Here is a 57,143-nt window from a genome sequence, read left to right as displayed (position 1 = left end):
GGGTGGCTCCTTGTGCCTGCTTCTGGTTGGCACGGACCTGGATGAAGGTCTGGCGCAGTTGCTCGAGGCTCAGCGCGCCGGGGACCAGGTAGCGACCGTCGATCACCAGGCTGGGCACCGAACTGATGCCCAGTCGCCGGCCCTGGGCCAGCTCTTCCTCGAGCATCTGCGGGGCTTGCTGGTCGAATGCCGTGGCGAAGACCTGCGGGTCGAAACCGGCTTCGGCGGCCACCGCCAGCACGGTGGCGCGGTCACCGATGTTGCGGGCCTGCACGAGGTGGGCTTCCTGCAGGCGGTCGAACATGCGCTCGTGGCCTTCGTTGCCACTCAGTGCCTTGGCGGTCTGGCAGGCGAGGCCTGCGAGCAGGCCGGTGGGGTACTCGAAATCCTGCTGGCGCATGGCTTCGATGTTGATGCGCTTGACGTCCTCGGCGCGCGAGCACGACAGCCAGTGGCTGAGGATGGTCTCCTTGGCCTTGGGCATCGAGCCGAAGCGCTCGACCATCGCCTCGCGGCTGGTCTGCAGGATGAAGCTGCGGTGCTGCACGTCCAGGTTCAGCTCGTCCTGCAACTGCTTCAGGCGTGGGGCGAGGACGAAGCACCAGCCGCAGACGACATCGTGGAAGAATTCGACTTTCAGGGGTGACATGGCAGTGATCCGGTTTCAGGGAGGGATGGCCGCACTATCCACAGCGCCCCGGCAAGAAAAAAGCGACAAAAGTGCCGCAAACCCTCTCATCCCCTTCATTGATGACCGCCCGGCCCGGCCTTGAGCGGGTAGAATGGCGCTTTTGCCTGACCGTAGCCGACATGAGCCCAGCCATCGCCACCCTCGAGCAGCACCTGCTCGCCGCCCTCGACCCCGCCCCCCAGGAGACTCGCCGCCTGTTCCATGGCCGTGGCCGCTGCTGGCCGGGGCTTGAACAGATCACTGTCGACTGGCTCGACGGCGTGGTGCTGGTGGCGCTGTTCCGCGAACCGCCCGAGGGCCAGTTGGAGGAGCTCGAAGCGATGCTGATGGCGCTGGCCGAGCGTCCGCAGTGGAGCGGCCAGGCCATCCTGCTGCAGCACCGCTACCTGCCCGACAGCCCCGGCCAGTGGCTGTGGGGCGCGCCGTGCCAGCAGCGCGAGGTGGTCGAGGATGGCCTGAAATACCTGCTCGACCTGGGCGTGCGACAGAACAACGGCTTGTTCCTCGACATGCGCTACGGCCGGCGCTGGGTGCGCGAGCAGGCGGCCGGCAAGCGCGTGCTCAACCTGTTCGCCTATACCTGTGGTTTCTCGGTGGCGGCGATTGCCGGCGGCGCCGAGCAGGTGGTCAACCTGGACATGGCCAAGTCGGCGCTGTCCCGGGGCCGCGACAACCACCGGCTCAATGGCCATGACGCCTCGCGGGTGGCGTACCTGGGGCATGAGCTGTTCAAGTCGTGGGGCAAGGTGCGTAAGTACGGGCCGTACGACCTGATCATCATCGATCCGCCAACCTTCCAGCGCGGTAGCTTCGTGCTGACCCAGGACTACGCCAAGATCCTTCGGCGTTTGCCGGAGTTGTTGACTGAAGGCGGCACGGTACTGGCCTGCGTCAACGATCCGGGGATCGGGCCGCAGTTTCTCATCGAGGGGATGGCCGAGCAGGCGCCGGGGCTGGTGTTTGTCGAGCGGCTGGAGAATCCGCCGGAGTTTCCGGATGCGGATCCGGAGGGGGGGCTGAAGGCGCTGGTGTTTCGTCAGCAGGCCTGAAAGCAGGGCTCCTGTAGGAGGGGACAAGCCCGCTCCTACAGGGGGTGTGGTTACTTGTTGGTATAGATCTGGTCGAACACACCACCGTCATTGAAGTGGGTCTTCTGCACGGTGCGCCAGTCGCCGAAGGTTTTTTCAACGGACAGGAAGTCGACTTTCGGGAAACGGTCGGTGTACTTGGCCAACACGGTGGCGTCACGTGGACGCAGGTAGTTGTTCGCGGCGATCTCCTGGGCCTCCGGCGACCACAGGTACTTCAGGTATTCCTCGGCCACGGCCTGGGTACCTTTCTTGGCCACCACCTTGTCGACCACGCTCACTGGCGGCTCGGCCTCGGCCGACACGCTCGGGTAGACCACTTCGAACTGGTCGCGGCCGAACTCGCGGGCAATCATCTCGGCCTCGTTCTCGAAGGTCACCAGCACGTCGCCGATCTGGTTGGTCATGAAGGTGGTGGTGGCGGCGCGGCCACCGGTATCGAGCACCGGCGCCTGCTTGAACAGCTTGCCGACGAAGTCGCGGGCCTTGCTTTCGTCTCCGCCCTGCTTGAGCACGTAGCCCCAGGCCGAGAGGTAGGTGTAGCGGCCGTTACCCGAGGTTTTCGGGTTGGGCACGATCACCTGCACGCCGTCCTTGAGCAGGTCGGGCCAGTCCTTCAGCGCCTTGGGGTTGCCCTTGCGCACGATGAACACGGTGGCCGAGGTGAACGGCGCGCTGTTGTTCGGCAGGCGCGTTACCCAGTTGTCCGGCACCAGCTTGCCGTTGTCGACCAGGGCATTGATGTCGGTGGCCATGTTCATGGTGATCACGTCGGCCGGCAGGCCATCGATCACTGCGCGCGCCTGCTTGCTCGAGCCGCCGAAGGACATCTGCAGGTTGACCTTCTCGTTGTGTTCCTTCTCCCAGTGCTTCTGGAACGCCGGGTTGTAGTCCTTGTAGAAGTCGCGCATCACGTCGTAGGACACGTTGAGCAGGGTAGGGGCGGCCTGGGCGAGGTTGCCCAGGGCCAGGCCCGCGGCGAGCAGCGAGGCGCTGAAGAGTTTTTTCACTGGGGGCATTCCTTGTTCTGATTCAAAGGGTTGGCGATATGCCAGCGACTATAGCGTTTGGCGCTAGGGTGGCTAAAGACCAAATGGCTCTTTGCTTATGCTTGCCCTGCATTGGGGACGCTGCCTATTGCTTGGGAAACAACGCATTGCCACAGCGCGAACAGAACGCCGCGCCATGCTCGTGGTGGTGCTTGGTGCAGGTCGGGCAGTCATGCTGCAACTGTTCGCCGCGCAGGGCATTGGCCAGTTCGGCGGTGAAGATGCCGGTGGGCACGGCGATGATCGAGTAACCGGTGATCATCACCAGCGACGACAGCACCTGCCCCAGCGGCGTGGTCGGCACGATATCTCCGAAGCCCACGGTGGTGAGGGTGACGATGGCCCAGTAGATGCCCTTGGGGATGCTGGTGAAGCCATGCTCCGGCCCTTCGATCACGTACATCAACGTGCCGAACACGGTCACCAGGGTCGACACGCTGACCAGGAACACGATGATCTTCTGCTTGCTGCCCTGCAGCGCCGCCAACAGGTAATGGGCCTGCTTCAAGTACGGGCTGAGCTTGAGCACGCGGAAGATCCGCAGCATGCGCACCACGCGGATGATCAGTAGGTACTGGGCGTCGCTGTAGTACAGGGCGATGATCCCCGGCACGATCGCCAGCAGGTCGACCAGCCCGTAGAAGCTGAATGCATAGCGCAGTGGCTTGGGCGAGCAGTACAGGCGGGTGATGTACTCGGCGAGGAAGATCGCCGTGAAACCCCACTCGATGCCGGCCAGCAACCCGGCGTAGTTCTGGTGAACGTCGTCGATGCTGTCGAGGATCACCGTGACCAGGCTGGCGAGGATGATCAGCAGGAGGATCTTGTCGAAGCGTCTGCCAGCCGTGGTGTCGGTCTGGAAGACGATGACGTAGAGCCGCTCGCGCAGGCTCGAAGGGTTGTCCATGGGCTCGTTCCATTGTGTGGATGGGCAGAGCCTAGGGGCTGGGTATCAGCTGTGCAAGCGAGGCGCGTTGCGGCGCTGGTTGAGCTGCACCAGGTGGTTGCCCAGGTGCATCAGCCAGCACGCGGTCACGAACGGCGCGGTCAACCCGGCGATCGGCAGCAGGTTGAACAGCGGTTGCAGCAGCAGGGCGCAGGCGATGGCGAGCAAGGTCACCCAGGGTTTCTCGCCCTGGCGACTGAAGGCCAGGGCCGCGAGGGCTGCGTTGAAGCCATGCAACCCCAGCCACGCGGCCTGCGTTTCTCCAGCCAGCAGCGCGACACCACCGCCGATGGCCGAGCCGATCAGCGCCCAGGTGGCGGCATAGGGGTTGGCGAAGTACATGCCGATGACGATCAGCAGGCCGGCCACGGGCTTGTCGAGCAAAAAGATCTGCCCCACGCCGCGCAGCAGGGCATACACAGGATTCGCTTCGACATAGCCGTTGGCCGACGGCTCGGTCAGCAGCAACGCGGCCCAGCCCAGCAGCACGAATGGCGCGGTGTAGGCGATCAGCAGCTTGCCGCCGCGCCTGCGCCATTGGTGAGTGAGCATGCTCGACAGGCCGCCGGCGGCGATGATCAGCGGTGGCAGGATCGCCGACCAGGGCAATACGGCGCTGATCAGGATGCCGATCAGCACGCCGTTGTAGCAGTACAGTCCGGCCTGGCGGTCGGCGCGGTCGTAGCCGCGGCGTTGGGCGGTAAGCAGGCCGGCCAGGGCGCCGAGCAGGGCGCCGCCGACCAGGTTCGGCGCGGTCAGCAGGATGGCCAGCAGGCAGCACAGGCCGCACAGGGGGGTGCGCAGCAGCAGCACCTGGCTGAAGCCGTTGAGCAAGGCCGTGGCCCAGTCGGGGCACGGGTTGACGAAATTCTTGGTGTACATGGGCAGTCGGTAAGGTGAGTGGGGGAGCGGTGGGCCTCTTCGGGCCTCGGTTTTCCGCAGGTTCGGTGTGTCGGGAGGGCTTTGCCCTCCTTTCGCCGCGGTTCGTCGCCACGACAAGCCGGCTCCCACAAAGGCATGCATGATTCCTGTGGGAGCCGGCTTGCCGGCGAAAAGGGGCGCACAGCGCCCCCGGCGATCTCAGACTAGGGTCTCGATCCGCAGCGTATTAGTCGAACCCGGCTTGCCGAAAGGCACACCGGCAGTGATCAGCAGCGTGTCGCCACGACTGGCCATGCCTTGGGCCTGGGCGATTTCCAGCGCCGTCGAGACAACCTCGTCGACCTGGCGCAGGCGGTCGTTGACCACCGAGTGCACGCCCCAGGCCACGCTCAGGCGGCGGGCGGTGTTCAGGTTCGGCGTCAGGTTGAGGATCGGCGCCCGTGGCCGCTCGCGAGCGGCGCGCAGGGTGGAGTTCCCCGACTCGCTGTAGTTGACCAGCACCGCCACCGGCAGGATGCCGCTGATACGGCGGATCGCGCAGCTGATGGCGTCCGACACGGTGGCTTCGGCCTTGGGCCGGCCAACGTCGAGCTGGGCCTGGTAGTCCGGGCCGTTCTCCACCTGGCGGATGATCTTGCTCATCATCTGCACGGCCTCCAGCGGGTAGTCGCCCGAGGCGGTCTCGGCCGACAGCATCACCGCGTCGGCGCCTTCGGCCACGGCGTTGGCCACATCAGTGACCTCGGCGCGGGTCGGTGCCGGGGAGAAACGCATGGATTCGAGCATCTGCGTGGCCACCACCACAGGTTTACCCAGCTGGCGGCAGGTATTGATGATGCCCTTCTGGATCTGCGGCACGCTCTCGGCCGGCACTTCCACGCCCAGGTCGCCACGGGCGACCATGATCGCGTCGGACAGCTCGGCGATGGCCTGCAACTGCTCGACCGCCGAGGGCTTCTCGATCTTGGCCATCAAGTAGGCGCGGTCGCCGATCAGCTCGCGTGCTTCGAGGATGTCCTGCGGGCGCTGCACGAACGACAGGGCCACCCAGTCCACGCCCAGCTTGAGGCCGAAGGTGAGGTCACGGCGGTCCTTTTCGGTGAGCGGGGAGAGGTCAAGCACGGCTTGCGGCACGTTGACGCCCTTGCGGTCGGACAGCTCGCCGCCGGCCAGCACTTCGGTGTCGATGGCATCGCTGTGCTTGGCGGTCACCCGCAGGCGCAGCTTGCCGTCATCGAGCAGCAGGTCCATGCCGGGCTCCAGCGCGGCGATGATCTCCGGGTGTGGCAGGTTCACGCGGCGGCTGTCGCCCGGGGTCTTGTCCAGGTCCAGGCGCAGGGCCTGGCCGCGTTGCAGTTGCACCTTGCCGTCGGCGAAGCGACCGACGCGCAGCTTCGGCCCCTGCAGGTCCATGAGGATGCCCAGCGGGTAGTTGAGCTGCTGCTCGACTTCGCGGATCCACTGGTAGCGCAGGGCGTGGTCGGCGTGTTCGCCGTGGCTGAAGTTGAGGCGGAAGATGTTCACCCCGGCCTCGACCAGCTGGCGGATGTCATCGATGCCCTTGATCGCAGGCCCGAGGGTGGCGAGGATTTTTACTTTTTTATCAGGCGTCATGAGGGTCGGTCTCGAGGATCAGGATGGCGCGGAAGTCGTTGACGTTGGTGCGGGTCGGCTCGGTGACGATCAGCGCGTCGAGCGCGGCGAAGTAGCCATAGCCGTTGTTGTTGTCCAGCTCATCGCTTGCCGACAGGCCCAGGGCCTCGGCGCGGGCGTGGCTATCCGGGGTCATGAAGGCGCCGGCGTTGTCCTCGGAGCCGTCGATGCCGTCGGTATCACCGGCCAATGCGTACACCCCCGGCAGGCCCTTGAGGCTTTCGGTAAGGCTGAGCAGGAACTCGGCGTTGCGCCCGCCACGGCCATTGCCGCGCACGGTGACGGTGGTCTCGCCGCCGGACAGGATCACGCAGGGCGCCTTCAGCGGCTGGCCGTGCAGGACGACCTGGCGGGCGATGCCGGCATGCACCTTGGCCACCTCGCGCGACTCGCCTTCCAAGTCACCGAGGATCAGCGGGCTGAATCCGGCCTGGCGGGCTTTCACCGCGGCGGCTTCGAGCGACTGCTGGGGCCGGGCGATCAGCTGGAAGTGGCTGCGCGAAAGGGCGGGGTCGTCCGCTTTGACGGTTTCCGATGCCGGATTATTGAGCCAGTCGATGACGGCCTTGGGCGCTTCGATGTTGTAGCGCTTGAGGATCGCCAGGGCGTCGGCCGAGGTGCTGGGGTCGGCCACGGTGGGGCCGGAGGCGATGACCGTGGCCAGGTCGCCGGGTACATCGGAAATCGCGTAGGTATAGACGGTGGCCGGCCAGCAGGCCTTGGCCAGGCGCCCGCCCTTGATCGCCGAGAGGTGCTTGCGCACGCAGTTCATCTCGCCGATGGTGGCGCCGGACTTCAGCAGTGCCTTGTTGATCTGCTGCTTGTCGGCCAGGGTCAGACCTTCGGCGGGCAGGGCCAGCAGGGCGGAACCGCCGCCGGAGAGCAGGAAGATGACGCGGTCGTCTTCGCTGAGGTTGCTGACCAGCGCGAGCACGCGCTTGGCCACGGCCAGGCCGGCGGCATCGGGGACCGGGTGGGCGGCTTCGACCACCTCGATCTTCTGGCAGCTGGCGCCGTGGCCGTAGCGGGTCACGACCAGGCCCGAGACCTCGCCCTGCCAGCTCTTTTCGACCACTTCGGCCATGGCGGCGGCGGCCTTGCCGGCGCCGATGACGATGACCCGGCCGCTACGGTCGGCGGGCAGGTGGGGTTCGAGGACCTGACGGGGGTGGGCGGCAGCGATGGCTGTGTCGAACAGCTCGCGCAGGAATTTTTGTGGATCGACCGACATGGCAGGCTCCCAGATTCTTGTTGTTCTGCAAAATCGAAAACGCCCCTGGAACTGCCTCCGTGCAGGCCGAACCAGGGGCGGGTGTTGCTCGGGGTCACCACCTGGCATGCAGATGGTGTGGGATAGCGCCTTACTTGTCGTCGCGGATCGAGAAGTTGGCCATGTGCTCCAGGCCCTTGATCAGCGCCGAGTGGTCCCAGTTGCCGCCGCCCAGGGCCTGGCAGGTGTTGAACACTTGCTGGGCATTGGAGGTGTTGGGCAGGTTGATGCCCAGCTCCTTGGCGCCTTGCAGGGCCAGGTTCAGGTCCTTCTGGTGCAGGTTGATGCGGAAGCCTGGGTCGAAGGTGCCCTTGATCATGCGCTCGGCATGCACTTCGAGGATCTTCGAGGAAGCGAAGCCGCCCATCAGTGCTTCACGCACCTTGGCCGGGTCGGCGCCGTTCTTGGCGGCGAACAGCAGGGCTTCGGCAACGGCCTGGATGTTCAGGGCGACGATGATCTGGTTGGCCACCTTGGCGGTCTGGCCGTCGCCGTTACCACCGACGCGGGTGATGTTCTTGCCCATGGCTTCGAACAGCGGCAGGGCGCGCTCGAAGGCTTTCGGGCAACCGCCGACCATGATGCTCAGGGTCGCGGCCTTGGCACCGACTTCGCCGCCGGACACCGGGGCGTCCAGGTAGGCGGCGCCGGTGGCCTTGATCTTCTCGGCGAAGGCTTTGGTGGCGGTAGGCGAGATCGAGCTCATGTCGATCACCACCTTGTTCGGGCCCACGCCTTCGGCGACGCCGTTTTCACCGAACAGCACGCTTTCGACCTGTGGGGTGTCGGGCACCATGACGATGATGAACTCAGCTTCCTGGGCCACTTCCTTCGGGTTGGCCAGGGCCACGCCGCCAGCGGCGATCAGGTTGGCCGGAGCTGCGTCGTGGTGGGTCGAGACGAAGATGCTGTGACCTGCTTTTTGCAGGTTCTGGGCCATGGGGTTGCCCATGATGCCGGTGCCGATGAAACCGATTTTAGCCATGAGAGATTACCTCGTTGTAATTGTTGAATCTCGATGGAGCAGGCGGTGCAGGCCTTTCAGGAGCGGGCCTGCGCTCGGCCTTCAGATTGCGTTATGCGTCTTCAGCCAGCCCAAACCCGCCTCGGTGGTGGTCTTGGGCTTGTACTCCGCGCCCACCCAGCCCTGGTAGCCGATGCGGTCCAGGTGCTCGAACAGGAAGCGGTAGTTGATCTCGCCGGTACCCGGCTCGTGGCGGCCCGGGTTGTCGGCCAGCTGCACGTGGTTGATCAGCTTGAGGTTGGTTTCCAGGGTGCGCGCCAGGTCACCTTCCATGATCTGCATGTGGTAGATGTCGTACTGCAGGAACAGGTTGTCGCTGCCCACCTCGGCCTGGATTTCCAGGGCCTGTTTCGTGGTGTTCAGGTAGAAGCCCGGGATGTCGCGGGTGTTGATCATTTCCATGACCAGGCGGATGCCGGCGGCCTTGAGCTTGTCGGCGGCGTAGCGCAGGTTTTCCACGAAGGTCTTGCGCACGGTGGCGCAGTCCGGGCCTTGCGGGCGGATGCCGGCCAGGGCGTTGACCTGGGTGTTGCCCAGCACCTTGGCGTACTCGATGGCCTTGTCGACACCGACGCGGAACTCTTCGACGCGGTCGGGGTGGCAGGTGATGCCGCGCTCACCTTTCGACCAGTCGCCGGCCGGCAGGTTGAACAGCACCTGGGTCAGGCCATGGGCGTCGAGCTGCTGCTTGATCTCGGCGGCGCTGAAATCGTACGGGAAGAGGTATTCGACGCCGCTGAAACCAGCGTCGGCGGCGGCCTTGAAGCGAGCCAGGAAGTCCTGTTCGGTGAACAGCATGGACAGGTTGGCGGCGAAGCGAGGCATAAGTCGTCTCCTTGCGTTGATTGCCCCCGCGCGCGGCGCGGGGGCGTCAGGCGATCAGTCCAGCAGCGAGATGGCGGTCGGCGCGTCGTTGCCGACCAGGGCGAGGTCTTCGAACTCATTGACCGCGTTGATCTCGGTGCCCATGGAAATGTTGGTCACACGCTCGAGAATCACTTCGACCACCACCGGCACGCGGAACTCTTCGGCCATCTTCTGCGCCTTGAGCAGGGCAGGGGCGATCTCGGCCGGTTGGAACACGCGGATGGCCTTGCAGCCCAGGCCCTCGACCACGGCGACGTGGTCGACACCGTAGGTGGCGGCGTCGGTGGAATTGATGTTCTCGAACGCCAGTTGTACACAGTAATCCATGTCGAAACCACGCTGCGCCTGGCGGATCAGGCCGAGGTAGGCGTTGTTCACCAGCACGTGGACGTAGGGCAGGTTGAACTGCGCGCCCACCGCGAGCTCTTCGATCATGAACTGGAAGTCGTAGTCACCGGACAGCGCGACCACCTTGCGTTTCGGGTCGGCCTTGACCACACCCAGCGCGGCAGGGATGGTCCAGCCCAGCGGGCCGGCCTGGCCGCAGTTGATCCAGTGGCGTGGCTTGTACACGTGCAGGAACTGCGCGCCGGCGATCTGCGACAGGCCGATGGTGCTGACGTAGGTGGTGTCCTTGCCGAACACTTCGTTCATTTCCTGGTACACGCGCTGTGGCTTGACCGGGACGTTGTCGAAGTTGGTCTTGCGCTGCAGGGTAGCCTTGCGTTCCTGGCAGTCTTCCAGCCAAGCCTTGCGGCACTTAAGCTTGCCTGCGGCTTTCCATTCGCGGGCCACTTCGAGGAATACGTCCAGGGCCTTGCCGGCGTCGGAAACGATACCCAGGTCCGGGGTGAAGACGCGGCCGATCTGGGTCGGTTCGATGTCCACGTGCACGAACTTGCGGCCTTCGGTGTAGACGTCGACGGAGCCGGTGTGGCGGTTGGCCCAGCGGTTGCCGATACCGAACACCAGGTCGGACTTGAGCATGGTCGCGTTGCCGTAGCGGTGCGAGGTCTGCAGGCCGACCATGCCGACCATCAATTCGTGATCGTCCGGGATGGTGCCCCAGCCCATCAGGGTTGGCACTACCGGTACGCCGGTCAGTTCGGCGAACTCGACCAGCTTGTCGCTGGCGTCGGCGTTGATGATGCCGCCGCCGGCTACCAGCAGCGGGCGCTCGGCGTCATTGAGCAAGGCCAGGGCTTTCTCGGCCTGTACGCGAGTGGCGGCTGGCTTGCTGATCGCCAGTGGCTCGTAGGCATCGATGTCGAACTCGATCTCGGCCATCTGCACGTCGAACGGCAGGTCGATCAGCACCGGGCCTGGGCGGCCAGTACGCATCTCAAAGAAGGCCTTCTGGAACGCGTAGGGCACTTGGCCCGGCTCCAGCACGGTGGTCGCCCACTTGGTCACCGGCTTGACGATGCTGGTGATGTCGACGGCCTGGAAGTCTTCCTTGTGCAGGCGGGCACGCGGGGCCTGGCCGGTGATGCACAGGATCGGGATGGAGTCGGCCGAGGCGCTGTACAGGCCGGTGACCATGTCGGTGCCGGCAGGGCCGGAGGTGCCGATGCACACGCCGATGTTGCCCGGGTTGGCGCGGGTGTAGCCCTCGGCCATGTGCGAGGCGCCTTCGACGTGGCGAGCGAGGACGTGATCGATGCCACCGACTTTTTTCAGGGCCGAGTACAGCGGGTTGATCGCGGCGCCGGGAATGCCGAACGCGGTATCTACACCTTCACGGCGCATGACCAGAACGGCTGCATCGATTGCTCTCATTTTGCTCATGGTTTGTGCCTCATCGATTTTGTAATTGTATACAACTTGCGTTGCAGCAGAGTGTATTCATGGTCGACGCAAAAGGTCAATCCATTTTCGTCGGTGGGTTTGACTTGCTGGTCATGGCGAAAAAGGGCGGCATTTCGTCGCAGTGAGACACATTGGATCAGAAAATTGTATACAAACAGTGTCTTTGTTGTGTTCTATCTTGTCTATTGGTTTTCAACTGCCCTCAGGGCTTCTCACAACAAGAAGAGGACCTTTTCATGAACGCATTGACCCTCAAACAGGCCGTGGGCGTGGTAAATGCCGCGTTGTCCGCAGGCCGCAAGATCAACGCCGCGCCCTTGACCGTGGCGGTGCTCGACGCCGGTGGGCATCTGCTGGCGTTGCAGCGCGAGGACGGCGCCAGCTTGCTGCGCCCCGAGGTGGCCATTGGCAAGGCCTGGGGCGCGGTGGCGCTGGGCAAGGGTTCGCGCCTGCTGGCGCTGGACTCGCAGCAGCGCCCAGCCTTTTATGCGGCTTTGAACGGGCTCGGCGAGCGACCAGTGGTGCCGGTGCCGGGGGGCGTGCTGATCCGTGATCAGGAGGGCAAGGTGCTGGGGGCGGTGGGGATCAGCGGGGATACGTCGGATATCGACGAGCAGTGCGCGATCAGTGCGATCGAAGAGGTGGGGCTGACGGCGGACGCGGGGGTTGCAGCCTGATCAGGCTTTAGAACTATCGCGGGGCAAGCCCGCTCCCATGACCTGGACTTTTCCCTAAGGTATTGAATGCTTAGGGCAGTTCAGGTCGTGGGAGCGGGCTTGCCTCGCGATTGCGATGGTTCAGGCCACCTCTGGCTCGCAGCCCTTCAGCACCAGGCGGATGATGGTCTCCGCCGCCGCATCGTAGTCGCTGTCGGCCAGTTTGGCCTTGCCGGTCACCACGGCGATCTGCCAGTCGAAATCCGCATAGGTTTGCGTCGCCGCCCAGATGCTGAACATCAAATGGTGCGGGTCGACGTGAGCGATCTGGCCGCGCTCGATCCAGCGCTGGATGCACTCGATGTTGTGGCGGGCCTGCTCGTTGAGCTGCTCCACCTGGCGCGGCGACAGGTGCGGCGCGCCATGCATGATCTCGCTGGCGAACACCTTGGAGGCGTGGGGCAGGTCGCGGGAGATGCGGATTTTCGAGCGGATGTACGCGCTGAGCACCTCTTTCGGATCGCCGTCGGCGTTGAACGGCGTCGAGGCCTGCATGATCGGCGCGATGATGCTCTCGAGCACCTCGCGGTAGAGGTTTTCCTTCGACTTGAAGTAGTAGTACACGTTCGGCTTGGGCAGGCCGGCCTTGGCCGCGATATCGCTGGTCTTGGTGGCGGCGAAGCCCTTGTCGGCGAATTCTTCACTGGCTGCGCGCAGGATCAATTCCTTGTTGCGCTCGCGAATGGTGCTCATTGTCGGGAATCTTCCTCGGGTCTGGCCCCTCCAAGAGGGGTCCGGCATGGTAGCACCCGCTCGGACGGGCGCTCAAGGCAGCGTCTTTGGGCTAGAATCCCGGCCATTCGAACCTACTGGAAACATTTTGACATGGCAGGAAGCAGCTTACTGGTATTGATCGACGATATCGCCACGGTCCTCGACGATGTCTCGTTGATGACCAAGGTCGCGGCGAAGAAGACCGCCGGGGTGCTGGGCGACGACCTGGCGCTCAACGCCCAGCAGGTCACCGGTGTGCGCGCCGAACGCGAGATCCCGGTGGTGTGGGCGGTGGCCAAGGGCTCGCTGGTGAACAAGGCGATCCTGGTGCCGGCGGCGCTGCTGATCAGTGCGTTCATTCCCTGGGCGGTGATTCCGCTGCTGATGGTCGGTGGCGCCTACCTGTGCTTCGAGGGCTTCGAGAAGCTGGCGCACAAGTTCCTGCACAGCAAGGCCGAGGACGACGCGCAGCATGAGGCGCGCAAGGCGGCCGTGGCCGACGAGCAGGTCGACCTGGTGGCCTTTGAGAAGAGCAAGATCAAGGGCGCGGTGCGCACCGACTTCATCCTCTCCGCCGAGATCATCGCCATCACCCTTGGCACCGTGGCCGATGCGCCGCTGAGCCAGCAGATCATCGTGCTGTCGGGGATCGCCATCGTCATGACCCTGGGGGTGTATGGCCTGGTGGCAGGCATCGTCAAGCTCGATGACCTGGGGCTGTGGATGACCAAGAAAGCCTCGGCGCTGAGCCAGGCGGTGGGCAACGGCATCCTGCGCGCCGCGCCGTACATGATGAAAAGCCTGTCGGTGATCGGCACCGCGGCGATGTTCCTGGTCGGTGGCGGCATCCTGGTGCATGGCATCGCGCCGCTGCATCACGCCATCGAGGCGTTCAGCGAAGGACGGGGCGGGGCGTTGACCGGGGCACTGCTCAATGGTGTGGCGGGGGTGATTGCGGGGGCTGTGGTGCTGGCGGTGGTTGCTGTCGTGAGCAAGTTCTGGCGGGCGCTAAGACCCGCGAACTGAGGCGCCTGGCCGGGGCTTGCCCCGGTTCGCCGGCAAGCCGGCTCCCACAGGAACAGCACGATCACTGTGGGGCCGGCTTACACTCGGATCAGAAGTGAACCTTGACCAGGAAGCTCATGGTGTTCTGATCGGTAGTGAAGGCATCGCTGTCCTTGATGCCGTACTTGTTCTTCCAGTAGTCGTACTCGATACCCACGTACAACTGCTTCTCGCCCAGGTGCAGCGCTTTGCCCAGGTCGTACTTGACCTGCGGGTTGAAGTGCAGGTTCGCCTGGTAGGTGCCGCGACGGTTCTCGTCGTTGTCCACCACCCAGTCCATGAAGCCGTCGATGAGAATGTCGGACGAACCCACGGGGATGGTGTAGGACCAGACCGGGGTGATCTGCCAGACATTGTCGCCCGGACGGCTGCCGTCGGTGGTGCGCTGGTAGAAGTTCAGCTGGAAGTAGTCGAAGCCTGGGATCGCCAGGTCGAAGCCGGGGCCGATCAGGTAGGACTCGGTGTCACCCTCGCCGAACTCGTAGGTCATGGCCAGCAGCACGTCCTTGACCGGGCCGAACTCGAGCTTCTGGTCGAAGATCTTGCCGAACGACAGGCGTGGGCTGAACTCGCCATAGTAGGTGTTCGGGCCGTTGCTGGCGTCCTTCTTGCCTTGATAGAAGATCTTGTCGAGGAAGAAGAAGTTGTCGCCGTACTTCCACGCATCGGCGTGCTCGAAGGTCACGGTCTGCTGGATCTCGGGGTTGACCTTGAAGTTCTTGCCCCACAGGTAGGTCAGGCTGTTGTTCTGCCATTGCAGCAGGTCACCGGCTTGGCTGGCGCCGCAGGCCAGCAGGCCGCCGGCGAGGATCAGGCTCTTGATGGTACGCATTGCGTGTGTCGCTCCCTTTATTGGATCTGTTGTCAGCGCTCGGGCGCTGTTCTTGTCTTTTGGGTCAGCTTTTTTCAATTGGCCACAGCTGTTTGGCAAGAGCTGCGCCAACTTTTCCACGTTGGGCACAACCATCCTGCTCGACGTCTTTCTGAACGGATGAAATGGGTATTTCACGCTGGCAACACGTTGGCCAACCGCCCGGAAACATTGACTGAGCGGTCAGCAAACGCGGGCGGGATCCTTCCCGCCCCGATCGAGGGGGCGCGCAGATTACTCACTTGCGCGCCGGGCCTCAAGTGCTCCGTCCTGGAGCACGGTGGTGCAAATTTGGGCGTTCGGTCAGTTTTTCAGAAGTGCACCTTCACCAGGGCGCTGGCCACGCTCTGGTTGCTGTCCACGTTGCCGTGGCTGTCGATGCCGTACTTGTCCTTCCAGTAGCTGTACTCGAAGCCGACGTAAAGCTGCTTGGCGCCCAGGTTCAGGGCCTTGCCCAGGTCGTATTTGACCTGTGGGTTGAACTGCAGGTTGGCGTGGTAGGTGCCGCGACGGGTCTGGTCGTTGTCGACCACCCAGTCGATGTAACCGTCGATCAGGATGTCGGACTTGCCCACCGGGATGGTGTAGGACCAGGCCGGGGTGATCTGCCAGACGTTGTCGCCGGGGCGGCTGCCTTCGGTGTTGCGCAGGTAGAAGTTCAGGGTGAAGTAGTTGAAGCCGGGCACGTTCAGGTCGAAGCCGGGGCCGATCAGGTAGGCCTCGTTGTCGCCCTCGCCACGCTCGTAGGTCATGGCCAGCAGCACGTCCTTGACCGGGCCGAAGGCCAGGTTGCGCTCGAAGATCTTGCCGAACGACAGGCGCGGGCTGAACTCACCGTAGTAGGTGGTCACGCCTTTGCCGGGGTCGGCCTTGCCGTTGTAGAAGATCTTGTCGACGAACAGGAAGGTGTCGCCGTACTTCCACTTGTTGGCGTGCTCGAAGGTGATGGTCTGCTGGATATCGGGGTTGACCTTGAAGTCCTTGCCGTAGAGGTAGGACAGGCTTTCGCCGTGCCACTGCAGCCATTCGCCGGCATGGGCGGGGAGGGTGGCCAGCAGGCTGCTGCCCAGCAGGACGGAGGTGGTGATGCGCTTCATGTTGTGATTCCCGGACTTATTGTTTTTGTAAGGGCTTTTTCGGCGCGCAGGCGCCCCGGACGGCCCATTCCGGCGGGCCGACGGTACTGCGTTACCACAGGGTTGAAGCGGGGCGGCCAGAGCGGCGCCGCCCCTGGTCACTCAATGCTGGTGACAGGCATCGTTGTGCGCGGCGCGGTCGGCGCCGCCGAGGATGTTGAACAGCAGGTTCAGTACCAGGGCGCTGAGGGTGGCCATGGCGATGCCACTGTGGGTGATGGGTTCCATCCACTGCGGCATCTGAGCAAAGAACTCCGGGCGCACCACCGGGATCAGGCCAAAGCCGACGCTGACGGCGACCAGCAGCTGGTTGCGTCGGTCGGAGATGTCTGCCTCCTGGAGGATCTTGATCCCGGTGGCGGTGACCATGCCGAACATGGCGATGGACGCGCCGCCCAGTACCGCAGGCGGGATCGAGGCGATCAGGAACGCCGCCTTGGGCAGCAGGCTGAGCAGGATCAGCAGCGCGCCGGCCATCACCGTAACGTAGCGGCAGCGCACCCCGGTCATCTGCACCAGTCCGATGTTCTGGGCGAACGAGGAGTGGGTGAAGGTGTTGAAGAAGCCGGCGATGAACGACGCGCCGGCATCGCACAGCAGGCCGCGCCGCAGCATGCCCGGCGTTACTTCACGGTCGGTCACCTTGCCCAGGGCGAGGAACATGCCCGTGGACTCGACGAAGATGATCACCACCACCAGGCACATCGACAGGATCGGCGCCAGGCTGAAGGTCGGCATGCCGAAGTGCAGGGGGGTGACCACCTGCAGCCACGGCGCCTCGCTCAGGCCCGACAGGTCGACCATGCCGATGGAGCCGGCGAGCACGTAGCCCAGGCCCATGCCCACCAGTACCGACACGTTGACCCAGAACCCGCGCATGAAGCGGTTGATCAGCAGGATCACCGCCAGCACCAGGCCGGCGACCATCAGGTAGATCGGCGCGCCGAAGGCTTCGGCGTCATGGCCGCCGCCGGCCCAGTTGACCGCCACCGGGAACAGCGACAGGCCGATGGAGGTGATGACCGTGCCGGTCACCAGCGGCGGGAAGAAGCGCACGACCTTGGACATGAACGGCGCGATCAGCATGCCGAAGAACCCGGCGGCGATGGTCGCGCCGAAGATCCCCTGCAGGCCGACACCGGGCATGCCGGCCATGGCCACCATGCTGCCGACGGCGGCGAAGCTGGCGCCCATCATGACCGGCATGCGAATGCCGACCGGGCCGATACCGAAGGATTGGATGATGGTGGCAACGCCGGCGACCAGCAGGTCGGCGTTGATCAGGAAGGCGACTTCCTCGCGGGACAGGCCCGCCGCCTGGCCGATGATCAGCGGCACCGCGATGGCGCCGCCGTACATCAACAGAACGTGTTGCAGACCCACCAGGATCAGCTGGAACAAAGGCAGGGGCTGTCGTGGCGGCGCAACAGGGATGTACGCCTTGGGTGACTCGGACATGCAGCACCTCGAGTTTTGTTTTTATTCTCGGATCCAAGCGGGCGGCTTCACGTGGCAGTCTCCGGTAAAGGAGGCTGGGGTTTCCGCGTGAAGCCGAACGCTCGATGCTTGCTTGTTACGTAGAGCTTGGAAGCGAGGCCGGGAGTACCGGCCTCATCGCGGGGCAAGCCCGCTACCACGCAGTCGTGGGGTGTCTCAGTTGACCTGCGCGCCTTTGGCGATCCAGTCGCCGACCAGCTTGCGTTCCTCGACGGTCATCTGGGTGATGTTGCCCAGCGGCATGATCTGGCTGGCGACGGCCTGCGCCTGGATGCGCGCGGCCTGCGCCTGGATCTGCTGCGGGGTGTCGAACATCACGCCGCCAGGTGCGGCGCTGAACAGCGGGCTGGTCGGCTTGGCCGAGTGGCACACGGTGCAGCGTTCCTGGATGACGGTGTGGATCTTGTCGAAGGTTTCACCGCCAGCCTGGGCTGTGGCCTGGGCCGGAGCCTCGGCGGGGGCCGCAGGTTTGGCGGCTTCCTCGGCGCGCAGTTCGGCGGCGGTCTTGCCGCCCACGGCGGTGGCCGGCAGCGGTTGGTACTCGACCTTGGCGGCGGCCTGCTCAGGTGCGCTCGGCAGTGGTTTCGGGCCGGTCACGTAAGCCAGGCAGATCATCGCCAGGGCGCCGACAGGCAGGGTCCAGGCGTACTTGTTGCTGTCGTGGCGGGTGTTGAAGTAGTGACGGATCAATACCGCGGCCACCGCGATCCCGGCCAGGATCAGCCAGTTGTACTGGCTGCCGTAGGTGCTCGGGAAGTGGTTGCTGATCATGATGAACAGCACTGGCAGGGTGAAGTAGTTGTTGTGGCGCGAGCGCAGCAGGCCCTTGGCCGGCAGCACCGGGTCGGGGGTCTGGTTGTTCTCGATGGCCGCCACCAGCTGGCGCTGCGCCGGCATGATGATGCGGAACACGTTGCCGACCATGATGGTGCCGATGATCGCGCCGGTGTGCAGGTAGGCGCCGCGGCCGCTGAACACCAGGCTGAAGCCCCAGCAGGCGGCGATGATCAGCACGAACAGCACGGCACCGAGCAGCGCCGGCTTCTTGCCCAGGGGCGAGTCGCAGAGGAAGTCGTAGATGAACCAGCCGGCGATCAGCGAGCCGATACCGATGGCCACGCCTTCGGCACCGCTGAGGGTGCTGCCGGGTGCCAGCAGGTACAGGGTCGGGTTCCAGTAGAACACCACGCACAGCAGGGCGATCCCGGACATCCAGGTGAAGTAGGCTTCCCATTTGAACCAGTGCAGGTTCTCGGGCATCTTCGGCGGGGCCAGCTTGTATTTTTCCAGGTGGTAGATGCCACCACCGTGGATGGCCCAGAGGTCACCCGACAACCCATCGCGCGGGTTGCTTCGGTTCAGGTGGTTCTCCAGCCAGACAAAGTAGAACGATGCACCGATCCAGGCCACGCCGGTGATCATGTGAACCCAGCGAATGCTCAGGTTCAGCCATTCGTGAAGGTGTGCTTCCACAGTATGTACCTCTCGCCGGTCACGGTTCAGGCGGACCTGGGTGACCGACCTTTTCTTATTGGTGGGGATTGAGGATCAACATCTGTTCCTCGGGGAAGTAATGCTCATCGCAGTTGTTGCCGGAACCACTGCGATCAACCACCAGGAAGTCATCCCGCTTTTCGATCGTCAGCACCGGGTGGTGCCAGACGCCGCGATGGTAATTGATGCCCTGCCTGCCATTACTGCGGAAGGCGCGGACCAAGCCTGATACAGGTGCATCGCCAAGTGGCGCGACCACGATCAGAAAGGGGTTGCCGAGCAGCGGGATGAAAGCCTGGCTGCCCAGCGGATGGCGTTCCAGCATGCGCACGGTCAGCGGCATTTCCAGCGCGTCGGCGCGGAAGATGCTGATGATCGCCTTGTCTTCCGGCTCAGCGGTCTCGACCGTGGCGAGCTTGTGGAAGCGCATGGTCGAGCCGTTGTTGATCATGAAGTGGTCGCTGCCGTCGGTTTCGATCACGTCACCGAAGGGGGCGAAGGCTTCTTTGGTCAGGGGCTCGATCATCAGGGTGCGCATGCGGTTATCTCTTCTATTCGTTGTTCTGGATTTTGGTGGCCTGGCGGGCCGAGGCCCTGGGTGCGGACGCGTCACGCACTCGGGCCAGGGCGCTGCCAGCGCCTTACAGCTGCTGCAGGCGGAACAGGGCGATCAGGTTGATCTGCGCCAGGGCTTCCTTGAACTCGGCATCCGTGCCGTTGTGGATGCGCTTTTCGAAGGCCGCGAGGATCTGGTGGCGGTTGCTGCCCTTGACCGCCATGATGAACGGGAACTGGAACTTGGCCTTGTAGGCGTCGTTGAGTTCGGTGAAGCGGGCGAACTCTTCAGCGGTGCACTGGTGGATACCGGCGCCGGCCTGTTCGTTGGTGCTCGATTCGGTCAGCTCGCCCTGGATGGCGGCCTTGCCGGCCAGGTCCGGGTGAGCATTGATCAGTGCCAGTTGCTCGGCATGGCTGGCGCTGAGCAGGATGTCGCTCATGCGTTGATGCAGCGCCTCGATCTCGTCCAGCTCGGCCAGTTGCCCCAGGTCGTAGGCTTTCTCGGCGACCCACGGCGAGTGCTCGTAGATGTCGGCGAAGGCCGCGACGAAGGCGGCGCGGTCCAGGGTGGAGGGCTTGAGGGTCTTGAAGGCAGTCATCAGGCGTTCTCTTTCTTGTACGGGTGGGTGGCGTGCCAGTGGCGGGCGATGTCCACGCGTCGGGCGAACCAGACCTGCTCGTGGCTCTTGGCGTAGTCGACGAAACGCTTGAGCGCGGCCAGGCGCGCCGGGCGGCCGACCAGGCGGCAGTGCAGGCCGATGGAGAGCATCTTCGGCGCCTCGGCGCCTTCCTCGTAGAGCACGTCGAAGGCGTCCTTCAGGTACTGGAAGAACTGCTCGCCGCAGTTGAAGCCCTGCACCTGGGTGAAGCGCATGTCGTTGGTGTCGAGGGTGTAGGGGATCACCAGGTGCGGCTTGCCGGTCGGGTTGTTCGGCTCCCAGTAGGGCAGGTCGTCGTCGTAGGTGTCGCTGTCGTAGAGGAAGCCGCCTTCCTCCATGACCAGGCGCCGGGTGTTCGGGCCGGTGCGGCCGGTGTACCAGCCCACGGGGCGCTCGCCGGTGATCTCGGTGAGGATGCGGATGGCCTCGAGCATGTGCTCGCGCTCTTGCGCTTCATCCATGTACTGGTAGTCGATCCAGCGGTAGCCGTGGCTGCAGATCTCGTGGCCGGCCTCGACCATGGCGCGGATCACGTCGGGGTGGCGCTGGGCGGCCATGGCTACGGCGAAGATGGTCAGCGGCACGCCGCTGTCCTTGAACAGCTTGAGCAGGCGCCATACGCCAGCGCGGCTGCCGTATTCGTAGAGCGACTCCATGCTCATGTTGCGCGCGCCTTGCAGCGGCTGGGCGGCGACCATTTCGGAGAGGAACGCTTCGGACTCTTTGTCGCCATGCAGGATGTTGCGCTCGCCACCTTCTTCGTAGTTGAGCACGAAGGACAGTGCAATGCGGGCATTCCCCGGCCATTGCGGATGAGGTGGGTTGTTGCCGTAACCGATCAGGTCGCGAGGGTAGTCAGCGCTCACTGCAGTCTTCCTTCTTGTACGTATGTGCGGGTGGTGGGCGGGCCGCGTCGGGATGTCGCACCACCGGATGGGCTGATTGTATACAACTTCTCAAATACTTTGTAAGCCTGTTTTTCCGCATTTCTTCCCATTTGTCGCCTGAGAATGGCTTGCAAGAAACCTGCCTGATTGGTCAGCTAATGCCATGAGGATCGGCATCGGGCGTGTCTTTGCGACTGACGGAGTGGTCGTGGAGTGTTGGCCGAGGATGCAGAAAAAATTGTGTACAATCTATCGTTAAACTGTCTTAATGACTGCATTCCCGCACGGTGCCAGCCTGTTGCCGTGTATTTTTTGCCCACGTAGATGACAAGAGGCGACAAGCAAATGGGACGTTTGACCACACACGTACTGGACGCCGCGCATGGCTGCCCAGGCAGCTCGATCAAGGTCGAGCTGTACCGCGTCGAAGGCCAGCAGCTGGAGCTGGTGAACACTGCCCTGACCAACAGCGATGGCCGCGTCGATGCGCCGCTGCTGCAAGGCGGCGATTACCGCACCGGCGTCTATCAACTGCAGTTCAGCGCCGGTGACTACTACCGCGCCAAGGGTGTGAAGCTGCCGGACACCGCGTTCCTCGACGTGGTCGTGCTGCGCTTCGGCATCGACGAGCAGCAGGAGCACTACCACGTGCCGCTGCTGATCTCGCCGTACAGCTATTCGACCTATCGTGGAAGCTAGTTGGTCGCTAGAAGAATCTTCGTAGGTCCTTGGCCCGCTCTCACACTGGCGGGCTTTTTTTCGCCTTCGATAAAGTGCGGGGTTGGCATTTGCCTCTTAGCCGAATACCAGGGCGTCCGGATTCCGTGGAATATTCAGGGGCGGCAGACTGTTGCCATTGCTGAGGTAGTAGGCATCAAGGGCAAGAGCCTCGTACCAGAAGAGACGGCCAGTCCTGAGGTGTTCGCTCTCGTTTTCCGTCAATGGGAAAAAGGCCAGTTTCATTTTTTCCGTTTCACCCTGGGGCCAGCGCCATGCCGCGGAATGGCCATTGTAGCGATCGTCCCAGAATATGCCGGCCGAGGTGGCGAACTGGCCAATACGGGCCTTGAAGTTTTTCGTTTGCCCGATGTATTTGATATGGCTGTTGGCAGGGTGTGGGACATCGCAGACATCGCCCCACGCGATACAGTACACGCCCGATTGGTCGATAACGCTCGCAAGCAGTGGATCAACTTGTAGCGAGCGCCCGCCCGGCCCCGGCCAGAAACAGGCGAGAATATCGGACCAGGCGAACCAGCGTTGAAGGTGGGGGGTGAGGTCAAAAGCGGGTGGTGTCATGACGGGCTGTCCTTGCACGATAGATGAGTGCTGATCCTGCAAGGAAGCGTGATGGTGAGCAAGCGGGAGCTGGACCGGCAAGACAATTGGCCCGGCTTGCGCTGGCAGCCCTCATGGGACGTGTGGTCTCCCATGAGGGGTGATGACCTTCCGGTGGGTTGGTCGCGTCAGAGGAACACAAACTTGGCAATGAAGATCAGGCACAGCACCCAAAGGCTCGCCGAGATCTCCTTGTACTTGCCGGTCCCGGCCTTCAGCGCCACATAGCTGATGAAGCCCAGGGCAATGCCGTCCGCCACCGAGAAGGTCAGCGGCATCATGATCACCGTGACGATCGCCGGAATGCTGTCGGTGGCTTCGTCCCACTCGATATGCGCCATACTGCCCATCATCAGCATCGCCACGTAGATCAGCGCGCCGGCGGTGGCATAGGCCGGAATCATCCCGGCCAGCGGGGCGAAGAACATCGCGGCGATGAACAGCACGCCAACCACCACGGCGGTCAGGCCGGTGCGTCCACCTGCCGCGACACCTGCGGCACTTTCCACGTAGCTGGTCACCGGCGGCACGCCGACCACCGCGCCGAACACGCTGGAGGTGCTGTCGGCCTTCAGTGCCCGCGACAAGTTCTCGATACGCCCGTCCGGTGCCACCAGGTTGGCCCGCTGGGCCACGCCCATCAGCGTGCCGGCGGTGTCGAACATGTGCACGAACAGGAACGCCAGCACCACGCTGATCATGCTGACGTTGAACACGCCAACCACGTCCATGGCCATCCAGGTCGGTGCGAGGCTCGGCGGCATCGACACCACCCCGCCGAACTTGACCAGGCCCAGGCCCCAGCCGGCCAGGGTGACGCCGATGATGCTGATCAGGATCGCGCCGAACACCCGCTTGTAGCTGAGGATGGCAATCAGCAGGAAGCACACGGCCGCCAGCAGCGGGCCGGGCTCATGCAGCGAGCCCAGCTTGACCAGGGTTGCCGGGCTGTCGACGATGATGCCGGCGGTTTTCAGGCCGATCAGCCCGAGGAACAGGCCGACGCCGGCCCCCATGGCATGGCGCAGGCTCACCGGGATGCTGTTGAGAAGCCACTCACGCACGCGCGAAACGGTCAGGAACATGAACAGCACGCCCGAGACGAACACCGCCCCCAGCGCCGTTTCCCAGTTGTAGCCCATGGTGCCGACCACGGTGTAGGTGAAGAAGGCGTTGAGTCCCATGCCCGGCGCCAGGCCCACCGGCCAGTTGGCGTACAGGCCCATCAGCAGGCAGCCGAGGGCGGCGGCGATGCAGGTGGCGACGAACGCCGCGCCGTGGTCGATGCCGGCGTCGGCCATGATGTTGGGGTTGACGAAGATGATGTAGGCCATGGTGATGAAGGTGGTCACCCCGGCGATCAGCTCGGTGCGGACGGTGCTGCCATGCTGCTTGAGTTTGAAAATCCGCTCCAGCCAGCCAGTTTCGAGCGGTGGGGCGAGATCCAGCGTAGGTGCTTCGGATTTGCGGCTTTCCACAGCGAGTACTCCTCAAGTCTTTCTTGTTGTTCGAAGCCTGGTCCTGAGCCATGCACTGGGGGGCTTCGCGAGGGGGTGTGGCAGACGTCCGACCATTTTGTTGACTTTTGGGTCAGGAAGTTGCTCGCAGGATTATGCGTTTGTGTACAAAGAATGCAAATAATGTTTTATCTTTTGTGCTCACAAACTGCCGTACAACGGCTATATAGGTAAAAGGCCACCTGCAGAAACGGGTCAGCCTGTGTACAATGGCGCCATACCTTGGCCCCTTTTCTTCCTCCAGGACTTGCCATCCCCCCGCTGACCGGTATTACAGTCACGGTCCGACTGGCAAATCCTTTGTGCTCGAGAGCCCATGAACGAACAGCTGCAACCTCTGAAAAAACCTGTGCGCACTGGCAAGGCCGGCCGCAGCGGTACCCAGGACGACATCGTCTATGCGCATATCTTCGAGGCGATCCTCGAGCAGCGTCTGGCACCGGGCACCAAGTTGAGCGAGGAAGCACTGGGCGAGATCTTCGGCGTCAGCCGCACCATCATCCGCCGCGCCCTGTCGCGCCTGGCCCATGAGAGCGTGGTGCTGTTGCGGCCCAACCGTGGTGCGGTGGTGGCCAGCCCTACGGTCGAGGAGGCGCGGCAGGTGTTCTTCTCGCGGCGCATGGTCGAGCGCGCGATCACCGAGCTGGCCGTGCAGCACGCCACCCTCGAACAGCTCAACGAACTGCGCCAGATGGTCCGCGAGGAGCGTGACAGCTTCTCCCGTGGCGACCGTGGCGCCGGTATCCGCCTGTCCGGCGAGTTCCACCTCAAGCTGGCCGAAGCCGCCGGCAATGCGCCACTGGTGAGCTTCCAGCGCAGCCTGGTGTCGCAGACTTCGCTGATCATCGCCCAGTACGAAAGCGGTAACCGCTCGCACTGCTCGTACGATGAGCACATGCAGCTGATCGATGCGATCGAGGCCCGTGATGCCGAGCAGGCGGTAAGCCTGATGATGCATCACATGGACCATATCGACAGCAAGCTCAATCTCGACGAGGAGAGCGCCTCGGACGACCTGCACGCGGTGTTCTCGCACCTGCTGAAAAAGCCCAAGGCTACCGCCAAGGGTTGAACGTTTGCCTTGATGACCGAAGGGCCGCTTAGCGGCCCTTCGTCGTTACTGGCCCTTGGCCAAAGCTCTGCTAGATTTCACACCAGCAAACCTTCATCAAGCAGTTGGGCTTGCGCAGTCGTTGCGTCCAATTACTTGAGGAAGGGTTCATGACTTCATCTCTGGGTGTGCGCATGGGTGCCGAGCTGGTCGGCACTTTCTGGCTGGTCCTTGGCGGGTGCGGCAGTGCCGTGCTGGCCGCCAGTTCTCCCGTTGGCATCGGCGTTCTCGGTGTCGCTTTCGCGTTCGGCCTGACTGTCCTGACCATGGCCTTCGCCATCGGCCATATCTCGGGTTGTCACCTCAATCCGGCCGTGTCGTTCGGCTTGGTGGTGGGCGGGCGGTTCCCGGCAAAAGAACTGCTGCCCTATGTGATTGCCCAAGTGATCGGCGCCATCCTGGCCGCAGCGGTGATCTACTTCATCGCCAGTGGCAAAGCCGGCTTCGAACTGGCCAGCGGCCTGGCCTCGAACGGGTACGGCGAGCATTCGCCGGGCGGCTACACGCTGGCGGCAGGCTTCACCAGTGAGGTGGTGATGACCGCGATGTTCCTGGTGATCATCATGGGCGCCACCGATGCCAGGGCACCGGCCGGCTTTGCGCCAATTGCGATTGGCCTGGCGCTGACCCTGATACATCTGATTTCGATTCCGGTCACCAACACCTCGGTCAACCCGGCACGCAGCACAGGGCCGGCCTTGTTCGTGGGTGGCTGGGCGCTGCAGCAGCTGTGGTTGTTCTGGCTGGCGCCGCTGATCGGGGCAGCGATCGGCGGCGCACTGTACCGAGGGTTGGCGAAACAGCCTTAGCGCTGGTGCACGCAACGCCCGGCGGCGTAGGTTTCACGCACGGTGCGGTCGTCGCCCAGGGTGGTGAGCACGAACAAGGTCTCCTCGATGCTTTTCGACTGCTGCAGACGGTAGTCCAACAACGGGGTGGCCTTGTAGTCGAGCACCACGAAGTCGGCGTCATTGCCCGGGCGCAGGCTGCCGATGCGGTCGTCCAGGCGCAGGGCGCGGGCGCCGCCTAGGGTAGCCAGGTACAGCGACTTGTACGGGTGCAGGCGCGCGCCTTGCAGCTGCATCACCTTGTACGCCTCGTTGAGGGTGTTGAGCAGCGAGAAGCTGGTGCCGGCGCCGACATCGGTGCCCAGGCCGACGTTGACCTTGAAGCGCTCGGCCTGGGGCAGGTTGAACAGGCCGCTGCCGAGGAACAGGTTGGAGGTCGGGCAGAAGGCGATGGCCGAACCGGTTTCGGCCAGGCGCTGGCACTCGTCGTCGCACAGGTGCACGCCGTGGGCGAACACCGAGCGCTCGCCGAGCAGCTCGAAGTGGTCGTAGACGTCAAGGTAGCCTTTCTGCTCGGGGAACAGTTCCTTGACCCAGTCGATTTCCTTGAGGTTCTCCGACAGGTGAGTGTGCATGTACACGCCCGGGTGCTCCTTGAGCAACTGACCGGCCACGCTCAACTGTTCCGGCGTGCTGGTCGGCGCGAAGCGCGGGGTGACCGCGTAGTGCAGGCGGCCCTTGCCGTGCCAGCGCTCGATCAGCATCTTGCTGTCGCGGTAGCTGGACTCGGCGGTGTCGGTCAGGTAGTCGGGGGCGTTGCGGTCCATCATCACCTTGCCGGCGATCATGCGCAGGTCCAGGCGCTCGGCCTCCTCGAACAGGGCGTTGACCGACTCGGGGTGCACGCTGCCGAACACCAGCGCGGTGGTGGTGCCGTTGCGCAGCAGTTCGGCGAGGAAGATCTTCGCCACCTGGTCGGCGTGGGCCTTGTCGGCGAACTGCTTTTCGCAGGGGAAGGTGTAGGTGTTCAGCCAGTCCAGCAGCTGTTCGCCATAGGAGCCAATCATGCCGGTCTGCGGGAAGTGGATATGGGTGTCGATGAAGCCCGGAGTGATCAGGGCGTCCTGGTAGTGTTGCACCGGGATGTCAGCGTCGAGGGTCGGCAGCAGCTCGCTGGCATGGCCCAGGGCGCTGATGCGGCCGCCGTCGACTACCAGCAGGCCGTCTTCATAGTATTCGCAGGACGCCTCCAGGCCGACCTCGGCGGGGTCGGCGATGCTGTGCAGGATGGCGGCTCGGTAGGCTTTGCGGGTTGCGCTCATGGGGCTCTCGTCAAAGGGTCTGGCTGCGTCGCGAGGACGGCAGCAACTGGGCGATGGGGCCTGAATTGGCGGCAGCGTCGTGCTGGCCGAAGCAGGCGTTGTAGGTGGCAATGATTTCGGCGGCGATGGACACGGCGATCTCGATCGGCAGCTTGCCCTTGACCTCGGCTAGGCCCATCGGGCAGCGCATGCGCGCCATCAGCGCGTCTTCGAAGCCGCGCTCGCGCAGGCGGTGCTCGAACTTGACGCGCTTGGTCTTCGAACCGATCAGGCCGAACCAGGTGAAGTCGTTGCGCTTGAGGATCGCGGCGGTCAGCTCCAGGTCCAGCTGGTGGTTATGGGTCATGACGATGCAGTAGCTGCCGGCGGGCAGGTCGGCGACTTCGTCGACCGGCTCTTCGCTGACGATCTTGCTCACCCCGTCGGGGATGAGCGCGGGGAACTCCTGCTCGCGCGAATCGATCCAGCGCACCCGGCATGGCAGCGCGGCGAGCAAGGGTACCAGAGCGCGGCCGACATGGCCCGCGCCGAACACGGCGATCTCGGCCTGCACGCCACTCATCGGCTCGAACAGCAGCACGGTGGCGCCGCCGCAGCACTGGCCGAGGCTGGCGCCGAGGCTGAAGCGCTCCAGATGCGGGGTGCTGCGGTGTTCCGCGAGCATCTGCCGGGCGATGTGCAGGGCCTTGAACTCCAGGTGGCCGCCGCCGATGGTGTCGTACAGCGCGCTGGTGCTGACTACCATTTTCGAGCCGGCGTTGCGCGGAGTGGAGCCGCGCTCCTCGATGATGGTCACCAACACGCAGGGTTCGCCACGGGCTTGGTGGTCGGCGAGGGCGTTGATCCATTGATGCATGTCTTCAGTCCTCCTCGGTCCCTGTAGGCGCAACGCAAGGTCGCGTCTACAGGGAGCGTGGCGTCAGTGCGTCACAGGTTCCAGTTGCTGTTCGGCAGGCTGCGCCGCAGCCACCGCCTTGCGCATCTGCTCGCAACCCCACAACACCCGCTCCGGCGTCGATGGCGCGTCGATGTTCGGCTGCACGCGGTAGTCGGCGATGCTCGCCACTGCGTCCTTGATCGCGCACCAGGCGGCAATGCCGAGCATGAACGGCGGCTCGCCCACGGCCTTGGAATGGAACACGGTGTCCTCGGGGTTCTTGCGGTTTTCCACCAGCTTGACGCGCATGTCGATCGGCATGTCGGCCACTGCCGGGATCTTGTAGCTGGCCGGGCCGTTGGTCATCAGCTTGCCCTTGGCGTTCCACACCAGTTCCTCGGTGGTCAGCCAGCCCATGCCCTGGACGAAACCACCCTCCACCTGGCCGATGTCGATGGCCGGGTTCAGCGAGTCGCCCACGTCATGCAGGATGTCGGCGCGCAGCATCTTGTATTCACCGGTGAGGGTATCGACGATAACCTCCACGCAGGCGGCGCCGAAGGCGAAGTAGTAGAACGGGCGGCCACGGGCCTGGTTGCGGTCGTAGAAAATCTTCGGCGTACGGTAGAAACCGGTGGTCGACAGCGATACCTGGGCGAAGTAAGCCTGCTGCACCAACTGCTCGAAGCTGACGATCTGCTCGCGCACGCGCACATGGCCGTTGCGGAACTCGACGTCTTCCTCGGTGACGTTGTAGTGCCGGGCGGCGAACTCTGTCAGGCGCTTCTTGAGGATCTCGGCGGCGTTCTGCGCTGCCTTGCCGTTCAGATCGGCGCCGCTGGACGCGGCTGTCGGTGAGGTGTTGGGCACCTTGTCGGTATTGGTCGCGGTGATCTGGATACGATTGAAGTCGACCTGGAACACCTGCGCCACCACCTGCGCGACCTTGGTGTTCAGGCCCTGGCCCATCTCGGTGCCGCCGTGGTTGAGGTGGATGCTGCCGTCGGTGTAGATGTGGATCAAGGCACCTGCCTGGTTGAGGAAGGTGGCGGTGAACGAGATGCCGAACTTCACCGGGGTCAGCGCCAGGCCTTTTTTCAGCACCGGGCTGTTGGCGTTGAAACGGCGGATCGACTCGCGGCGCTCATGGTAGTCGCTGCTGGCCTCGAGCTCTGCGGTCATCTCCTCGAGCATGTTGTGCTCGACGGTCTGGTAGTAGTGGGTGACGTTACGTTCGGTCTTGCCGTAGTAGTTGGCCTTGCGCACCGCCAGCGGGTCGAGGGCCAGGTGACGGGCGATATGGTCCATCACCTGCTCGATGGCGACCATCCCCTGCGGGCCGCCGAAGCCGCGGTAGGCAGTGTTGGAGGCCGTGTTGGTCTTGCAGCGGTGGCCGTGCACCGTGGCATCGCCCAGGTAGTAGGCGTTGTCGGAGTGGAACATGGCGCGGTCGACGATCGAGCCGGACAGGTCCGGCGAGTAGCCGCAGTTGCCGGCCAGGTCGAAATTGATCCCGTGCAGGCGGCCGCTGTCGTCGAAGCCGACGTCGTATTCCACGTAGAACGGGTGACGCTTGCCGGTCATTGTCATGTCTTCGACCCGCGGCAGGCGCATCTTGGTTGGCTGGCCGGTCAGGCGCGCGATCACCGCGCACAGGCACGCGGGGCTGGCGGCCTGGGTTTCCTTGCCGCCGAAACCGCCACCCATGCGGCGCATGTCGACGACGATCTTGTGCATCGGCACGTCGAGCACCTCGGCCACCAGCTTCTGCACCTCGGTGGGGTTCTGCGTCGAGCAGTAGACGATCATGCCGCCATCTTCGCCGGGCATCACCGAGCTGATCTGGGTCTCCAGGTAGAAATGTTCCTGGCCGCCGATGTGCAGGGTGCCCTGGATACGGTGCGGGGCACTGGCCAATGCGGCGGCGGAATCGCCGCGCTGGTGGGTGTGGCTGTCGAGCACGAAGTGCTTCTTGCGCAGGGCCTCGACTACATCGAGCACCGGCTCCAGGTCTTCGTACTCGACGATTGCCGCCATGGCGGCGCGTCTCGCAGTCTCGAGATCGCAGGCGGCCACGGCGAGCACCGGCTGGCCGAAGAACTCGACCTTGTCGATGGCCAGCAACGGGTCGCCAGCCACCACTGGGCCGATATCCTTGAGCCCCGGGATGTCCTCATGGGTGATGGCGATGCGCACGCCTTCGAACTGGTAGCAGGGCGTGGTGTCAATGCGCAGGATGCGCGCATGGGCGCGGTCGGCGGTGCGTGCATAGACGTGCAGCTGGTTGGGGAATTCCAGGCGGTCGTCGATGTACACCGCCTCGCCGGCCACGTGCTTGTCGGCGCTGTCGTGCTTGAGGCTGCGGCCGACCCCGGTGGTCAGGTCCTGGCTGAACAGTGCGGCCATCTCGGCCTGGCTCTTGACGGCGTGATGGTTAGACATAGGCGGTCACCCGGGTTTCGATATGCGGCGTTTGCAGTTCGATGAAGTACTTGCGCAGCAGGTTCTGCGCGGTCAGCAGGCGGTACTCGCGGCTGGCGCGGAAGTCGCTGAGCGGGGTGAAGTCCTCGGCCAGGGCCTGGCAGGCGCGTTCGACGCTGGCCTGGTTCCAGGGCTTGCCGCGCAGCGCGGCTTCGCAGGCGCGGGCGCGTTTCGGGATTGCCGCCATGCCGCCAAAGGCGATGCGCACGCCGCTGACCACACCGTTCTCGATGCTCAGGTTGAACGCCGCGCACACCGCGGAAATATCGTCGTCCAGGCGCTTGGACACCTTGTAGGCGCGGAAGGCCCAGTCGTTGCTGGCGCGCGGCACGATGATCTTCTCGATGAACTCGCTGTCCTGGCGTGCAGTGATGCGGTAGTCGATGAAGTAGTCTTCCAGCGCCAGGGTGCGCTGGCGCTCGCCCTGGCGCAGGACGATCTGTGCGTCGAGGGCGATCAACAGAGGTGGCGAGTCACCGATCGGCGAGGCGTTGCCGATATTGCCACCCAAGGTGCCCTGGTTGCGGATCTGCAGCGAGGCGAAGCGGTGCAGCAGGTCGCCGAAGTCGGGGTATTCCTCGTTGAGTGCGGTGTAGCAGTCGGTCAGCGGGGTCGCGGCGCCGATCTCCAGGTGGCTGGCGGTCTTGTCGATGCGCTTGAGCTCGGCGACATGGCCGACGTAGATCATCACCGGCAGGGTGCGGTGGAACTGGGTGACTTCCAGCGCCAGGTCGGTCCCGCCGGCCAGCAGGCGTGCCTCGGGGTGGGAGCTGTACAGATCGGCCAGATCGGCCACGGTCAGTGGCACCAGGCAGCGCTTGTCGCCACTGTTGAGCTCGCCGGTCTGTTGCGGGGCGATGGCCTTGAGGCGGGCGATGGTCTGTGCCTGCTGGGCGTCGAACTGGTCGCGGCAGGGGCGTGCGCAGCTCTGCTCGGCGGCCTCGAGGATCGGCCGGTAGCCGGTGCAGCGGCACAGGTTGCCGGCCAGGGCCTCCTGGGCCTGGTGCAGGTCGTGGCCTTGGCTGTTCTTCTGCAGGGCGAACAGCGACATGACGAAACCGGGCGTGCAGAAGCCGCATTGCGAACCATGGCAGTCGGCCATGGCCTTTTGCACGCTGTGCAGTTCGCCCTGGTGCTTGAGGCCCTCTACGCTGATCAGTTGCTTGCCGTGCAGGGAAGAGACAAAGGTCAGGCACGAGTTGAGGCTGCGGTAGCGGATGCTGTCGCCGCACTTGTCGTCCTGCACAAGTTCGCCGACAGCCACGGTGCAGGCACCGCAGTCGCCACTGGCGCAGCCTTCCTTGGTGCCGGGTTTGCCCAGGTGCTCGCGCAGGTATTGCAGCACCGTCATGTTCGGGTCCAGGGCGTGCTCGCTGCGCAGCTCCTGGTTGACGAGAAACTGGATCACGGGGGAGGGCCTCGCAATGGTTTTATTGTTGTTCCGGCGGACTCTAAGCAACGGCTGACCTCTGGGTCAATAATTTTCTGACTCAAAGGTCAAGAATTTGCACGAAGGCCTTCCGGACCGCCTCATCGAGCCTTTTCCAAAGCATAGTTCGCGCCGTGCAGGAAAGTTGACCCGCCAGTCGCACAAAGCACGCAGTCCCGCTGCGCGAGCGCCTGGCAAGTGCGCTACAATCGCGCCCTTGTGCACAGCTACCCAGATTGCGAAGGAAAACCATGACGTTCAAGGCGCCGGACAGCCTCTCCGAGCAAATTGCCCACTACCTGGCCGAGCGGATCATCCGCGGCGAACTCGCACCCGGCGAGCGCATCCAGGAGCAGAAGGTCACCCAGGCCCTCAACGTCAGCCGCGGTTCGGTACGCGAGGCGCTGCTCATCCTCGAGCGTCGGCACCTGGTGGCCATCCTGCCGCGCCGCGGCGCCCATGTGACCGAACTCGACGAGAACAGCGTGCGCAGCCTGTGCGCCCTGATGGGCGAGTTCTACATCCTGCTGGGCAATGCCGTTGCCCAGCATTGGCGCACCGAGGGCGACCTGCGCCCGTTCCTGGACATCCAGCAGCGCCTCAAGCAGGCCCATGCCGGCAAGGACATCAAGGCCTTCGTCGGCGACAGCTTCGCGGTGATGCGCGCCGCCTATCCATTCGCCAACAACCCGTACCTGCAGGAAACCGTCGAGAACCTGCAGCCGGCCATGAGCCGCGCCTACTACCTGGCCCTGGACCAGCGCCAGGCCAACATGGTCGATTACCTGGAGCTGTTCGCCCGCCTGCTCGAAGCCGTGGTCGCCCGCGACCTGCCGCGCATCCGCGAGGTGCTCACCGCCTATTGCCAGCGCAGTTGCGAACTGGTGCTGGCGGCGCTGGCGCGAGTCTGACCGGTGCGCCTGAAGTGCATCCGCCTGGCCGGGTTCAAGTCGTTCGTCGATCCGACCACGGTCAACTTCCCCAGCAACATGGCCGCCGTGGTCGGCCCCAACGGCTGCGGTAAATCCAACATCATCGACGCGGTGCGCTGGGTGATGGGCGAGAGTTCGGCGAAGAACCTGCGTGGCGAGTCGATGACCGATGTCATCTTCAACGGCTCCACCAGCCGCAAGCCTGTCAGCCAGGCCAGCATCGAGCTGGTGTTCGACAACAGCGACAACAGCCTGGTGGGCGAGTACGCCGCCTACGCCGAGATCTCGATCCGCCGCAAGGTCACCCGCGACGGGCAGAACACCTATTACCTGAACGGCACCAAGTGCCGGCGTCGTGACATCACCGATATCTTCCTCGGCACCGGCCTGGGGCCGCGCAGCTATTCGATCATCGAGCAGGGCATGATCAGCAAGCTGATCGAGGCCAAGCCCGAGGAGCTGCGCAACTTCATCGAGGAAGCGGCGGGCATCTCCAAGTACAAGGAGCGTCGCCGCGAGACCGAGAGCCGCATCCGCCGCACGCAGGAAAACCTCGCGCGTCTGACCGACCTGCGCGAAGAGCTGGAACGCCAGATCGAGCGCCTGCACCGCCAGGCCCAGGCTGCCGAGAAATACCGCGAGTACAAGGCCGAGGAGCGTCAGCTCAAGGCACGCCTGGCAGCCCTGCGCTGGCGCGACCTGGATGATCGGGTGCGCCAGCGCGAGACGGTGATCGGCGACCAGGAGGTCGCCTTCGAGGCGCTGGTGGCCGAACAGCGCAACGCCGACGCCAGCATCGAGCGACTGCGCGACGGTCACCATGAGTTGTCCGAGCGCTTCAACCAGGTGCAGGGCCGCTTCTATTCGGTGGCCGGTGATATCGCTCGCGTCGAGCAGAGTATCCAGCATGGCCAGCAGCGCTTGCGCCAATTGCAGGACGACCTCAAGGAAGCCGAACGCAGCCGCCTGGAAACCGAATCGCACCTGGGGCACGACCGCACCTTGCTGGCGACCCTCGGCGAAGAATTGGCGATGCTCGAACCGGAGCAGGAGCTGACCCTGGCCGCAGCCGAGGAAGCCGCCGCGACCCTGGAGGAAGCTGAGCTTGGCATGCATGGCTGGCAGGAGCAGTGGGACGGCTTCAACACCCGCTCCGCCGAACCGCGCCGTCAGGCCGAGGTGCAGCAGGCGCGCCTGGCGCAGCTCGAATCCAGCCTGGAGCGCCTGGCCGAGCGCCAGCGCAAGCTGGGCGAGGAGGGCGAGCAGCTCGGTGGTGATACCCAGGACACCGAGACGTCCGATCTGGGCGAGCAAGTGGCCAGCAGCGAGTTGCTGCTCGAAGAGCTGCACCTGCAAGAGCAGCAGGTGATCGAGCGCCTTGAAGGGTTGCGCGAACAATTGCAGCAGACCAGCCAGGCGCAACAGCAACAGCAGGGTGATCTGCAGCGCCTGGGCGGGCGCCTGGCCTCGCTGGAGGCCTTGCAGCAGGCTGCGCTGGAGCCCGGTGTGGGTGCCGCCGACTGGCTGCGCGCCCAGGGTCTGGAGCAGCGCCCGCGCCTGGCCGAGGGGCTGCGGGTCGAGCCCGGCTGGGAGCTGGCGGTGGAAACCGTGCTTGGCGCCGACCTGCAGGCAGTGCTGCTGGACGACTTCGCCGGCCTGGACTTCGCCGCGCTGGAGCAGGGCGATCTGCGCCTGCTGCTGGACGGGGGCGAGGGCCCGCGTGTTCCCGGCAGCCTGCTCGACAAGGTCGAGGGACGGGCCGATCTGTCGGCCTGGCTGGGGCAGGTCAGGCCGGTTGAAACGCTGGAGCAGGCGTTGGCGCAGCGAGCGTCGCTGGCTGCTGGGCAAAGCCTGGTCAGCCGCGACGGATACTGGGTCGGGCGGCATTTCCTGCGGGTCAGCCGTGGTGGTGAGGCCCAGGGCGGCGTGCTGGCCAGGGGCCAGGAAATCGAACGCCTGGCCCAGGAGCAGCTGGAGCAGGAGGCGGCGCTCGAACAGCTTGACGAGCAACTGCAGCGCCTGCGTGAACAACAGCTCGACCTGGAGGAGCAGCGCGAGCAATTGCGCCGTCGCAGCCAGGACGAGAGCCGCCAGCACGGTGAGCTCAAGGCGCGCCTGTCCGCTGGCCGGGCCCGCGCCGAACAGCTCGAACTGCGCCGCCGACGCTTGCACGAAGAACTGGCCGAGCTCCAGGAGCAGCGCGCCCTGGAGCATGAGCAGCTGGGCGAGGCACGCCTGCTGTTGCAGGAATCCCTCGACCTGATGGCCCAGGACACTGAGCAGCGCGAGCAACTCATGGCGCGCCGCGACACCCTGCGCGAAGGCCTCGACCGGGTCCGCCAGGAGGCCCGCCAGCACAAGGACCATGCCCATCAACTGGCCGTGCGCTTGGGCTCGTTGCGCGCCCAGCACGATTCCACCCGCCAGGCGCTCGAGCGCCTGGAGCAGCAGGCCGCGCGCCTGAACGAGCGTCAGGAGCAACTGAACCTGAATCTCGAGGAGGGCGAGGCGCCGCTCGAAGAGTTGCGCCTGAAACTCGAAGAGTTGCTTGAGAGACGCATGGGCGTCGATGAAGAGATGCGCCAAGCGCGGCTGCACATGGACGAGGCAGACCGCGAACTGCGCGATGCCGAGCGCCGCCGCACCCAGGCCGAGCAGCAGGCTCAGCTACTGCGCGGCCAGCTGGAGCAGCAGCGCCTGGAGTCCCAGGGGCTGGACGTGCGGCGCAAGACCTTGCAGGAGCAACTGCTCGCCGACGGCTACGATCTGCAGGGCGTGCTCGCCACGCTCGAGGCCGAGGCCAGCGAGCAGGGGGCCGAACAGGCACTGGAGCAGGTCGAGGCGCGTATCCAGCGCCTGGGCGCGATCAACCTGGCGGCCATCGAAGAGTACGAGCAGCAGTCCGAGCGCAAGCGCTACCTGGATGCCCAGGACGCCGACCTGGTCGAGGCACTGCAGACCCTGGAAAACGTCATCCGCAAGATCGACAAGGAAACCCGCAACCGCTTCAAGGATACCTTTGATCAGATAAATGCCGGATTACAGGCACTTTTCCCAAAAGTTTTCGGTGGTGGCAGCGCTTATCTGGAACTGACGGGCGAAGATCTACTCGATACAGGGGTGACGATCATGGCGCGCCCGCCGGGCAAGAAGAACAGCACCATCCATCTGCTGTCCGGCGGCGAGAAGGCACTGACGGCCCTGGCCCTGGTGTTCGCCATCTTCAAGCTGAACCCGGCGCCGTTCTGCATGCTCGACGAGGTCGACGCGCCTTTGGACGATGCCAACGTCGGGCGCTATGCGCGCCTGGTCAAGGAAATGAGCGAAACCGTGCAGTTCATCTACATCACCCACAACAAGATCGCCATGGAAATGGCCGACCAGCTGATGGGGGTGACCATGCACGAGCCGGGTTGTTCACGCCTTGTTGCAGTTGATGTGGAAGAAGCGATGGCCATGGTTGACGCATAAGGGGTAAAGAAAGGGTGTGAACATGTAGGCAAAAGCCTCAGCAGACGCGACAGACGGTGTAAAGTTGCCTTTGGTCGTGCTAGCTTAATGTCACTTGTTTTTTGCGTGGGTAAAACGCCTGTCAGAACATAGAGTTGGCGCCACGTGTTAAAGGCCTTTGAAGCCTTTGTTTTCAAGCATATTTTTTATAGAGGCACGGGATTACATGGAAATCGGTCTGCGCGAGTGGCTGATCGTCATCGGCATCATTGTCATCGCCGGTATTCTTTTCGACGGCTGGCGCCGCATGCGCGGCGGCAAGGGCAAGTTGAAGTTCCGTCTGGACCGTAGCTACGCCAACGCCCCGGACGACGACAGCGGCGGCGCCGAGGTGCTCGGCCCTTCGCGTGTGCTGGAAACCCATAAAGAGCCCGAGCTGGATGAGAGCGACCTGCCATCGGTCAGCGCCCCGCTGCGGGAGCGCGAACGCGAACGTGAAGCCAAACCGGCCAAGGCCAAGCGCGGCAAGCGCAACAACAGCGAGCAGCAACAGGGCGACCTGAAGCTGGCCGCCGAGCCGCGTGAGCCGGACCTGTTCGATACTGGCGACGACGACTTCGCCGCCGACAACACCCGCAACAGCGGTTTCACTGCCGCTTCCACGCCGGCCAAGGAGCTGCCGCCGGCCGAGGAAGTGCTGGTGATCAGTGTCATCTCCCGCGACGAAGGCGGTTTCAAGGGGCCGGCGCTGCTGCAGAACATCCTGGAAAGCGGCCTTCGCTTCGGCGAGATGGACATCTTCCATCGCCACGAGAGCATGGCCGGCCACGGCGAAGTGCTGTTCTCCATGGCTAATGCGGTCAAGCCCGGCGTGTTCGATCTGGACGACATCGACCATTTCAGCACCCGTGCGGTGAGCTTCTTCCTCGGCCTGCCAGGCCCGCGTCACCCCAAGCAGGCCTTCGACGTGATGGTCGCCGCCGCCCGCAAGCTGGCCCACGAGCTCAATGGCGAGCTCAAGGATGACCAGCGCAGCGTGCTGACTGCCCAGACCATCGAGCACTACCGCCAGCGCATCGTCGAGTTCGAGCGCCGCGCCCTGACGCAGAAACGCTGATACACCCGAGTGGGCGGACCCTGCCTCGGTCCGCGCCGCGATGATTGAAACGAAAGAGCAGCCAGGGGCTGCTCTTTTGCTTTGCAAGAGAAGACCAGAAATGAACGCCGAATCCCGAATCCACGAACTGCGCGCCGAACTCGATCAGCACAACTACCGCTACTACGTGCTCGACGAACCCAGCGTGCCCGATGCCGAATACGACCGCCTGTTCAATGAGCTCAAGGCTCTGGAAACCGAGCACCCGCACCTGGTGACGCCGGATTCGCCGACCCAGCGCGTCGGCGGCGCGGCGTTGGCGGCCTTCAGCCAGGTGCGTCACGAAATACCGATGCTCAGCCTGGGCAACGCCTTCGAGGAAGACGACCTGCGCGACTTCGGTCGCCGCGTGGTCGAAGGCCTGGACCTGCCGGGCGGCGATCAGGCGGCCGTGGACTACAGCTGCGAGCCCAAGCTCGACGGCCTGGCGGTAAGCCTGCTGTACCGCGACGGCCAGCTGGTGCAGGGCGCCACCCGTGGCGACGGCACTACCGGTGAGGACATCAGCGCCAACGTGCGCACCGTGCGCAACATCCCGCTCAAGCTGCAGGGCGAGGGCTGGCCGGCGGTGCTGGAAGTGCGCGGCGAGGTGTACATGAGCAAGGCCGGATTCGACCGGCTCAATGCGGCCCAGGCCGAGGCCGGCGGCAAGACCTTCGCCAACCCGCGCAACGCCGCCGCCGGCAGCCTGCGCCAGCTGGACTCGAAGATCACCGCCAGCCGCCCGCTGGAATTCTGCTGCTATGGCGTCGGCCAGGTGTCCGAGCCGTTTGGCGACAGCCATATCGGTATCCTGGAGAAACTCAAGACCTGGGGGCTGCCGATCAGCCGCGAGCTCAGGCACGCCGCCGGTATCGAAGAGTGCCTGGCCTATTACCGGGACATCGGAGCGCGCCGCAACAGCCTGCCCTACGAGATCGATGGGGTGGTGTTCAAGGTCAATGCCCTGGCCTCCCAGCGTGAGCTGGGTTTCCGTGCCCGTGAGCCGCGCTGGGCGATCGCCCACAAGTTCCCGGCCATGGAAGAGCTCACCGAGGTGCTCGATGTCGAGTTCCAGGTCGGGCGTACTGGCGCGGTGACTCCAGTGGCCCGTCTCAAACCGGTCAAGGTGGCCGGTGTGACCGTCTCCAACGCCACCCTGCACAACATGGACGAGATCGCGCGCCTGGGCCTGCGTATTGGCGATACGGTGATCATCCGCCGTGCCGGCGACGTGATCCCGCAGGTCATGCAGGTGGTGCTCGAGCGCCGTCCGCAAGGCGCTCGCGCGGTGCAGGTGCCGAGCCAATGCCCGGTGTGCGGCTCGCAGGTCGAGCGTACCCAGCTGGTCAAGCGCAGCAAGGGCAAGGAAACCACCAGCGAAGGCGCAGTGTACCGCTGCGTGGGGCGCCTGAGCTGCGCCGCCCAGCTCAAGCAGGCGATCATCCATTATGTGTCGCGCCGGGCCATGGACATCGATGGCCTGGGCGAAAAGAGCGTCGAGCAACTGGTCGATGAAAACCTGATCCGCTCGCCGGCCGATCTCTACAAGCTGGAATTCGAGCAAGTGGTCGCCCTTGAAGGCTTTGCCGAGGTCTCCAGCCGCAAGCTGCTCGAAGCCATCGAGGCCAGCAAGCGCCCGAGCCTGGCGCGTTTCATCTACGCCCTGGGCATCCCCGATGTCGGCGAGGAGACCGCCAAGGTCCTGGCCCGCTCCCTGGGCAGCCTGGCACGGGTGCAGGTGGCGCTGCCGCAGGTGTTGACCTACCTGCCGGACATCGGCCTGGAAGTCGCCTACGAGATCCATAACTTCTTCGAGGACGAGCACAACCGTGCGGTGATCAAGCAGCTGCTGGACAGCGGTATGCAACTGCAGGATGAAGGTGGGCTGGGCGCCGAGTTCGCCGCCAGCACCACCCTGGCCGGGATGCTCGCCAAGCTCGATATCCCGTCGGTTGGCCCGACCGGCGCCGAGAAGCTGGTAGACAAGCTGGGCACCCTGGACAAGATCATCGCCGCCGATGGCATCGACTTGCGCCAGGCCCTGAACACCAAAGCCGCCGACGGGGTGCGCGAGTTCTTCAAGGTCGAGGCCAACCAGCAGTTGGCCCGTGCCATCGAAGCCCAGTTGCTGGACTTCGGCATGCACTGGTCGTGCGAGAAGAAATCCGCCGAGGGTTTGCCCCTGGCTGGCCAGACCTGGGTGCTAACCGGTACCTTGGAGCGCATGAGCCGCGATATCGCCAAGGAAAAGCTGGAAAGCCTGGGAGCCAAGGTGGCGGGTTCAGTATCCGGCAAGACCCATTGCGTGGTGGCCGGGCCCGGCGCGGGTTCCAAGCTGGCCAAGGCCAGCGAGCTGGGCGTGGCGGTAATGGACGAGGAGGCGTTCGTGGGCTTCCTTGCGGAGCGCGGAATCGACGTCTGAGGCCGGTGGCCTTGTCGCGGGGCAAGCCCGCTCCCACGGGTGATCGTACGTGGGGGCGGGCTTGCCCCGCGATGGCTTTGCCACAAGTCCTTGAGAAATGATGGTTTTTTCACGATCAAAGGTTGTAACTTCGCCCTGGCGTTGTACAATGGCGCGGCTCGTCAGCTGGCGAGCCGTCGTGGTGGCCCCATCGGTCCCCCCGCATTGATTACCCGTTAACCTGGTCAGGCCCGGAAGGGAGCAGCCATAGCGGGAACATCGAGTGCCGGGGTGTGGCTGGTGGGGCCGCCTCCATTTTGGGCGCAGGGTTTTTTCCGGCGTACCTGTCAGGCGTCGCATATCAGACGCGTTTCTTTACACCCTTGCACTGTTTTCCGCCTGCACGATCCCGCGCAGCGCCTTATCATGCATCCCATCGTGTCGACCCATTCAGCCAGGAGATAGCGACCGTGGAACATGTCGACGACCTCACCCGTCAGAAGATTCGCGAGTGGCAAATGCGCCGCCTGGAAATCAAGGATCAGATGGCCGCCAGCCCCGAGCGTGTGCTGGAGCTGTCGCAGGTGCTCGACCAGATGGAAGAAGAGCACGAGCGCATCCTCGAGGATGCGGCTCCGCCAGCGGCGGTGAAGGCTGACGCGGTGACCTTGGAGCTGCAGATGTCGGCGCGCTCGGTGGGTGACTTGCGCAAGCTGCTGGAGTTGGCCCTGCATGAGCTCGATGGCGTGCTCGACGCACCGCAGGCGGGTGTCAGCCATCCCGGCGACATGGCCGGGTCGTTGGGTGCCTACCGCTTCGATCTGGTGGTGGGGCAGGCCGCTGACTCCGACAAACCTTGAGTGATCCCCGGACCGGTACCGACATGCAGCCCGAGCACTTCGACTTTTCCCATCCGGTGTACCTGCCAGTCACCGCAGAGGCGTGCCAGGCCTTGCTGGCCGACGGCGCGCTGGCGCTCGACACCCTGGGCGAGCCGGAGTTGGCGGCAGTGCTGGTGATCCAGAACCTGGCCCAGGCACAGGGCCAGGTCGATGCGCGAGCGGCGGAAAAGGTGCTGGGCAAGCTGTTGGCGTGGGCGGTCGATGGCGCGCACTCGCCTGGCGTGGGATTGTTGTCCGAGGCCCGCAGGCTGTTCGATGCGCGCAAGCTCTATTTCGGCCTTGAGGTGATCAAGGCTTCGAAGCTGCGCCTGCTCGACGCGGAGCAGGTCCAGGCGCGGGATTACCTGCTGGCCGATGGCAAGTGGGATTTCGACTACCGCATTCGCCTGCATCACAGTGACAACCCGTTCAGCCAGCGGGTGACCACCGGCTTCGACAACGAGCGCTGGCTGACCGTCGAGCAGGACAAGCTGCTCAAGGTCATCCAGGCCAACCTCGACGAAGACATCCACGTGCAGGGCTATGCCGGGATCGGCAAGAGCTACCTGCTTGGCGCGCTGATGGACTGCCTGCCCCGTGGCCGGGTGCTGGCCCTGGCGCGCACGCCGGCCAAGCTCGGTACCTTGCGTCGACGCATGGGGCTGGATGAGCAGGCCAAGGTCGGCATGACCTTCGGCCAGTTCGCCCGGGCCCTGCTCAAGGATACCCGGTCAGTTTCCGCCCGGACGGCGCAGCGCGGTCCCGGCAAGCGCAGGCTGGCCGAGGAGCTGGGGATCGTCGGCTTGCGCCAGTACGACGCCGAGCATGCCCTGGATATCTGCCTGGAAGTGTTGCGCAACTACTGCGATTCGCGGGATTACAGCCTGTCGAATCGTCATCTGCCGTATTTTCGCCAAGCGCTCTCCGGCGTCGATGCCCAGGTCCTGCTCGAGTACGCCAGCCGGCTATGGCGCTACCTGGAGGCGCAACCGGCCTGGGGCGCGCAGACCGGGTTCGAGGCGTTGCTGCTGCTCAAGCGTGCGAGCCTGGCTGGTTGCTGCGTGCCGGGGCGTTTCAGCCACGTGATCATCGACGAGAGCCAGGACGTGCCGGCCTCGCTGCTGCAGGTTATCGAACGGGGCCGCCAGGTGCTGATTACTTTGGGCGACGAGTACCAGAAGGCCTCCGGCGAGGTGGTCAGGCGTGAGCGTCAGGTGCGCCAGAAGGACATGGCCTTTGCCGTGCGTTGCGGGCCGAAGGTGGAACGCCTGATCAACCCGTTGATCGGCGTGCATTCGAAGAAGTCCAAGGTTGCCTTCGAGGCTGCGCGCCATGTCGATGTCGGCATCGAGCACTTCCCCGAAGGGTTCGTCCCGCCCGAGGGCTGCGTGGTGCTGACCGCCTCGCGCTGGGACACGATGCGCTGGGCCATGGAGTTGGCCGAGTCCAACTGCTTGTTGAATTTCCCCGATTGGCCGCAGGTGCGCCGCTTCATGGCCACGGCGATCGGCCTGTTCAGGGCCGCGTTCTATGCCCCGGGGCAGGATGCCGAAGGGCCGCATCCGTACTTCGCGCACCTGCTCGACTGGCAGCAGGTGCGTGAGTCCGAGCGTTTCGATGCCGCGTTCCTCTGGGTCGAGGCGCGCCTTGAGGCGGGTTTCAAGCTTGCGGACCTGACGCTGCTGGACGCGCGCATCGCCGCGCGGCCCGACAGCCTGACGCTGCTGATGGCCGAGGAGGCCGGCGGCCTGGAGTTCGATCAGGTGCTGCTGACACCGGAACTGATGACCACCGACCGCTTCAGGGACGCCTACGCCTTCGATGCCCGGATCTGCGCCGTGTATATCGCCCTGTCGCGGGCGCGTCGGCAGCTGTACCTGCCGTATGACGTGGAAGAGTGGATCAACTACCACAAGGGCCAGCCGTTCCGCGAGTTGCACGGCTACTGAGGCCTCCACGCCTGCCCTGGCTGGCCGACACCTGCATCAGCCGCTGAAAGGTCGGGCATTGCAGATGGCTCTCTTCGGGGCACTGCGCCGCATGGCGCAACCCCTTGCTCATCGCCTGCAGCCGTTTGATCCGGCGGTCGATCTCGTCGGCCTTGGCCAGCAGCAACTCGCGGTCGACCCGTTGCTCGTCAAGCATGGCGGCTACTTCGTCCAGCGAAAAGCCGGCCGCCTGTCCCAGCGCGATCAGCGCCAGGCGCTCGGGGGTGTCTGGCGGGAACTGGCGGCGCTGCCCATGGCCGGCCAGTGATCTGAGCAACCCCTTGTTCGCGTAGTAACGCAATGTCGACGCCGGCACTCCGGTGCGCCTGGCGACATCGGCAATGTCCATTGCAACCCCTCTTGACTTGAAGTTGACTTCAACTTGCATGCTGCTTGGCATCGACCTTTCCGTCAATCTGCCAAGGGCTCTCGTCATGACCATCCCCTCGCTTGCGCTTTCCATTTTGTTCATCAGCATCGGCGCCACCCTGGTCATGGACCTGTGGACCGTGTTGCTCAGGCATCTGGGCGTCACCACCCTTGACTACGCCATGGTCGGGCGCTGGGCGGGGCACCTGCGCGAAGGGCGCTGGCGGCATGCGGCGATCGGCAAGGCTGCGCCGGTCAGGGGGGAACTGGCGTTGGGCTGGCTGCTCCACTACGCCACAGGGTTGGTATTCGCGGCGCTGCTGGCGGCTATTGCAGGGCAGGGGTGGTTGCGGGTGCCGACACTGTGGCCAGCCTTGCTGTTTGGAATCGTCTCGGTGCTTGTACCGTTGTGTGTGGTGCAGCCTGCGTTGGGGGCAGGGTATTTTGCCGCCCGTACCCCGGCGCCGCTCAGGAGCTGCCTGCGTAGCTTGGCCACGCATGGCGTGTTCGGTTTTGGCTTGTTCCTGAGTGCGATTGTGCTGGCAGGGGTTCGTAGTTTTGCCTGACAGGTTAAACAGGCATGTTTAGTTCGACTCTCCAGTTATGGACCGGTCTCACGATTTGCCCGGAGCCATCTGGCATCTATTTGGTGGCGGTGTGATTACTGTGCCGTTTCTCAATTTGCCTGGAGGCGCAAAGATGAACATGAGTCGGCGAGACCTGTTTGCCGGTGTGCTGGTGACAGTCCTCTGGGGGTGCAACTTTTCCGTGATCGAACTGGGGCTCAAGACCCTGGATCCGTATCTTTTGACACTCCTGCGCTTCACATTTTGCGCCGTGCCGCTGGTGTTTTTCATCAGGCGACCGGTCGGCGTTTCCCTTGCCGTGCTGGCCGGATATGGGGCGATGTTCGGAGCAGGCCTGTGGTGGATGGTCAATTTTGCCATGTACAACGGCCTATCGCCGGGGATGTCGTCGGTGTTCCTGCAGTTCAGCGCTTTTTTTACCATCGGTTGGAGCGCCATTTTCCTGGGCGAGCGAATCAATGTCGTGCACGTGGGGGGCATGGCGTTCGCTGTTGCAGGGTTAGTGCTGATGCTGCTTGGGAGTGAACCGTCCACCTCGTTCGGCATCCTCCTCGTGTTGCTGGCGGCGATGGCCTGGTCCTTGTGCAACCTGATGGTCAAGGTCAAAAGACCTGGGCAGATGATGGCATTCATCATCTGGTCGAGCCTGTTCTCGGTGCCGGTGATTATGTTGCTGACGGTGGTGACGCAAGGGGCGGCGCCCTTTGCCAGTCTTGTGCAAGGCCTGGCCTGGGAGGCGCTGTTCTCTATCGCGTTCCAGAGCTATGTCACCACGTTGTTGGGGTACCTGGTCTGGAACAACCTCATGAAGAAGTACCCGGCAACCCATGTCGCGCCGCTTTCACTGTTGGTGCCTGTTTCTGGCCTGCTGGCTTCATACCTGTTCTACGAAGAGGTACTGAGTGTTGCCCAGGGGCTTGCCATTGGCCTTGTACTGGTTGGTATCGCGATCTTCCTGAATGCGCAGTCGTTGTCAGCGTTTGTGCTTTCCAGGCGAGCCCAGCGTTCAAGGGTCTCGCAAGGCAATTGAGGCGGCATTTTTCTGATATGCAAGGGAGACTGTGATGTTTGACATGAACAGGTACAGGTACGAGTACTTCTATGACATGGCCACGGTGATCGAAGGTGTTCTTCCCGAGACGCTCTGCGACGAACTGGCCAGCCGGGCCCAGGTTGTTATCGATGAAAAGGGCGTGGATTTGGTGCGGCACTCTGGCCTTGGCACGGATGCGGTGTCGGATCTGGGTGGCGACTATCACCATCATATTTTCAAAGGCGATGATGTCAGGCGCTGCCTGCCAGAACTTTATGCGGTCTATCACGCATTGGTTCCACTGGTCAGCCTGGTCACACATACCGACACGGTGGTTTCGCCTTATCCGCTGTCTGATGTGAACATCAAGGCCTATCCACCTGGCGGTGGGACCCTGGGGCTGCACTACGACACCAACGGTATTACGGTCCTGCTGTTCCTGACCAGCAACAGTGAGGCGCCATTGCGCATGCAGATCGAGCGCACCCATCCCAGCAAGAATATGCCGTGGATCGAGCACAAGAAGATCTATGCGCGTAAGGGCGCGCTGTTAGTCATGCAGGGGCGCAAGGTCCTGCATGACAGTGAGCCGACGGTAAGCGAGCAGAAGCTTTCCGTTGTCTGCAACTACTACGAGCGGCACGACACCTATCGGCATGAGGATTTCGACAACTTCGTCTACTACGGTGCCAAACCGAAATGGCTCAGTGAGTCTTCCGGCCAGGAGTGATGCCTGCCGGATTCTCTGCCACCGGGAGCGAGGGAGTCCGGTGTTGGACGTCGGTGTATCGCTCGACGATTCGCTGCATCTCCCCGGACTCCTTGATCCGCACCAGCGCCCTGAGTACGCCTTGGGTCGGCAGTTGGGGGTCGTTGCGCACCATGCAGCCCAGCGCCTGTTCTTCTAGCACGGCGAGGGGCTGCAGGTGTTGAGACGGCGGCAGGGAGCGGTTGTACCACTGCAGCGACAGCTGGTTGCTCACGGCATGGCGCAAGCGCCCGACCTGGAGCTTCTGCAGGACCAGCAACTGATTGCGGCTATCTTCGCGCTGCAGGCGGGCCTGGCTGAACAGCGGCTCGAGCGTGGGGTAGGTGTAGCCGAGCACGGTGCCGATGGCCTGGGGGGGCAGGGCGTCGGGGCTGACGGGGCCGCTGTCGCCGGGGCGGCCGACCAGCAGGTCGCGCTGCTCGATGAGCGGGATGCTCCAGAGATAGTCGCCGGGCCGATCGGTCAACCATTGCGTGGAAACGTAGCAGCGTACGTCGATTTCGCCGGCCTGCATCGCCTCCTGCAGGCGCAGGCGGGCCAGCACATGGTATTGGGGGCGGGCATCGACCTCCCGGGCGATGGCCTGCATCAGCTCCAGCAGGATGCCTTCCGCCGGCTGCTGGTCCTCGATGCGCATCAGCGGCATGCTCCAGCTTTCGGCGATGGAGAAGCGCAACACCGGCGGTTGCGCCACGCCGTGGGTAGCCCACAACGATATCCAAAATGACAGGGTGGCCAGGACTCGCCGCACGCCTCATCCTCCCTGATCCGTCGTCCGTGTGCCCGTCACTGAGCTTAGACGAGATCGGCAGGGTGCAATTTTGGCCCCGCTCCGCTAGCATTAGCGCTCTTTCCGCCCGCTCCGGTCACGATGGTTTTTTGATGAGTTATCAGGTTCTTGCACGTAAATGGCGTCCGCGCTCGTTCCGCGAAATGGTCGGCCAGACCCATGTGCTCAAGGCTTTGATCAACGCCCTGGACAACCAGCGCCTGCACCATGCCTACCTGTTCACCGGGACCCGGGGCGTGGGCAAGACCACCATTGCGCGGATCATCGCCAAGTGCCTGAACTGCGAGACCGGCATCACCTCGACGCCGTGCGGCACCTGCTCGGTATGCCGGGAGATCGATGAGGGCCGTTTCGTCGATCTGATCGAGATCGACGCTGCCAGCCGCACCAAGGTCGAGGACACCCGCGAGCTGCTCGACAACGTGCAGTACGCGCCGAGCCGCGGGCGCTTCAAGGTCTACCTGATCGACGAAGTGCACATGCTCTCCACCCACTCGTTCAACGCCCTGTTGAAGACGCTGGAAGAGCCGCCGCCCTACGTCAAGTTCATCCTCGCCACCACCGACCCGCAGAAACTGCCGGCGACCATCCTGTCGCGCTGCCTGCAGTTCTCGCTGAAGAACATGAGCCCGGAGCGCGTGGTCGAGCACCTGACCCACGTGCTGGGCGCCGAGAACGTGCCGTTCGAGGAGGATGCCCTGTGGTTGCTCGGCCGCGCCGCCGACGGCTCCATGCGCGACGCCATGAGCCTGACCGACCAGGCCATCGCCTTTGGCGAGGGGCGGGTGCTGGCCGCCGACGTGCGGGCGATGCTCGGTACCCTCGATCACGGCCAGGTGTATGGCGTGCTCCAGGCCCTGCTCGAAGGCGATGCCCGGGCGCTGCTGGCCGCGGTGCGTGACCTGGCCGAGCAAGGCCCGGACTGGAACGGCGTGCTGTCGGAAATGCTCAATGTGCTGCACCGTGTGGCCATCGCCCAGGCCCTGCCGGAGGCGGTGGACAACGGCCAGGGCGACCGTGACCGCGTGCTGGCGTTGGCCCAGGCCCTGCCGGCCGAAGACGTGCAGTTCTACTACCAGATGGGGTTGATCGGCCGCCGTGACCTGCCATTGGCGCCGGACCCGCGCGGCGGTTTCGAGATGGTCCTGCTGCGGATGCTGGCGTTCCGCCCGGCCGATAGCGACGACGCACCGAGGCCGGTACTAAAGCCGACGGGGATCAGCCAGGCCACAGCTGATCCGACCCAACCAGTGGCGGCAGCGGCTGTGGCCGTGGCGCCGTCCGTTGCCGCCAGTCCTGTCGCTGAAGTGGCCGCGCCGCTGCCCGTGGCTGAGCCATCCATACAGGCTGAGCCGCCAGTCGTCGAGGTGCCGCCCGTTGCCGAGGTTGTCGAGGCGCCGCAAGCGCCAGCGCAGCCCGAGCCCGAGCCGCAGCCCGTCGAGGAGGTCATCGATCTGCCGTGGGAGGAGCCGGTTGCCACTCCGGCGCCGGTTGCGCCCGAGCAGTTGCCCGAGCCGGCACCCGCGGTCGAGGCCGCCACCCAGCAGCCGGACGATGACGAACCGCCGTTCGACCCGTCGGCCTACAGCCCGGCGGGCATGGAGCGTGACGACGAGCCGCCGGCGGACGAGGACTACTACGCACCCGACAGCGACCCGGTCGGCTTCAGCTACCTGGACGAGCTGGCCGAGCACGTCCAGGAAGAGGCGCCTGCCCAGGCGCCGGAGCCACTGCCGGCGGCCATGCCCGCGACCGGCCTGGCCCTGCAATGGCTGGAATTATTCCCACAGTTGCCTGTCTCCGGTATGACAGGCAACATCGCCGCAAACTGTACGCTGATCGCCGCCGAGGGTGATGACTGGCTGTTGCACCTGGACCCGGGGCAGGGCGCGCTGTTCAACTCGACGCAGCAGCGCAGGCTGAACGACGCACTGAACCAGCAACTGGGCCGCGAGATCCGCCTGAAGATCGAGCTGATCCGCCCCGAGCAGGAAACCCCGGCCCAGGCCGCCTCGCGCAAGCGCGCCGAGCGCCAGCATGACGCCGTGGTGTCGATCGAACAGGATCCGCTCATCCAGCAGATGATCCGGCAGTTCGGTGCGACGGTCAGGCAGGATACTATTGAGCCTGTAGACGCCCTGGCCAGCCAGGGCCAATGAACGGATAACCATGCGGCCGGCCTGTGCCGGGCCGCATCACATGACCCAATCGAGGTATACCCCCATGATGAAAGGTGGCATGGCCGGCCTGATGAAGCAGGCCCAGCAGATGCAGGAAAAGATGCAGAAGATGCAGGAAGAGCTGGCCAATGCGGAAGTCACCGGCCAGTCCGGTGGCGGCCTGGTCAGTGTGGTGATGACCGGTCGCCACGACGTCAAGCGCGTCAGCATCGACCAGAGCCTGATGTCGACCGACGCTGACGACAAGGAAGTGCTCGAGGACCTGATCGCCGCCGCGCTGAACGATGCCGTGCGCAAGATCGAGCAGAGCAGCCAGGAAAAGATGGGTGGCATGACCGCCGGGATGCAGCTGCCGCCTGGTTTCAAGATGCCGTTCTGATCGGCTTCTGGCTTCAAATGGGGAGCAACGGCCCGACGGTCGTTGCTCCCTTGTTCATTCTGTTTCCTGAATTGGCAGGCCTGCACACATGAGCTTCAGCCCCCTGATCCGCCAACTGATCGACGCCCTGCGCATCCTGCCCGGCGTCGGTCAGAAAACCGCCCAACGCATGGCCCTGCAACTGCTCGAACGCGACCGCAGTGGCGGCACGCGCCTGGCCCAGGCCCTGAGCCAGGCCATGGAAGGCGTCGGTCATTGCCGCCAGTGCCGGACCTTGACCGAGCAGGAGCTGTGCCCGCAGTGCGCCGACCCGCGCCGTGACGACACGCAACTGTGCGTGGTCGAGGGGCCGGTGGATGTGTACGCGGTGGAGCAGACCGGCTATCGCGGTCGCTACTTCGTGCTCAAGGGGCACCTCTCGCCGCTGGACGGGCTGGGGCCGGATGCCATCGGCATTCCACAGCTGATGGCGCGGATCGAGGAGCAGGGCACCTTCAGTGAGGTGATCCTGGCCACCAACCCCACGGTGGAAGGAGAGGCGACGGCGCACTACATTGCCCAGCTGTTGGCCGAGAAGGGCCTGACTGCCACGCGCATCGCCCATGGTGTGCCGTTGGGTGGCGAGCTGGAATTGGTAGATGGCGGGACGCTGGCCCATGCATTTGCCGGGCGCAGGCCAATCACGTTGTAAACCTGTAAACGCATCGCGGGGCCAGTCGCATCGGCGCACCGCGATCGTTTTGAAAGCGAACTCAGTATTCGCTCAGGGAAAACTCGGTCAGGCAGAAGGTCGGCACGCCGGCCGCCTGCAGGCGACGCGAGCCTTCCAGCTCCGGCAGGTCGATGATCGCCGCCGCCTCGAAGACCTGGGCGCCGGTGCGGCGCACCAGGTTGGCCGCGGCCAGCAGGGTGCCGCCGGTGGCAATCAAGTCATCGAAGATCAATACCGAGTCGCCGTCGCAGAGGCTGTCGGCATGCACTTCCAGGAAGGCCTCGCCGTATTCGGTCTGATAGCCCTCGGACAGCACGTCGGCCGGCAGCTTGCCCTGCTTGCGGAACAGGATCAGCGGCTTGTTCAGCTGGTGGGCGATGATCGAGCCGATCAGGAAGCCTCGCGCGTCCATGGCGCCGATATGGCTGAACTCGGCCTCGACATAGCGCTCGATGAACTGGTCGGCGACATAGCGCAGCCCGCGCGGCGACTGGAACAGCGGGGTGATGTCGCGGAAGATCACGCCCGGCTTGGGAAAGTCCACTACCGGGCGGATCAGGGCTTTGAGGTCGAAGGTGTCGCTGTGCATGGGGCGGGTATCCTGGAAAACTCGGCGTCAGTATACCCTGTTAGCGCGGCGATCAGACCTCGAGTGCACCACCGGCCAGCGCGCACAGCTGGATCGGATCGAGAATGTGCACTTCCTTGCCCTCGGCCTTGAGCAGGCCGTTCTGCTGGAAGCGGGTGAACACCCGCGACACGGTTTCCACCGCCAGGCCCAGGTAGTTGCCGATCTCGTTGCGCGACATGCTCAGGCGGAACTGGTTGGCCGAGTAACCACGGGCGCGGAAGCGCGCCGACAGGTTGACCAGGAAGGTGGCGATGCGCTCGTCGGCGGTCTTCTTCGACAGCAGCAGCATCATCTGCTGGTCGTCGCGGATCTCGCGGCTCATCACCCGCATCAGCTGGCGGCGCAGCTGCGGCAGCTGTACCGAGAGTTCATCCAGGCGCTCGAAGGGGATCTCGCACACCGAGGTGGTTTCCTGGGCCTGGGCCGACACCGGGTAGGCCTCGGTGTCCATGCCGGACAGGCCGACCAGCTCGCTGGGCAGGTGGAAGCCAGTGATCTGCTCCTCGCCGCTATCGCTGAGGCTGAAGGTCTTGAGAGCACCGGAACGTACTGCGTAGACCGAGCCGAAATTGTCACCCTGGCGGAACAGGAACTCGCCTTTCTTCAGTGGGCGGCCGCGTTTGACGATTTCATCCAGTGCGTCCATGTCTTCCAGGTTCAGGGACAGGGGCAGGCACAGGGGGGCCAGGCTGCAATCCTTGCAGTGGGCCTGGTTGTGTGGGCGCAGTTTTACTGGCTCGGACATTTCTTTCGATCCTTGTGGGAAAGCACACATAAGCCGTAAGGATAACCCGCGGCATGGGCTGTAGGCCAGTGTGCGCATTTTTGGTGCACGCTAGCAGCGGTGTGGAAGGTGTGTCCCGACACCGTTCAACTGTCCATAGTGTGCCTCGAAAGGCGTGCTGTCCATGCGGTGAAACGCCTCAATCGCCTCAGATCACCCGCGAGAAACGCTGGCGATTCTGCTGCGCGAGGTAAGCGTCGAACACCATGCACACTGAGCGCGCCAGCAGGCGGCCGGCCGGCAGGATGCGGATGCCCTTGGCGTCCAGGCTGATCAGGCCGTCGCGTTGCATGGCCTGCAGTTGCGGCCACTGCTCCTTGAAGTAGCCGCGAAAATCGATGGTGAAGGCCTGTTCGATCGCTTCGAAATCCAGTTCGAAGTGGCAGATCAATTGCTGGATCACCGCCCGGCGCAGGCGATCGTCCTGGTTGCACATCAGGCCGCGCTGGGTCGCCAGCTGCGCGGTGGAGAGGGTGTCCTGGTAAGTGTTGAGGTCGCTGCTGTTCTGGCAGTAGAGGTCGCCGATCTGGCTGATCGCCGACACGCCCAGGCCGATCAGGTCGCAGTGGCCGTGGGTGGTGTAGCCCTGGAAGTTGCGTTGCAGGGTGCCTTCTTCCTGGGCGATGGCCAGCTCGTCGTCGGGCAGGGCGAAGTGGTCCATGCCGATGTAGCGGTAGCCGGCGGCGGTCAGTTGGTCGATGGTGGCGTGCAGCATCTCCAGCTTCGCCGCTGGGGCCGGCAGGTCGCTGCTGTCGATGCGCCGCTGGGGCATGAAGCGTTCGGGCAGGTGCGCGTAGTTGAACACCGACAGACGGTCGGGCTGCAGGCGGATCACTTCCTCGACGGTGCGGGCGAAGCCTTCCGGTGTCTGCTTGGGCAGGCCGTAGATCAGGTCCAGGTTGATCGAGCGGAACTGCAGGGTGCGCGCCGCTTCGATCAGGGTGCGGGTCTGCTCCAGGCTCTGCAGGCGGTTGACCGCGCGCTGCACGGCGGGGTCCAGATCCTGCACGCCGAGGCTGACACGGTTGAAGCCCAGCTCACGCAACAGGCCCATGGTCGACCAGTCGGCTTCGCGCGGGTCGATCTCGATGCCGTAGTCGCCAGAATCGTCGTCCAGCAGGTGGAAATGCTGGCGCAGGGTGGCCATCAGCTGGCGCAGTTCCACATGGCTGAGGAAGGTCGGCGTGCCGCCACCGAAATGCAGCTGCTCGACGACTTGCTTGGGGTCGAGGTGGCAGGCGATCAGCTGGATCTCCTGCTCCAGGCGTTGCAGGTAGGGCGCAGCGCGGCCGCGGTCCTTGGTGATGACCTTGTTGCAGGCGCAGTAGTAGCAGATGTTGGCGCAGAACGGCACATGCACGTACAGCGACAGGGGGCGGGCGGCGCGGCGGCTCTCACGCAGGGCGTGGAGCAGGTCGAACGAGCCCACTTCGCCATGCAGTTGCACAGCGGTCGGATAGGAGGTGTAGCGTGGTCCGGCCAGATCGTAGCGACGAATCAGGTCGGCGTCCCAGCGTAGGTCGTCGAGCATGTGGGTAGTCCCCGGATAGAGCTGCAGTGTCCGGAGTCTAGGGGCGGATGTAAGAAATCGTGTTGATTTGTATCAGGAGATCTGGTGATCCCAGTAGCCTCTCAATGCCCCATGAGCCAGTGCTGGTGAGGCCCGGGCAGGGTCCACAGGCCAAAGAGAATCACCAGTACACCGCCGGCCATGCGCACCCCACGATGGCGCAGCAGGCTGCCCACTCGTTCGGCCGCCAGCCCCGTGGCCAGCAGCACCGGCCAGGTGCCCAGGCCGAACGCCAGCATCAGCGCAGCGCTGTGCAGTGCGTCGCCCTGGCTCGCCGCCCACAGCAGGGTGCTGTACACCAGGCCGCACGGCAACCAGCCCCACAGGGCGCCGAGCAGCAAGGCTCGGGGCAGGCTGGACACTGGCAGCAAACGGGTGGCCAGCGGCTGCACGTGCCGCCAAAGCCCGCGCCCGAGTGCCTCGATACGGGTCAGGCCGCTCCACCAGCCGGCCAGGTACAGGCCCATGGCGATCAGCAGCAACGCGGCCGCGACCCGCAAGCCGGCCGCCAGCGGGCTGCTGGCCAGGGCCACGCCAGCCAGGCCAAGCAGCAAGCCGGCGGCGGCATAGCTGAGGATACGCCCGAGGTTGTAGGCCAGCAGCAGGCGCAGGCGCCGGCTGCGCTGCTCGGGGGGGATGGCCAGGGTCAGCGCGCCCATCAGGCCGCCGCACATGCCCAGACAATGGCCGCCACCGAGCAGGCCCAGGACCAGCGCCGAGCCCAGCAGGGGGATCAGTTCAGGCACGCGGGGTCGTGTCCTGGTCTTTGGGCTTTTCGCCCTCAGGCTTCACGGCCGCCTGGTGGCAGGGGTCCTGGTCATCGAACAGGATGCTGTGGGCCGGGCCTTCCAGGTCGTCGTACTGGCCGCTGTCCACTGCCCAGAAGAAGATGTACACAGCGATGCCGACCAGCAGCAGGGCGGCGGGGATCATCACGTAGAGGGCGGGCATAGCGGTTTCCTTTCGAGCGACACCGGCTCACGCACGACGGGGGCTGCTGCGAAGGGCAGCCGGGTCAGGCGCAAGGCGTTGAGCACCACGATCAGCGAACTGACCGACATGCCGATTGCCGCCCACACCGGGGTGATCCAGCCGAGCGCGGCGAACGGCAGCATGAGGCCATTGTACAGCGTCGCCCAAAGCAGGTTCTCGATAATGTTGCGGCGGGTCCGGCGGGCCAGGTCGAAGGCCTGCACCAGCGCCTGCAGGCGGTTGGACAGCAGCACCGCGTCGGCGCTGGTCTTGGCCAGGTCCGTGGCGCTGCCCATGGCGATGCTGATGTCGGCGGCGGCCAGCACCGGTACATCGTTGACGCCGTCGCCAAGCATCAGCACCTTGCGCCCTTCGCCTTGCAGCGTTTTCAGGCGGGCGAGCTTGTCATCCGGACGCAGGCCGCCGACGGCCTGGTCGATGCCCAGTTGCGCGGCCACCTGCGCGACCATCGGCGAACTGTCGCCGGACAGCAGCAGCGTGCTCCAGCCGCGTGCCTTGCAGGCCGTCACCAGGTCCTGGGCGTCGTCGCGCAGGTGGTCATCCAGGCCGAACCAGGCCAGTGGCCCTTGCCGGTCCCCGAGCAGCAGCCATTGCCCGTGTGGCTCCGGCACGGTGGGTACCTCGGCGCCGCTGAGTGCGCAGACGAAGGTCGCCTGGCCGATACGCAGGCGCTGGCTTGCCAGCGTGCCTTCCAGGCCCAGCCCAGGCACGGCGGTGACGGTTTCAGCCGCTTGCGCTGCGCGACCGAAGGCACGGGCGATGGGGTGTTCGGAGCGGTTCTCCAACGCCGCCGCCAGCGCCAGGCATTGGTCAGCGTCCAGTCGGCCCAGCGGGCGGATGCTGCGCAGGGCCAGCCGGCCTTCGGTGAGGGTGCCGGTCTTGTCGAAGATCACCGTGTCGATCTGGTTGAGGCCTTCGAGCACATGCCCGCGGGTCACCAGCAGGCCGAGCTTGTGCAGGCTGCCGGTGGCGGCGGTGAGGGCAGTGGGAGTGGCCAGCGACAGGGCGCAAGGGCAGGTGGCGACCAGCATGGCCAGGACGATCCAGAACGCCCGGGGCGCATCGAGCTGCCACCAGACGACACCGATCACCGCGGCGGCGACCAGGGTGAACAGCAAGAACCACTGCGAGGCGCGGTCGGCGATCTCCGCCAGGCGCGGTTTTTCCGATTGGGCACGTTCCAGCAGGCGGACGATGGCCGACAGGCGCGAGTCCTGGCCCAGGGCCTGGACCTCGATCGTCAGCGTGCTTTCGATGTTGAGGGTGCCACCGGTCACCCGGTCGCCGACGCGGCGCGCCAGGGGCAGGTACTCACCGGTCAGCAGTGATTCGTCGACGCTGGAGTGGCCGTCGACGATGAGCCCGTCGGCCGGGATGACGGCCCCAGGTAGCACCTGCACGCGGTCGCCGCACTGCAGTTCGCCGAGCAAGATGCGCTCGCCCTGGCCGTTGGCGTCCAGGCGCAGGCAGGATGCCGGCAGCAGGTTGACCAGCTGCGCGGTGGCCGCGGCGGTGCGTTCGCGAGCGCGGCGCTCCAGGTAGCGGCCGGTGAGCAGGAACAGTGCGAACATGCCCACGGTGTCGAAATACAGCTCGCCGTGGCCGGTGATGGCGGTCCAGATCCCGGCGCAGTAGGCCAGGGCGATGGCCAGCGACACCGACAGGTCCATGGTCAGGTGACGGGTGCGCAGGTCGCGGGCCGCGCCCTTGAAAAAAGGTGCGCAGCTGTAGAACACGATGGGTGTGGTGAGGAACAGCGCGACCCAGCGCAGGATGGTGTGCAGCTCGGGCGACAGGTCGATGTTGAATTCCGGCCAGGTGGCCATGGTCGCCATCATCGCCTGGAACCACAGCAGCCCGGCCACACCCAGGCGACGCAGGGCGCTGCGATTTTCCCGGGCCAGCTGTTCGGCAGCCTGGTCGGGCTGGTAGGGGTGGGCGGCGTAGCCGATGCGGCGCAGCCCAGCCAGCAACTGCGACAGTGGCAGTTGCTGGTCGTCCCAGTTGACCAGCAGGCGATGGTTGGACAGGTTCAGGCGGGCATCGGCGACGCCGGGCAGGGTGCGCAGGTGCTTTTCGATCAGCCAGCCGCAGGCAGCGCAACTGATGCCCTCGACCAGCAGAGTGGCCTCGGCCATTTGGCCGTCATGGCGCACGAAGGTTTGCTGCACGTCGCTGCGGTCGTACAGGGCCAGCTCGTCCTGGAGTTGACGGGGCAGGGCCTCGGGGTTGGCGCTGGTGTCGCTGCGGTGCTGGTAGTAGTGCTCCAGGCCCCCGGCGACGATGGACTCTGCCACTGCCTGGCAGCCTGGGCAGCAGAATGCCCTGGCCTCACCTAGCACCACAGCGGTGAAGCGGCTGCCGGCGGGAACGGGCAGGGCGCAGTGGTAGCAGGGGGTGGGTTGGCTCATCGACATCTCTTCTTGCTACAGCGGGTTCGTGGGAGCGGGCTTGCCCCGCGATGGGCCTGGAATGCTGGTTTTCAGGCCCGCCCCCACGAGGTGTGGTGTGTCGTTGTTACTGGTGCTCGGCCCCTTGAATGGCTTCATCGCCCAGCTGCAAGGTTACCCCATGCTCGACCTTCTCCTCCTCGAACAACCGCCACACATGGTCGTCCTGGCTGCCGAGCAGTTCGACGAAGCGCCGGCCGTCGACCTTGTCGTCCAGCTGGCCGACATAGCGGCCTGGCTCGGTGCGTGCCAGCTGCACCTTGCGGTCCTTGGCCGGCTGGGTCGGCGAGATCAGGTTCAGCTCCAGCACCTGCGGGTCGCTGTTGCCGGTCAGGCGCACTTCGACTTCGCCGGTCAGCTCGTCCAGGTGCACGCTGGCCTTGAGGTTGAGGGTCTGGGCCAGCAGTTCACGGTCCAGCGAGCGGTTGATGCCTTTGCCGGCCTCATAGTAGTTGTCGTTGACCAGGTTGTCCGGGTTGCGCACGGCGATGCTGACCATGGTCAGGCTCAGGCATACCGAGGTGGCCAGGATGCCGATGATGATCCAGGGCCAGAGGTGCTTGTACCAGGGGCTGGCGGCGGTGGCGGCAGGCATTGTCTAGGTTCTCTCTCAGCGGATCTGTGGGCCGATGAAGCGGCTCTTGGCTTCAACCTGGCTGGCGCCGTCGTCGGCGTCCTTGAGGATGAAGGTGATTTCGTTGGTGGTCGAGGGCAGCTGTTCCGGTGCGACCGACAATTGCACTGGCAGGTTGACGATATCGCCGGCGGCCACACGGATCTCACGCTGGCCCTCGAGTTTGAGGTCGGGCAGGCCGGCGGCGTCGAGCACGTAAATGTGGTCGCGCTGATCCTTGTTCATCACCTTGAGGCTGTAGACGTTCTCGATCCGTCCTTGCGCGTTCTCGCGATAGAGCACGCGGTCCTTGGCCACGTCGAAGCCCACCAGCGAACGGGTGGCGAAGGCGGTCACCAGGGCGCCTATCATCACCAGCAGCACCAAGGCATAGCCGATCAGGCGCGGGCGCAGCATGTGGGTCTTCTGCCCGGACAGGTTGTGCTCGGTGGTGTAGCTGATAAGGCCCTTGGGGTAGTTCATCTTGTCCATGATGCCGTCGCAGGCGTCGATGCAGGCGGCGCAGCCGATGCACTCGATCTGCAGGCCGTCACGGATGTCGATGCCGGTGGGGCAGACCTGTACGCACATGGTGCAGTCGATGCAGTCGCCCAAACCCTTGGCCTTGTAGTCGATGTCCTTCTTGCGCGGGCCGCGGGTCTCGCCGCGGCGCGGGTCGTAGGAAACGATCAGGGTGTCCTTGTCGAACATCACGCTCTGGAAGCGCGCGTACGGGCACATGTAGATGCACACC

Annotated in this window: 51 protein-coding genes and 1 other RNA gene (2 of these 52 cut by a window edge); 19 read left to right on the top strand and 33 right to left on the bottom strand. The window is 64.5% G+C overall.

Features of this window, described 5'->3' with window-relative positions; all coding sequences use genetic code 11:
* Positions 1-649, bottom strand: the 5' portion of a protein-coding gene (locus tag OH705_RS21380) for a DsbA family oxidoreductase (RefSeq protein WP_267302908.1). 5 nt of this gene lie to the left of the window's left edge; the window shows 649 of its 654 coding nt (coding positions 1-649); it begins with the start codon at positions 647-649; the stop codon falls past the left edge of the window.
* Between the two features lie 161 nt (positions 650-810).
* Between OH705_RS21380 and OH705_RS21375 the strand changes: the two genes are divergently transcribed.
* Positions 811-1,740 (top strand): class I SAM-dependent methyltransferase, encoded by a 930-nt coding sequence (locus tag OH705_RS21375; RefSeq protein WP_267302907.1) that lies wholly within the window; start codon positions 811-813, stop codon positions 1,738-1,740.
* 50 nt (positions 1,741-1,790) lie between these two features.
* Here the strand turns inward: OH705_RS21375 and OH705_RS21370 are convergent, their stop codons facing one another.
* The 8 genes from OH705_RS21370 to gcl form a co-directional block, all read right to left on the bottom strand.
* Positions 1,791-2,789, bottom strand: a complete 999-nt coding sequence (locus tag OH705_RS21370) for a sulfate ABC transporter substrate-binding protein (protein ID WP_023629078.1) — start codon at positions 2,787-2,789, stop codon at positions 1,791-1,793.
* Between the two features lie 124 nt (positions 2,790-2,913).
* The gene (locus tag OH705_RS21365; RefSeq protein ID WP_110605503.1) at positions 2,914-3,735 is read right to left on the bottom strand and encodes an ion transporter; all 822 of its coding nucleotides are present in this window, start codon (positions 3,733-3,735) and stop codon (positions 2,914-2,916) included.
* 45 nt (positions 3,736-3,780) lie between these two features.
* Positions 3,781-4,656, bottom strand: coding sequence for an urea transporter (locus tag OH705_RS21360; protein ID WP_267302906.1), 876 nt, complete (start codon positions 4,654-4,656; stop codon positions 3,781-3,783).
* A gap of 198 nt (positions 4,657-4,854) precedes the next feature.
* Positions 4,855-6,270, bottom strand: coding sequence for a pyruvate kinase (gene pyk / locus OH705_RS21355; RefSeq protein ID WP_267302905.1), 1,416 nt, complete (start codon positions 6,268-6,270; stop codon positions 4,855-4,857).
* Positions 6,260-7,540: a glycerate kinase type-2 family protein gene (locus OH705_RS21350; RefSeq protein ID WP_038705697.1), complete on the bottom strand. Its 1,281-nt coding sequence runs from the start codon at positions 7,538-7,540 to the stop codon at positions 6,260-6,262. The genes pyk and OH705_RS21350 overlap by 11 nt, the downstream gene beginning before the upstream one ends.
* Before the next feature lie 130 nt (positions 7,541-7,670).
* Positions 7,671-8,564 carry a 2-hydroxy-3-oxopropionate reductase gene (locus OH705_RS21345; RefSeq protein WP_023631172.1) on the bottom strand — a complete coding sequence of 298 codons (894 nt, stop codon included), beginning with the start codon at positions 8,562-8,564 and terminating at the stop codon, positions 7,671-7,673.
* 81 nt (positions 8,565-8,645) lie between these two features.
* A complete protein-coding gene (gene hyi / locus OH705_RS21340) occupies positions 8,646-9,428 on the bottom strand; it encodes a hydroxypyruvate isomerase (protein ID WP_110604202.1) in 783 nt (260 codons plus the stop codon).
* Positions 9,429-9,482: 54 nt separating this feature from the next.
* Complete coding sequence (gcl, locus tag OH705_RS21335) at positions 9,483-11,258, bottom strand: glyoxylate carboligase (RefSeq protein WP_023631170.1); 1,776 nt, start codon at positions 11,256-11,258, stop codon at positions 9,483-9,485.
* A 257-nt stretch (positions 11,259-11,515) separates the two neighbouring features.
* Here gcl and OH705_RS21330 point away from each other — a divergent pair, with 257 nt between their 5' ends.
* Positions 11,516-11,956 carry a GlcG/HbpS family heme-binding protein gene (locus OH705_RS21330; RefSeq protein ID WP_038705698.1) on the top strand — a complete coding sequence of 147 codons (441 nt, stop codon included), beginning with the start codon at positions 11,516-11,518 and terminating at the stop codon, positions 11,954-11,956.
* A gap of 120 nt (positions 11,957-12,076) precedes the next feature.
* Here OH705_RS21330 and OH705_RS21325 read toward each other — a convergent pair whose 3' ends face one another.
* Positions 12,077-12,688: a TetR/AcrR family transcriptional regulator gene (locus OH705_RS21325; protein WP_023629827.1), complete on the bottom strand. Its 612-nt coding sequence runs from the start codon at positions 12,686-12,688 to the stop codon at positions 12,077-12,079.
* Positions 12,689-12,820: 132 nt separating this feature from the next.
* Here OH705_RS21325 and OH705_RS21320 point away from each other — a divergent pair, with 132 nt between their 5' ends.
* Positions 12,821-13,735, top strand: coding sequence for a DUF808 domain-containing protein (locus OH705_RS21320; protein WP_023629828.1), 915 nt, complete (start codon positions 12,821-12,823; stop codon positions 13,733-13,735).
* A gap of 88 nt (positions 13,736-13,823) precedes the next feature.
* Here OH705_RS21320 and OH705_RS21315 read toward each other — a convergent pair whose 3' ends face one another.
* The 7 genes from OH705_RS21315 to puuE all read right to left on the bottom strand — a co-directional run bounded on the left by OH705_RS21315 (position 13,824) and on the right by puuE (position 20,855).
* Complete coding sequence (locus tag OH705_RS21315) at positions 13,824-14,606, bottom strand: outer membrane protein OmpK (protein WP_267302904.1); 783 nt, start codon at positions 14,604-14,606, stop codon at positions 13,824-13,826.
* 350 nt (positions 14,607-14,956) lie between these two features.
* Positions 14,957-15,742, bottom strand: a complete 786-nt coding sequence (locus OH705_RS21310; protein ID WP_046856490.1) for an outer membrane protein OmpK — start codon at positions 15,740-15,742, stop codon at positions 14,957-14,959.
* Positions 15,743-15,883: 141 nt separating this feature from the next.
* Positions 15,884-17,239, bottom strand: a complete 1,356-nt coding sequence (locus tag OH705_RS21305) for a nucleobase:cation symporter-2 family protein (RefSeq protein ID WP_046856489.1) — start codon at positions 17,237-17,239, stop codon at positions 15,884-15,886.
* Positions 17,240-17,434: 195 nt separating this feature from the next.
* The gene (locus tag OH705_RS21300) at positions 17,435-18,751 is read right to left on the bottom strand and encodes a urate hydroxylase PuuD (RefSeq protein WP_038705699.1); all 1,317 of its coding nucleotides are present in this window, start codon (positions 18,749-18,751) and stop codon (positions 17,435-17,437) included.
* A 55-nt stretch (positions 18,752-18,806) separates the two neighbouring features.
* On the bottom strand, positions 18,807-19,310 hold the full coding sequence (locus OH705_RS21295; protein ID WP_023631381.1) for an ureidoglycolate lyase: 504 nt from the start codon (positions 19,308-19,310) through the stop codon (positions 18,807-18,809).
* A 103-nt stretch (positions 19,311-19,413) separates the two neighbouring features.
* The gene (gene uraD, locus OH705_RS21290) at positions 19,414-19,929 is read right to left on the bottom strand and encodes a 2-oxo-4-hydroxy-4-carboxy-5-ureidoimidazoline decarboxylase (RefSeq protein ID WP_094010612.1); all 516 of its coding nucleotides are present in this window, start codon (positions 19,927-19,929) and stop codon (positions 19,414-19,416) included.
* Complete coding sequence (puuE, locus tag OH705_RS21285; RefSeq protein WP_038705700.1) at positions 19,929-20,855, bottom strand: allantoinase PuuE; 927 nt, start codon at positions 20,853-20,855, stop codon at positions 19,929-19,931. The genes uraD and puuE overlap by 1 nt, the downstream gene beginning before the upstream one ends.
* 366 nt (positions 20,856-21,221) lie before the next feature.
* On the opposite strand from puuE, the gene uraH reads away from it, so the two are divergent.
* On the top strand, positions 21,222-21,575 hold the full coding sequence (uraH, locus tag OH705_RS21280) for a hydroxyisourate hydrolase (RefSeq protein ID WP_023631384.1): 354 nt from the start codon (positions 21,222-21,224) through the stop codon (positions 21,573-21,575).
* A 96-nt stretch (positions 21,576-21,671) separates the two neighbouring features.
* Here uraH and OH705_RS21275 read toward each other — a convergent pair whose 3' ends face one another.
* A complete protein-coding gene (locus OH705_RS21275; protein WP_186715593.1) occupies positions 21,672-22,175 on the bottom strand; it encodes a hypothetical protein in 504 nt (167 codons plus the stop codon).
* A gap of 167 nt (positions 22,176-22,342) precedes the next feature.
* Complete coding sequence (locus OH705_RS21270) at positions 22,343-23,692, bottom strand: NCS2 family permease (RefSeq protein ID WP_023631386.1); 1,350 nt, start codon at positions 23,690-23,692, stop codon at positions 22,343-22,345.
* Positions 23,693-24,047: 355 nt separating this feature from the next.
* On the opposite strand from OH705_RS21270, the gene OH705_RS21265 reads away from it, so the two are divergent.
* Positions 24,048-24,803 (top strand): GntR family transcriptional regulator, encoded by a 756-nt coding sequence (locus tag OH705_RS21265; RefSeq protein ID WP_038705701.1) that lies wholly within the window; start codon positions 24,048-24,050, stop codon positions 24,801-24,803.
* A gap of 149 nt (positions 24,804-24,952) precedes the next feature.
* Entirely contained in the window at positions 24,953-25,651 is a 699-nt protein-coding gene (aqpZ, locus tag OH705_RS21260) for an aquaporin Z (protein WP_038705702.1), read from the top strand.
* Here aqpZ and guaD read toward each other — a convergent pair.
* The 4 genes from guaD to xdhA all read right to left on the bottom strand — a co-directional run bounded on the left by guaD (position 25,648) and on the right by xdhA (position 31,718).
* A complete protein-coding gene (guaD, locus tag OH705_RS21255) occupies positions 25,648-26,952 on the bottom strand; it encodes a guanine deaminase (protein ID WP_038705703.1) in 1,305 nt (434 codons plus the stop codon). The genes aqpZ and guaD overlap by 4 nt on opposite strands.
* 10 nt (positions 26,953-26,962) lie before the next feature.
* Complete coding sequence (gene xdhC / locus OH705_RS21250; RefSeq protein WP_023631389.1) at positions 26,963-27,808, bottom strand: xanthine dehydrogenase accessory protein XdhC; 846 nt, start codon at positions 27,806-27,808, stop codon at positions 26,963-26,965.
* A gap of 63 nt (positions 27,809-27,871) precedes the next feature.
* Positions 27,872-30,271: a xanthine dehydrogenase molybdopterin binding subunit gene (gene xdhB, locus OH705_RS21245; RefSeq protein ID WP_023631390.1), complete on the bottom strand. Its 2,400-nt coding sequence runs from the start codon at positions 30,269-30,271 to the stop codon at positions 27,872-27,874.
* Complete coding sequence (gene xdhA / locus OH705_RS21240; protein WP_267302903.1) at positions 30,264-31,718, bottom strand: xanthine dehydrogenase small subunit; 1,455 nt, start codon at positions 31,716-31,718, stop codon at positions 30,264-30,266. Before xdhA ends, xdhB begins: the two co-directional genes overlap by 8 nt.
* Before the next feature lie 272 nt (positions 31,719-31,990).
* On the opposite strand from xdhA, the gene OH705_RS21235 reads away from it, so the two are divergent.
* The 7 genes from OH705_RS21235 to OH705_RS21205 all read left to right on the top strand — a co-directional run bounded on the left by OH705_RS21235 (position 31,991) and on the right by OH705_RS21205 (position 42,490).
* Positions 31,991-32,650 carry a GntR family transcriptional regulator gene (locus OH705_RS21235; RefSeq protein ID WP_023631392.1) on the top strand — a complete coding sequence of 220 codons (660 nt, stop codon included), beginning with the start codon at positions 31,991-31,993 and terminating at the stop codon, positions 32,648-32,650.
* 3 nt (positions 32,651-32,653) lie between these two features.
* The gene (smc, locus tag OH705_RS21230; protein WP_267302902.1) at positions 32,654-36,142 is read left to right on the top strand and encodes a chromosome segregation protein SMC; all 3,489 of its coding nucleotides are present in this window, start codon (positions 32,654-32,656) and stop codon (positions 36,140-36,142) included.
* Between the two features lie 205 nt (positions 36,143-36,347).
* Positions 36,348-37,238: a cell division protein ZipA gene (gene zipA, locus OH705_RS21225; RefSeq protein WP_023631491.1), complete on the top strand. Its 891-nt coding sequence runs from the start codon at positions 36,348-36,350 to the stop codon at positions 37,236-37,238.
* A gap of 100 nt (positions 37,239-37,338) precedes the next feature.
* Complete coding sequence (ligA, locus tag OH705_RS21220) at positions 37,339-39,681, top strand: NAD-dependent DNA ligase LigA (RefSeq protein WP_267302901.1); 2,343 nt, start codon at positions 37,339-37,341, stop codon at positions 39,679-39,681.
* A gap of 188 nt (positions 39,682-39,869) precedes the next feature.
* An RNA gene (gene ffs / locus OH705_RS21215) (signal recognition particle sRNA small type) lies at positions 39,870-39,966 on the top strand.
* A gap of 164 nt (positions 39,967-40,130) precedes the next feature.
* Positions 40,131-40,520 (top strand): hypothetical protein, encoded by a 390-nt coding sequence (locus OH705_RS21210; protein WP_267302900.1) that lies wholly within the window; start codon positions 40,131-40,133, stop codon positions 40,518-40,520.
* Between the two features lie 23 nt (positions 40,521-40,543).
* Positions 40,544-42,490, top strand: coding sequence for a hypothetical protein (locus tag OH705_RS21205; protein ID WP_267302911.1), 1,947 nt, complete (start codon positions 40,544-40,546; stop codon positions 42,488-42,490).
* Here the strand turns inward: OH705_RS21205 and OH705_RS21200 are convergent.
* Positions 42,444-42,878 carry a helix-turn-helix domain-containing protein gene (locus OH705_RS21200; RefSeq protein WP_267302899.1) on the bottom strand — a complete coding sequence of 145 codons (435 nt, stop codon included), beginning with the start codon at positions 42,876-42,878 and terminating at the stop codon, positions 42,444-42,446. The genes OH705_RS21205 and OH705_RS21200 overlap by 47 nt on opposite strands.
* 85 nt (positions 42,879-42,963) lie before the next feature.
* Here OH705_RS21200 and OH705_RS21195 point away from each other — a divergent pair, with 85 nt between their 5' ends.
* From OH705_RS21195 to OH705_RS21185, 3 genes are all read left to right on the top strand, one after another.
* Positions 42,964-43,464 (top strand): DUF2938 domain-containing protein, encoded by a 501-nt coding sequence (locus OH705_RS21195; protein WP_267302910.1) that lies wholly within the window; start codon positions 42,964-42,966, stop codon positions 43,462-43,464.
* A 133-nt stretch (positions 43,465-43,597) separates the two neighbouring features.
* The gene (locus OH705_RS21190) at positions 43,598-44,515 is read left to right on the top strand and encodes an EamA family transporter (protein ID WP_267302898.1); all 918 of its coding nucleotides are present in this window, start codon (positions 43,598-43,600) and stop codon (positions 44,513-44,515) included.
* Between the two features lie 34 nt (positions 44,516-44,549).
* Positions 44,550-45,248 carry a hypothetical protein gene (locus tag OH705_RS21185; RefSeq protein ID WP_267302897.1) on the top strand — a complete coding sequence of 233 codons (699 nt, stop codon included), beginning with the start codon at positions 44,550-44,552 and terminating at the stop codon, positions 45,246-45,248.
* Here the strand turns inward: OH705_RS21185 and OH705_RS21180 are convergent.
* Positions 45,223-46,038 (bottom strand): substrate-binding periplasmic protein, encoded by an 816-nt coding sequence (locus OH705_RS21180; protein WP_267302896.1) that lies wholly within the window; start codon positions 46,036-46,038, stop codon positions 45,223-45,225. The genes OH705_RS21185 and OH705_RS21180 overlap by 26 nt on opposite strands.
* A gap of 131 nt (positions 46,039-46,169) precedes the next feature.
* Between OH705_RS21180 and dnaX the strand changes: the two genes are divergently transcribed.
* The 3 genes from dnaX (at position 46,170) to recR (ending at position 49,327) form a co-directional block, all read left to right on the top strand.
* Positions 46,170-48,236 (top strand): DNA polymerase III subunit gamma/tau, encoded by a 2,067-nt coding sequence (gene dnaX, locus OH705_RS21175; RefSeq protein ID WP_094010591.1) that lies wholly within the window; start codon positions 46,170-46,172, stop codon positions 48,234-48,236.
* 64 nt (positions 48,237-48,300) lie between these two features.
* A complete protein-coding gene (locus OH705_RS21170; protein ID WP_023632783.1) occupies positions 48,301-48,636 on the top strand; it encodes a YbaB/EbfC family nucleoid-associated protein in 336 nt (111 codons plus the stop codon).
* Positions 48,637-48,724: 88 nt separating this feature from the next.
* Positions 48,725-49,327 (top strand): recombination mediator RecR, encoded by a 603-nt coding sequence (gene recR / locus OH705_RS21165; protein ID WP_023632784.1) that lies wholly within the window; start codon positions 48,725-48,727, stop codon positions 49,325-49,327.
* Between the two features lie 61 nt (positions 49,328-49,388).
* Here recR and OH705_RS21160 read toward each other — a convergent pair whose 3' ends face one another.
* The 8 genes from OH705_RS21160 to ccoG form a co-directional block, all read right to left on the bottom strand.
* Positions 49,389-49,937, bottom strand: a complete 549-nt coding sequence (locus OH705_RS21160) for an adenine phosphoribosyltransferase (RefSeq protein ID WP_038705708.1) — start codon at positions 49,935-49,937, stop codon at positions 49,389-49,391.
* 52 nt (positions 49,938-49,989) lie between these two features.
* The gene (fnrA, locus tag OH705_RS21155; protein WP_023630845.1) at positions 49,990-50,724 is read right to left on the bottom strand and encodes a Crp/Fnr family transcriptional regulator FnrA; all 735 of its coding nucleotides are present in this window, start codon (positions 50,722-50,724) and stop codon (positions 49,990-49,992) included.
* A gap of 187 nt (positions 50,725-50,911) precedes the next feature.
* Positions 50,912-52,294 (bottom strand): oxygen-independent coproporphyrinogen III oxidase, encoded by a 1,383-nt coding sequence (gene hemN / locus OH705_RS21150; protein WP_267302895.1) that lies wholly within the window; start codon positions 52,292-52,294, stop codon positions 50,912-50,914.
* Positions 52,295-52,395: 101 nt separating this feature from the next.
* Complete coding sequence (locus OH705_RS21145) at positions 52,396-53,079, bottom strand: sulfite exporter TauE/SafE family protein (protein ID WP_267302894.1); 684 nt, start codon at positions 53,077-53,079, stop codon at positions 52,396-52,398.
* On the bottom strand, positions 53,072-53,284 hold the full coding sequence (ccoS, locus tag OH705_RS21140; RefSeq protein ID WP_267302893.1) for a cbb3-type cytochrome oxidase assembly protein CcoS: 213 nt from the start codon (positions 53,282-53,284) through the stop codon (positions 53,072-53,074). The genes OH705_RS21145 and ccoS overlap by 8 nt, the downstream gene beginning before the upstream one ends.
* Positions 53,266-55,737: a heavy metal translocating P-type ATPase gene (locus tag OH705_RS21135; RefSeq protein WP_267302892.1), complete on the bottom strand. Its 2,472-nt coding sequence runs from the start codon at positions 55,735-55,737 to the stop codon at positions 53,266-53,268. The genes ccoS and OH705_RS21135 overlap by 19 nt, the downstream gene beginning before the upstream one ends.
* A 106-nt stretch (positions 55,738-55,843) precedes the next feature.
* Positions 55,844-56,371, bottom strand: coding sequence for a FixH family protein (locus OH705_RS21130; RefSeq protein ID WP_094010587.1), 528 nt, complete (start codon positions 56,369-56,371; stop codon positions 55,844-55,846).
* 15 nt (positions 56,372-56,386) lie between these two features.
* Positions 56,387-57,143, bottom strand: the 3' portion of a protein-coding gene (ccoG, locus tag OH705_RS21125) for a cytochrome c oxidase accessory protein CcoG (protein ID WP_267302891.1). It continues 659 nt past the right edge of the window; only the last 757 of its 1,416 coding nucleotides appear in the window; its start codon lies beyond the right edge, outside the window; the stop codon is at positions 56,387-56,389.

It is taken from the genome of Pseudomonas sp. BJa3, from assembly GCF_026343815.1.
GTDB classification, from domain to species: domain Bacteria; phylum Pseudomonadota; class Gammaproteobacteria; order Pseudomonadales; family Pseudomonadaceae; genus Aquipseudomonas; species Aquipseudomonas soli.
Note: the sequence above shows the minus strand (reverse complement) of the source record. Positions and strands in the feature narration are given on the sequence as shown.

Coding starts and splice junctions, on each gene's coding strand:
- OH705_RS21375 (WP_267302907.1), top strand. CDS start 811: ATGAGCCCAGCCATCGCCACCCTCGAGCAGCACCTGCTCGCCGCCCTC.
- OH705_RS21365 (WP_110605503.1), bottom strand. CDS start 3,735: ATGGACAACCCTTCGAGCCTGCGCGAGCGGCTCTACGTCATCGTCTTC.
- OH705_RS21360 (WP_267302906.1), bottom strand. CDS start 4,656: ATGTACACCAAGAATTTCGTCAACCCGTGCCCCGACTGGGCCACGGCC.
- pyk (WP_267302905.1), bottom strand. CDS start 6,270: ATGACGCCTGATAAAAAAGTAAAAATCCTCGCCACCCTCGGGCCTGCG.
- OH705_RS21350 (WP_038705697.1), bottom strand. CDS start 7,540: ATGTCGGTCGATCCACAAAAATTCCTGCGCGAGCTGTTCGACACAGCC.
- OH705_RS21345 (WP_023631172.1), bottom strand. CDS start 8,564: ATGGCTAAAATCGGTTTCATCGGCACCGGCATCATGGGCAACCCCATG.
- hyi (WP_110604202.1), bottom strand. CDS start 9,428: ATGCCTCGCTTCGCCGCCAACCTGTCCATGCTGTTCACCGAACAGGAC.
- gcl (WP_023631170.1), bottom strand. CDS start 11,258: ATGAGCAAAATGAGAGCAATCGATGCAGCCGTTCTGGTCATGCGCCGT.
- OH705_RS21330 (WP_038705698.1), top strand. CDS start 11,516: ATGAACGCATTGACCCTCAAACAGGCCGTGGGCGTGGTAAATGCCGCG.
- OH705_RS21325 (WP_023629827.1), bottom strand. CDS start 12,688: ATGAGCACCATTCGCGAGCGCAACAAGGAATTGATCCTGCGCGCAGCC.
- OH705_RS21320 (WP_023629828.1), top strand. CDS start 12,821: ATGGCAGGAAGCAGCTTACTGGTATTGATCGACGATATCGCCACGGTC.
- OH705_RS21315 (WP_267302904.1), bottom strand. CDS start 14,606: ATGCGTACCATCAAGAGCCTGATCCTCGCCGGCGGCCTGCTGGCCTGC.
- OH705_RS21310 (WP_046856490.1), bottom strand. CDS start 15,742: ATGAAGCGCATCACCACCTCCGTCCTGCTGGGCAGCAGCCTGCTGGCC.
- OH705_RS21305 (WP_046856489.1), bottom strand. CDS start 17,239: ATGTCCGAGTCACCCAAGGCGTACATCCCTGTTGCGCCGCCACGACAG.
- OH705_RS21295 (WP_023631381.1), bottom strand. CDS start 19,310: ATGCGCACCCTGATGATCGAGCCCCTGACCAAAGAAGCCTTCGCCCCC.
- uraD (WP_094010612.1), bottom strand. CDS start 19,929: ATGACTGCCTTCAAGACCCTCAAGCCCTCCACCCTGGACCGCGCCGCC.
- uraH (WP_023631384.1), top strand. CDS start 21,222: ATGGGACGTTTGACCACACACGTACTGGACGCCGCGCATGGCTGCCCA.
- OH705_RS21275 (WP_186715593.1), bottom strand. CDS start 22,175: ATGACACCACCCGCTTTTGACCTCACCCCCCACCTTCAACGCTGGTTC.
- OH705_RS21265 (WP_038705701.1), top strand. CDS start 24,048: ATGAACGAACAGCTGCAACCTCTGAAAAAACCTGTGCGCACTGGCAAG.
- aqpZ (WP_038705702.1), top strand. CDS start 24,953: ATGACTTCATCTCTGGGTGTGCGCATGGGTGCCGAGCTGGTCGGCACT.
- guaD (WP_038705703.1), bottom strand. CDS start 26,952: ATGAGCGCAACCCGCAAAGCCTACCGAGCCGCCATCCTGCACAGCATC.
- xdhC (WP_023631389.1), bottom strand. CDS start 27,808: ATGCATCAATGGATCAACGCCCTCGCCGACCACCAAGCCCGTGGCGAA.
- xdhB (WP_023631390.1), bottom strand. CDS start 30,271: ATGTCTAACCATCACGCCGTCAAGAGCCAGGCCGAGATGGCCGCACTG.
- OH705_RS21235 (WP_023631392.1), top strand. CDS start 31,991: ATGACGTTCAAGGCGCCGGACAGCCTCTCCGAGCAAATTGCCCACTAC.
- zipA (WP_023631491.1), top strand. CDS start 36,348: ATGGAAATCGGTCTGCGCGAGTGGCTGATCGTCATCGGCATCATTGTC.
- ligA (WP_267302901.1), top strand. CDS start 37,339: ATGAACGCCGAATCCCGAATCCACGAACTGCGCGCCGAACTCGATCAG.
- OH705_RS21205 (WP_267302911.1), top strand. CDS start 40,544: ATGCAGCCCGAGCACTTCGACTTTTCCCATCCGGTGTACCTGCCAGTC.
- OH705_RS21200 (WP_267302899.1), bottom strand. CDS start 42,878: ATGGACATTGCCGATGTCGCCAGGCGCACCGGAGTGCCGGCGTCGACA.
- OH705_RS21195 (WP_267302910.1), top strand. CDS start 42,964: ATGACCATCCCCTCGCTTGCGCTTTCCATTTTGTTCATCAGCATCGGC.
- OH705_RS21190 (WP_267302898.1), top strand. CDS start 43,598: ATGAACATGAGTCGGCGAGACCTGTTTGCCGGTGTGCTGGTGACAGTC.
- OH705_RS21185 (WP_267302897.1), top strand. CDS start 44,550: ATGTTTGACATGAACAGGTACAGGTACGAGTACTTCTATGACATGGCC.
- dnaX (WP_094010591.1), top strand. CDS start 46,170: ATGAGTTATCAGGTTCTTGCACGTAAATGGCGTCCGCGCTCGTTCCGC.
- OH705_RS21170 (WP_023632783.1), top strand. CDS start 48,301: ATGATGAAAGGTGGCATGGCCGGCCTGATGAAGCAGGCCCAGCAGATG.
- recR (WP_023632784.1), top strand. CDS start 48,725: ATGAGCTTCAGCCCCCTGATCCGCCAACTGATCGACGCCCTGCGCATC.
- OH705_RS21160 (WP_038705708.1), bottom strand. CDS start 49,937: ATGCACAGCGACACCTTCGACCTCAAAGCCCTGATCCGCCCGGTAGTG.
- fnrA (WP_023630845.1), bottom strand. CDS start 50,724: ATGTCCGAGCCAGTAAAACTGCGCCCACACAACCAGGCCCACTGCAAG.
- hemN (WP_267302895.1), bottom strand. CDS start 52,294: ATGCTCGACGACCTACGCTGGGACGCCGACCTGATTCGTCGCTACGAT.
- ccoS (WP_267302893.1), bottom strand. CDS start 53,284: ATGCCCGCCCTCTACGTGATGATCCCCGCCGCCCTGCTGCTGGTCGGC.
- OH705_RS21135 (WP_267302892.1), bottom strand. CDS start 55,737: ATGAGCCAACCCACCCCCTGCTACCACTGCGCCCTGCCCGTTCCCGCC.
- OH705_RS21130 (WP_094010587.1), bottom strand. CDS start 56,371: ATGCCTGCCGCCACCGCCGCCAGCCCCTGGTACAAGCACCTCTGGCCC.